The organism is Vibrio sp. JZG10, from assembly GCF_054064075.1.
The window spans coordinates 1-48,725 of record NZ_JBSUGE010000031.1 but is presented as its reverse complement, the minus strand read 5'-3'; the positions used below and the strand labels follow the sequence as shown (position 1 = coordinate 48,725).

At 43.0% G+C, this 48,725-nt stretch carries 45 protein-coding genes and 8 pseudogenes; 16 read left to right on the top strand and 37 right to left on the bottom strand.

The window, feature by feature from the left end; translation table 11 throughout:
- Positions 1-93, top strand: a 93-nt coding sequence (locus ACWYVB_RS22775; RefSeq protein ID WP_318079992.1) for a transposase, incomplete at its 5' end; no start/stop codon positions are given.
- Positions 94-114: 21 nt separating this feature from the next.
- On the opposite strand, the gene ACWYVB_RS22770 is transcribed toward ACWYVB_RS22775, so the two are convergent.
- The 5 genes from ACWYVB_RS22770 to ACWYVB_RS22750 form a co-directional block, all read right to left on the bottom strand.
- Complete coding sequence (locus tag ACWYVB_RS22770; protein ID WP_256957135.1) at positions 115-426, bottom strand: HipA N-terminal domain-containing protein; 312 nt, start codon at positions 424-426, stop codon at positions 115-117.
- The gene (locus ACWYVB_RS22765; RefSeq protein ID WP_213896858.1) at positions 419-694 is read right to left on the bottom strand and encodes a helix-turn-helix domain-containing protein; all 276 of its coding nucleotides are present in this window, start codon (positions 692-694) and stop codon (positions 419-421) included. Before ACWYVB_RS22765 ends, ACWYVB_RS22770 begins: the two co-directional genes overlap by 8 nt.
- A 562-nt stretch (positions 695-1,256) precedes the next feature.
- Positions 1,257-2,603, bottom strand: coding sequence for an ATP-binding protein (locus tag ACWYVB_RS22760; protein ID WP_005397606.1), 1,347 nt, complete (start codon positions 2,601-2,603; stop codon positions 1,257-1,259).
- A 427-nt stretch (positions 2,604-3,030) separates the two neighbouring features.
- Positions 3,031-3,318 carry a hypothetical protein gene (locus ACWYVB_RS22755; protein WP_031780640.1) on the bottom strand — a complete coding sequence of 96 codons (288 nt, stop codon included), beginning with the start codon at positions 3,316-3,318 and terminating at the stop codon, positions 3,031-3,033.
- Positions 3,319-3,662: 344 nt separating this feature from the next.
- Positions 3,663-4,076 carry a UPF0158 family protein gene (locus tag ACWYVB_RS22750; RefSeq protein WP_005397605.1) on the bottom strand — a complete coding sequence of 138 codons (414 nt, stop codon included), beginning with the start codon at positions 4,074-4,076 and terminating at the stop codon, positions 3,663-3,665.
- Between the two features lie 130 nt (positions 4,077-4,206).
- On the opposite strand from ACWYVB_RS22750, the pseudogene ACWYVB_RS22745 reads away from it, so the two are divergent.
- The 3 genes and pseudogenes from ACWYVB_RS22745 (at position 4,207) to ACWYVB_RS22735 (ending at position 6,171) form a co-directional block, all read left to right on the top strand.
- Positions 4,207-5,206: pseudogene (locus ACWYVB_RS22745) on the top strand (IS110 family RNA-guided transposase).
- A gap of 405 nt (positions 5,207-5,611) precedes the next feature.
- Positions 5,612-5,896, top strand: coding sequence for a type II toxin-antitoxin system TacA family antitoxin (locus tag ACWYVB_RS22740; protein ID WP_005397596.1), 285 nt, complete (start codon positions 5,612-5,614; stop codon positions 5,894-5,896).
- A complete protein-coding gene (locus tag ACWYVB_RS22735) occupies positions 5,893-6,171 on the top strand; it encodes a type II toxin-antitoxin system RelE/ParE family toxin (protein WP_005397595.1) in 279 nt (92 codons plus the stop codon). The genes ACWYVB_RS22740 and ACWYVB_RS22735 overlap by 4 nt, the downstream gene beginning before the upstream one ends.
- A 144-nt stretch (positions 6,172-6,315) precedes the next feature.
- Here the strand turns inward: ACWYVB_RS22735 and ACWYVB_RS22730 are convergent.
- The 4 genes and pseudogenes from ACWYVB_RS22730 to ACWYVB_RS22715 all read right to left on the bottom strand — a co-directional run bounded on the left by ACWYVB_RS22730 (position 6,316) and on the right by ACWYVB_RS22715 (position 7,652).
- Positions 6,316-6,604 (bottom strand): annotated as a pseudogene (locus ACWYVB_RS22730) (type II toxin-antitoxin system RelE/ParE family toxin).
- On the bottom strand, positions 6,601-6,882 hold the full coding sequence (locus tag ACWYVB_RS22725) for a type II toxin-antitoxin system Phd/YefM family antitoxin (protein WP_005397593.1): 282 nt from the start codon (positions 6,880-6,882) through the stop codon (positions 6,601-6,603). The pseudogene ACWYVB_RS22730 and the gene ACWYVB_RS22725 overlap by 4 nt, the downstream one beginning before the upstream one ends.
- 223 nt (positions 6,883-7,105) lie before the next feature.
- Positions 7,106-7,408, bottom strand: coding sequence for a type II toxin-antitoxin system RelE/ParE family toxin (locus ACWYVB_RS22720; protein WP_262679542.1), 303 nt, complete (start codon positions 7,406-7,408; stop codon positions 7,106-7,108).
- Positions 7,396-7,652: pseudogene (locus ACWYVB_RS22715) on the bottom strand (type II toxin-antitoxin system Phd/YefM family antitoxin). Before ACWYVB_RS22715 ends, ACWYVB_RS22720 begins: the two are co-directional and overlap by 13 nt.
- Positions 7,653-8,113: 461 nt before the next feature.
- Between ACWYVB_RS22715 and ACWYVB_RS22710 the strand changes: the two are divergent.
- From ACWYVB_RS22710 to ACWYVB_RS22695, 4 genes are read left to right on the top strand one after another with little or no spacing between them, the layout of a single operon-like run.
- Positions 8,114-8,587, top strand: coding sequence for a hypothetical protein (locus ACWYVB_RS22710; protein ID WP_031780639.1), 474 nt, complete (start codon positions 8,114-8,116; stop codon positions 8,585-8,587).
- An 18-nt stretch (positions 8,588-8,605) separates the two neighbouring features.
- Positions 8,606-10,153, top strand: a complete 1,548-nt coding sequence (locus ACWYVB_RS22705) for a hypothetical protein (RefSeq protein WP_262679553.1) — start codon at positions 8,606-8,608, stop codon at positions 10,151-10,153.
- Complete coding sequence (locus ACWYVB_RS22700) at positions 10,146-12,938, top strand: site-specific integrase (protein WP_256956403.1); 2,793 nt, start codon at positions 10,146-10,148, stop codon at positions 12,936-12,938. Before ACWYVB_RS22705 ends, ACWYVB_RS22700 begins: the two co-directional genes overlap by 8 nt.
- On the top strand, positions 12,935-14,215 hold the full coding sequence (locus ACWYVB_RS22695) for a hypothetical protein (protein ID WP_005397585.1): 1,281 nt from the start codon (positions 12,935-12,937) through the stop codon (positions 14,213-14,215). Before ACWYVB_RS22700 ends, ACWYVB_RS22695 begins: the two co-directional genes overlap by 4 nt.
- 123 nt (positions 14,216-14,338) lie before the next feature.
- On the opposite strand, the gene ACWYVB_RS22690 is transcribed toward ACWYVB_RS22695, so the two are convergent.
- From ACWYVB_RS22690 to ACWYVB_RS22680, 3 genes and pseudogenes are all read right to left on the bottom strand, one after another.
- Entirely contained in the window at positions 14,339-14,656 is a 318-nt protein-coding gene (locus ACWYVB_RS22690) for a CcdB family protein (protein WP_005397584.1), read from the bottom strand.
- Complete coding sequence (locus ACWYVB_RS22685; protein ID WP_005397583.1) at positions 14,656-14,901, bottom strand: type II toxin-antitoxin system CcdA family antitoxin; 246 nt, start codon at positions 14,899-14,901, stop codon at positions 14,656-14,658. Before ACWYVB_RS22685 ends, ACWYVB_RS22690 begins: the two co-directional genes overlap by 1 nt.
- A 344-nt stretch (positions 14,902-15,245) precedes the next feature.
- Positions 15,246-15,689: pseudogene (locus ACWYVB_RS22680) on the bottom strand (transposase); the annotation flags it as partial.
- A 244-nt stretch (positions 15,690-15,933) separates the two neighbouring features.
- Between ACWYVB_RS22680 and ACWYVB_RS22675 the strand changes: the two are divergent.
- The 4 genes and pseudogenes from ACWYVB_RS22675 to ACWYVB_RS22660 all read left to right on the top strand — a co-directional run.
- Positions 15,934-16,221: a hypothetical protein gene (locus tag ACWYVB_RS22675; RefSeq protein WP_257888527.1), complete on the top strand. Its 288-nt coding sequence runs from the start codon at positions 15,934-15,936 to the stop codon at positions 16,219-16,221.
- A gap of 251 nt (positions 16,222-16,472) precedes the next feature.
- Positions 16,473-17,633, top strand: a complete 1,161-nt coding sequence (locus ACWYVB_RS22670) for a tyrosine-type recombinase/integrase (RefSeq protein ID WP_457530263.1) — start codon at positions 16,473-16,475, stop codon at positions 17,631-17,633.
- Positions 17,630-18,250, top strand: coding sequence for a hypothetical protein (locus ACWYVB_RS22665; protein ID WP_257888526.1), 621 nt, complete (start codon positions 17,630-17,632; stop codon positions 18,248-18,250). The genes ACWYVB_RS22670 and ACWYVB_RS22665 overlap by 4 nt, the downstream gene beginning before the upstream one ends.
- Before the next feature lie 222 nt (positions 18,251-18,472).
- Positions 18,473-18,645, top strand: a pseudogene (locus ACWYVB_RS22660) (AAA family ATPase); the annotation flags it as partial.
- 61 nt (positions 18,646-18,706) lie between these two features.
- Here the strand turns inward: ACWYVB_RS22660 and ACWYVB_RS22655 are convergent.
- Complete coding sequence (locus tag ACWYVB_RS22655; RefSeq protein WP_257888525.1) at positions 18,707-18,934, bottom strand: hypothetical protein; 228 nt, start codon at positions 18,932-18,934, stop codon at positions 18,707-18,709.
- Positions 18,927-19,466 carry a type IV toxin-antitoxin system AbiEi family antitoxin gene (abiEi, locus tag ACWYVB_RS22650; protein ID WP_373273938.1) on the bottom strand — a complete coding sequence of 180 codons (540 nt, stop codon included), beginning with the start codon at positions 19,464-19,466 and terminating at the stop codon, positions 18,927-18,929. Before abiEi ends, ACWYVB_RS22655 begins: the two co-directional genes overlap by 8 nt.
- 222 nt (positions 19,467-19,688) lie before the next feature.
- Between abiEi and ACWYVB_RS22645 the strand changes: the two genes are divergently transcribed.
- Complete coding sequence (locus ACWYVB_RS22645) at positions 19,689-20,138, top strand: hypothetical protein (protein WP_257888523.1); 450 nt, start codon at positions 19,689-19,691, stop codon at positions 20,136-20,138.
- Positions 20,139-20,152: 14 nt separating this feature from the next.
- Here the strand turns inward: ACWYVB_RS22645 and ACWYVB_RS22640 are convergent, their stop codons facing one another.
- The 5 genes and pseudogenes from ACWYVB_RS22640 to ACWYVB_RS22620 all read right to left on the bottom strand — a co-directional run bounded on the left by ACWYVB_RS22640 (position 20,153) and on the right by ACWYVB_RS22620 (position 22,667).
- Positions 20,153-21,352: a J domain-containing protein gene (locus ACWYVB_RS22640; RefSeq protein WP_457530261.1), complete on the bottom strand. Its 1,200-nt coding sequence runs from the start codon at positions 21,350-21,352 to the stop codon at positions 20,153-20,155.
- Between the two features lie 154 nt (positions 21,353-21,506).
- Positions 21,507-21,775 (bottom strand): annotated as a pseudogene (locus ACWYVB_RS22635) (DnaJ domain-containing protein); the annotation flags it as partial.
- Positions 21,773-22,030: pseudogene (locus tag ACWYVB_RS22630) on the bottom strand (type II toxin-antitoxin system RelE family toxin); the annotation flags it as partial. The pseudogenes ACWYVB_RS22635 and ACWYVB_RS22630, both read right to left, overlap by 3 nt.
- Positions 22,020-22,268: a type II toxin-antitoxin system Phd/YefM family antitoxin gene (locus ACWYVB_RS22625; protein ID WP_318080218.1), complete on the bottom strand. Its 249-nt coding sequence runs from the start codon at positions 22,266-22,268 to the stop codon at positions 22,020-22,022. The gene ACWYVB_RS22625 and the pseudogene ACWYVB_RS22630, both read right to left, overlap by 11 nt.
- 196 nt (positions 22,269-22,464) lie before the next feature.
- A pseudogene (locus ACWYVB_RS22620) lies at positions 22,465-22,667 on the bottom strand (Txe/YoeB family addiction module toxin).
- A 153-nt stretch (positions 22,668-22,820) separates the two neighbouring features.
- On the opposite strand from ACWYVB_RS22620, the gene ACWYVB_RS22615 reads away from it, so the two are divergent.
- The gene (locus tag ACWYVB_RS22615; RefSeq protein ID WP_457530259.1) at positions 22,821-23,030 is read left to right on the top strand and encodes a hypothetical protein; all 210 of its coding nucleotides are present in this window, start codon (positions 22,821-22,823) and stop codon (positions 23,028-23,030) included.
- Positions 23,031-23,094: 64 nt separating this feature from the next.
- Here ACWYVB_RS22615 and ACWYVB_RS22610 read toward each other — a convergent pair whose 3' ends face one another.
- Both ACWYVB_RS22610 and ACWYVB_RS22605 read right to left on the bottom strand, forming a co-directional pair.
- Positions 23,095-23,409 (bottom strand): nucleotidyltransferase family protein, encoded by a 315-nt coding sequence (locus ACWYVB_RS22610; RefSeq protein ID WP_213896843.1) that lies wholly within the window; start codon positions 23,407-23,409, stop codon positions 23,095-23,097.
- The gene (locus ACWYVB_RS22605) at positions 23,399-23,815 is read right to left on the bottom strand and encodes an HI0074 family nucleotidyltransferase substrate-binding subunit (protein ID WP_213896842.1); all 417 of its coding nucleotides are present in this window, start codon (positions 23,813-23,815) and stop codon (positions 23,399-23,401) included. The genes ACWYVB_RS22610 and ACWYVB_RS22605 overlap by 11 nt, the downstream gene beginning before the upstream one ends.
- Positions 23,816-24,365: 550 nt before the next feature.
- On the opposite strand from ACWYVB_RS22605, the gene ACWYVB_RS22600 reads away from it, so the two are divergent.
- Positions 24,366-26,741, top strand: coding sequence for a molybdopterin-dependent oxidoreductase (locus ACWYVB_RS22600; RefSeq protein ID WP_457530257.1), 2,376 nt, complete (start codon positions 24,366-24,368; stop codon positions 26,739-26,741).
- A 312-nt stretch (positions 26,742-27,053) separates the two neighbouring features.
- Positions 27,054-28,370 (top strand): ATP-binding protein, encoded by a 1,317-nt coding sequence (locus ACWYVB_RS22595; protein ID WP_457530255.1) that lies wholly within the window; start codon positions 27,054-27,056, stop codon positions 28,368-28,370.
- A gap of 359 nt (positions 28,371-28,729) precedes the next feature.
- Here the strand turns inward: ACWYVB_RS22595 and manA are convergent, their stop codons facing one another.
- The 16 genes from manA to wecA all read right to left on the bottom strand — a co-directional run bounded on the left by manA (position 28,730) and on the right by wecA (position 48,282).
- On the bottom strand, positions 28,730-29,917 hold the full coding sequence (gene manA / locus ACWYVB_RS22590) for a mannose-6-phosphate isomerase, class I (protein ID WP_457530253.1): 1,188 nt from the start codon (positions 29,915-29,917) through the stop codon (positions 28,730-28,732).
- Positions 29,918-30,053: 136 nt separating this feature from the next.
- Positions 30,054-31,223, bottom strand: coding sequence for a nucleotide sugar dehydrogenase (locus tag ACWYVB_RS22585; protein ID WP_457530251.1), 1,170 nt, complete (start codon positions 31,221-31,223; stop codon positions 30,054-30,056).
- A gap of 57 nt (positions 31,224-31,280) precedes the next feature.
- Positions 31,281-32,711, bottom strand: a complete 1,431-nt coding sequence (locus ACWYVB_RS22580) for a phosphomannomutase (protein ID WP_457530249.1) — start codon at positions 32,709-32,711, stop codon at positions 31,281-31,283.
- Positions 32,711-33,454 carry a WecB/TagA/CpsF family glycosyltransferase gene (locus tag ACWYVB_RS22575; RefSeq protein WP_457530247.1) on the bottom strand — a complete coding sequence of 248 codons (744 nt, stop codon included), beginning with the start codon at positions 33,452-33,454 and terminating at the stop codon, positions 32,711-32,713. The genes ACWYVB_RS22580 and ACWYVB_RS22575 overlap by 1 nt, the downstream gene beginning before the upstream one ends.
- Positions 33,454-34,857 carry a mannose-1-phosphate guanylyltransferase/mannose-6-phosphate isomerase gene (locus ACWYVB_RS22570; protein WP_457530245.1) on the bottom strand — a complete coding sequence of 468 codons (1,404 nt, stop codon included), beginning with the start codon at positions 34,855-34,857 and terminating at the stop codon, positions 33,454-33,456. The genes ACWYVB_RS22575 and ACWYVB_RS22570 overlap by 1 nt, the downstream gene beginning before the upstream one ends.
- 112 nt (positions 34,858-34,969) lie before the next feature.
- Positions 34,970-35,416 carry a GDP-mannose mannosyl hydrolase gene (locus ACWYVB_RS22565; RefSeq protein WP_457530243.1) on the bottom strand — a complete coding sequence of 149 codons (447 nt, stop codon included), beginning with the start codon at positions 35,414-35,416 and terminating at the stop codon, positions 34,970-34,972.
- A 2-nt stretch (positions 35,417-35,418) separates the two neighbouring features.
- On the bottom strand, positions 35,419-36,393 hold the full coding sequence (gene fcl / locus ACWYVB_RS22560; protein WP_457530242.1) for a GDP-L-fucose synthase: 975 nt from the start codon (positions 36,391-36,393) through the stop codon (positions 35,419-35,421).
- Between the two features lie 5 nt (positions 36,394-36,398).
- Positions 36,399-37,514 (bottom strand): GDP-mannose 4,6-dehydratase, encoded by a 1,116-nt coding sequence (gene gmd / locus ACWYVB_RS22555; protein ID WP_457530240.1) that lies wholly within the window; start codon positions 37,512-37,514, stop codon positions 36,399-36,401.
- Entirely contained in the window at positions 37,504-38,607 is a 1,104-nt protein-coding gene (locus ACWYVB_RS22550; RefSeq protein WP_457530238.1) for a glycosyltransferase family 4 protein, read from the bottom strand. The genes gmd and ACWYVB_RS22550 overlap by 11 nt, the downstream gene beginning before the upstream one ends.
- On the bottom strand, positions 38,594-40,894 hold the full coding sequence (locus ACWYVB_RS22545) for a polysaccharide pyruvyl transferase family protein (protein ID WP_457530236.1): 2,301 nt from the start codon (positions 40,892-40,894) through the stop codon (positions 38,594-38,596). The genes ACWYVB_RS22550 and ACWYVB_RS22545 overlap by 14 nt, the downstream gene beginning before the upstream one ends.
- A 1-nt stretch (position 40,895) precedes the next feature.
- On the bottom strand, positions 40,896-42,023 hold the full coding sequence (locus ACWYVB_RS22540; protein ID WP_457530235.1) for a glycosyltransferase family 4 protein: 1,128 nt from the start codon (positions 42,021-42,023) through the stop codon (positions 40,896-40,898).
- The gene (locus ACWYVB_RS22535) at positions 42,020-43,147 is read right to left on the bottom strand and encodes an EpsG family protein (protein ID WP_457530269.1); all 1,128 of its coding nucleotides are present in this window, start codon (positions 43,145-43,147) and stop codon (positions 42,020-42,022) included. Before ACWYVB_RS22535 ends, ACWYVB_RS22540 begins: the two co-directional genes overlap by 4 nt.
- Positions 43,148-43,226: 79 nt before the next feature.
- A complete protein-coding gene (locus tag ACWYVB_RS22530) occupies positions 43,227-44,459 on the bottom strand; it encodes a glycosyltransferase (protein WP_457530233.1) in 1,233 nt (410 codons plus the stop codon).
- A 2-nt stretch (positions 44,460-44,461) separates the two neighbouring features.
- On the bottom strand, positions 44,462-45,862 hold the full coding sequence (locus tag ACWYVB_RS22525) for a lipopolysaccharide biosynthesis protein (RefSeq protein ID WP_457530231.1): 1,401 nt from the start codon (positions 45,860-45,862) through the stop codon (positions 44,462-44,464).
- On the bottom strand, positions 45,852-46,988 hold the full coding sequence (wecB, locus tag ACWYVB_RS22520; RefSeq protein ID WP_457530229.1) for a non-hydrolyzing UDP-N-acetylglucosamine 2-epimerase: 1,137 nt from the start codon (positions 46,986-46,988) through the stop codon (positions 45,852-45,854). The genes ACWYVB_RS22525 and wecB overlap by 11 nt, the downstream gene beginning before the upstream one ends.
- A 214-nt stretch (positions 46,989-47,202) precedes the next feature.
- Positions 47,203-48,282: a UDP-N-acetylglucosamine--undecaprenyl-phosphate N-acetylglucosaminephosphotransferase gene (gene wecA / locus ACWYVB_RS22515; protein WP_318119360.1), complete on the bottom strand. Its 1,080-nt coding sequence runs from the start codon at positions 48,280-48,282 to the stop codon at positions 47,203-47,205.
- Positions 48,283-48,725 lie beyond the last annotated feature (443 nt).

Sequence of the window (48,725 nt, the reverse complement as noted above, 5' to 3'; positions counted from 1 at the left end):
CTATGGTCTCGTTCATACTTTGCTTGTACTGCTGGCGGTGCGACTATTGAAACATTAAAAGCTTATGTGGAAAGTCAATCGACCCCAGATTAAGACGCTATCGCGTCTTACGCCTTATATCCTCGCCCTCATCGGGCGAGGGTTTACGGCGAAATTGCTAAATACACGATCCATGAGATAAAGACCCCAACCATCAGGGAGACTATCTCCAAAAACCCCATGAATGCCGTAATGCGGTTCTCTAGGCACAACTTGCAGGCTTGTATCAGCCTTTAAATTGAACGGAGCCAGAGAGGTTGAGTGAGCGCCTAAATAAGCCTCATCAAATTGAAAGAAGCTTTGCTTACTATTTTCAACGAGCTTGCCGACAAGTACCTTTTCACCTGTGCTAAGCGTTCGTTTTACGGTTAGGGCTGATTTAAGCACGTCGAAGCACATCCTCTATTGATTTAAATTCAGGCTCAGACGACTTTGTCAGCTCTTTCACTTTTTTCAAGTCACCGACTGTCTCAAACAGCATGAGGAACTGACGCAATGAGATGTTGCCAGATGACTCAAACTTTCGGATCGTTGCGTAAGGCACGCCAGAGAGATCGGCCATCTTCTGAACACTGAGTTTATCTTTTTTCCGAGCGGACTTGATAAACTCTTTGAGATCCATTTGCAAATCATAAGCGGTATAAAGAGATAACATACATGCCTCGTAAGTTGCTACCATGATATCGATTATAGCACCAATTATGGTTTTATTGCTATTATTGTAGCAAATATAAAGTAATAATAATCATTGCTTCATTAAAACGAATGACGTAAAAAACCATCACCGTGACGGTGATGTTATTATTACTATAATGACAAATTAACGAGTTTTATGGTATAATTTGCTATCATAATAGCAGATTAAAAAAGCAAGGCTGACATCCTTCATGTATACGCGCTAGGAATGTAACCTTAAGTTAAGTTGAAATGCCGCCTTATAAATTAATCTTTTAACTCACTGTTTTTAATAATAAAATCTACATCTCCCTACGTTTTTTGTAATGAGTTAGGCTTAAGGCATTGATTTTATTGGCAGTAAAAAAGGGGAACCGGCTGAATCAGATCCCCCGTAACTTATCAGCCTACTAAGAGCAGAGTTACACTTTTGGGGATTCATAACATTACAATGTCGGTGAAATCGTCAATCGTAATGCCTTTGTGATCTTATGTTCATCGCGAGAGTACAGCGAAAAAGTTCGCAAGCACATAGGTGTTGATTACGCTTGATACTCTTTCATTGTTTCAACTAAGTTATCCAATGAAAATCCACGATATTCAACGTCATAACCTTTTAGATTTAACTTTTTCAAAAGGCAGTGGGACTTCTCTATTAATTTGACCTCACTGTAACGTTTTTGCTGTCTCTTTACTTCGGCAATGAGTATTTTCTTATCTAAGTCATTAATAGCCACTATATCGATCTCATTGTGACCTTTTGCATCCCAGTATCCACCAATCTTTCCGAATTGCTTTGATTCAACCAATATCGCGACGAACAGGCTCTCTAATTCCAGACCAGAGTAAACGGTGAAATCTCGTTCAATATATCTTCGGATGTATTCGTAGTTCTCCATCTCAACAGCACTTTTGTTGGCATGGATGAATCGAAACCAGAAGTTTAGAAACGGATCGGAAATGGAGTAACGAATATCTCGTGAGTTCTCTTTAGAGCTAATCGGGCGCTTTTTGGTAATAACATCAAAAACTTCATCAAGCTTTTCCAGATGAACACCGACACTCATATCTAAGAAGTTTTCAATTCGAGCACGGCTTGTATTGCCTTTTGATATCGCACCAAGAATATCGAAGTAAACTCGATGTTCTGAGCCAAAATCTTCAACGAGTCGATGAGTTCCTTCTTTTATTAGTGGTGAAAATTCGGAGATTACCCCCTCAAATAGGTCATCGTTCTCAGCAGAGAATCGGGTTAACCACTCAAGGTATTTTGGTATCCCGCCAGATAGGCACCACCATCGAAGCATGTTTTCAGCATCAAATTGATCGTGATCTTTCATTACCTCGGCAAGATAAGAGGGCTGCAAAGGTTGAATTTTAAAGAATCTATCATCACGATTGAATAGAGGTTCGTCTTTGCCTTTGAAAATCTTCGTCATCATGCTGTAGAGGGAGCCACAGCACACTAGGTGCATCATCGAGTCTCTCTTGTTTGCATCCCATAAATTTTGAATATCGGAGAATAGAGCAGGGTTGACGATGTCGATATCTTGAAACTCGTCAATGATGATTGTCAGAGGTTTTTGCTTTGTATAATCCAACAAGAACTCAATGATATCTCGCAGTGATTGGGGCTGGAAAAACTTAACACCGAGCTCACTATTGATGATTTCTGCGAATTCAGCCACTAAGGAGCGTTCACTCTTTCGACTTATGAAAAGGTAAAGGAATTTGGTATTTTCTTGGTGAAAAGCTTCGTTTAAAAGACGGGTTTTACCTACGCGTCTTCTCCCAACCATTACGCTAAGTTGCCCCTTTGTTTCTACTATCTGCTCAGAAACAGTTTGTAGAGCTTTTAATTCCTTCTGACGGTTATAAAATTTTTTCATTGCTTTCTACTTTTGCTTTCACGTATTAGCAATAGAATAGAGCATGAGGCATTTAGTGTAAATTAGTTTACTGTAAAAAAAGTTACAGTAAATTTTTTTACAGTAACCAAAAAGCCATGAAGCGGTCTTCAGGCATTAAGGATTGTTGATTTTACTAGCTGTCAATCTGGAATGTTGATTCCGCTAGCTTTGAATCCGATGTTCTACTGCTTGAATCGCCACCGACTCACACGGCAAATATAGAACTACACCCTTATTAAATAATAACCATATCCAATCATTAGAAAAAATGGCCAATTATGGCAAGAGAAGTGTGTACTGCATAAATATTAGGCTAACAACTTTTGAGGCAAATCCGAGCTAGCAGACTCTAATGAACACGCCGACGGACAGAAAAAAGCCCCGCATTAGCGAGGCTCGATGATGTTTATCTGTAGTACTGGTGACGCCTTTTTGAATTATGCTTCCAGCACTTCGCAACGTCATATACGCATGCTGGATAATCATCCCAAGGGTCGGCTAGTGCTTTTCCTCTAGCTGCTCTCAGTTTTATTGGGTACCCTCGACACTCGATTTCATGGAGGAAAAAGTAACTCTTTTCCTGCTTGGTTGAAAAGTGCTTATGAGTCCCACTACGTACACGAGGATACACATCCCACAAATAATGCCCATACTCCTTGTCTCGGCTTCGGTACTGTTGCTTTAGTTTTTTCATTTACCCTCCAGGTTTACGTTACCTAGAAGGGATCCTTTGCAAAGTAGTTCATCTTAAAACCTATCAACTTCGTCTGTTGTGACCGATTTCCGTTAACCTTTTCTTGCTTAAAGCATACACAGCGATACGATATTTGGATTACTTCTATACCCGTTCAACTTGAAGATGCAGGTTTCAACAACTGAAAATTATCCGTAATTCCGGACGTCAGTGAAACTGTGTCATAGCCCGCTTAAGTGGTGAGCGACGCTACCACAAACCCTAATTTTTGCACCGTAAACACAAAAGCCAAATCAAGCCAAAACCGCCGAGCGTTGCGAATCCGTCTTAAAGCATTTGATGTGTTAAGCGACATATGTAACTGAATTTTCTTCACACCAATCTTTCAGAGCTTGTTTTGTGGCTAAACTTTGAAACTGATACCACTGCTCTGTTGCGCCAATTTGTTCTAAACGATGCTTAAATTTAGCAAAAGCACCTTTTCGGCTGAAGTAATCAGATATCAAATCGTATTCACTTGGCAACTCTCGGGAAACAAATTCTAGAACGGTTCTTCGACCTAAACCTAAATCACACTTACTCGGAATACAAAGGTAATGATCTGAGTCCTCGATATCGTCAGGTACAACCTCATCTACGCCATCACCAATGTAGTGAATTTGCCCAGACTGCGTATTCAAATACGCCTCAGCACCAAAACTCAAATCCCCAGAAACAAACTCCATTGCCATTTCCAAGTCATTAAGATCTACCGGCATATTGACCTCCATTTCTTCCTGACACATAGACGCGTTAAGTTGATGAGATGGTCTCCCCTCCCCCTACCACTTCACATGGTCATAAGCCATGCTTGGGGTGTTCAGGTCCTGAAGCAAAAGGAGAAGACCCATGACTCAGCATAAAATCATCGGCATCGACTTAGCAAAAAATATTCTCTTCCTTGTTGAAATCAATCATAAAGGAAAGAACCTCAATCGTAAAAACCTCAACGAAGTAAACTACTTAACTATGTCGCAATGCAAAGTCCATGCATCATCGCGATGGAGGCTTGCTCTGGTGCACATTACTGGGCTCGCGAATTCGAAAAGTTAGGGCATCAAGTTCTTTTGTACCCACCTCAGCATGTCAAAAATCAGCGCCGTAAACAAAAGAATGACTACAACGATGCTGAAGCGATTGCTGAACTCGCACTCTATCAACGGGCCTACCCTGTCAACAGCAAGATATTCAATCATTGATTCGAATGCGCAGGCTATATGTCACCGAGAGAACCCGCCTGATTAATCAGGTTCGAAGGCTAATTGCCGAGTACGGTATCATCATCTCGCAAGGAAAAGCGTCTTTTAGGCAAGCTATTCCCGAAATACTGGAAGACATCGAAAACCAGCTCTCACCAATATTACGTGAGCTTCTATCTCGTCAGTACGAACGCTATTTATATATCGATGAACAGATCCAATGGTTTGAAGATAAACTCAACCAAACCGTTAAACAATTTGATAATGCCAAGCGGCTGATGTCTATCCCTGGCTTTGGACCACTCACTAGCCAAGCCGTTGCCGTATGGCTCGGCTCAGGCCAACAGTTTAAGACTGGGCGAGATGCATCCGCTGCGATGGGGCTGGTCCCGAAACAAGATACGAAGGGTGGAAAGGTCATTCTTCTCGGGATAACCAAACAAGGTAATACTTACATTCGATCTTTACTGGTTCATGGTGCTAGAGCCGCTTTAAGACGAGCCAAATTCAAATCCGATAAACTCAATAAATGGATACTTGAGTTACAAGAACGACGAGGCCCCAACCGTGCTGCGGTAGCACTCGCGAATAAATTAATGCGGATCGCTTGGGCCATTATAACCAAAAACAAAGAGTACCAACCAGCATAAAACAATATGCATCACCAACCCTTTGCAAAGTACGTAGTGAGATGAATAACAGGATAAATCCTACACGTTGAAAACCTTATGCTCACACTGGCTTTAAAGTCGATAAGTTGATCAGGACTGCGTGTTCGACTGCCTCACCTTGGCCAAGACAATGGCCGCAAAACAGGCCGTATATATGGTAGTTAACCTGCGCTTTTAATCATGCTACTGACTTGCAAAACCGGGGGAGACCATATAGGTGAACAACGCCAACCACCTAACCTGATCCATTGTACCTTAACCACTAAATTCAAATTGAACTGAAATCGCCAAGCGTTGAGGATCCGTCTGGAACGCTTACTGGTTAGTTGCCCATCTCGGAGTCTAGTGCTAACATTTGTACACACACCAACAAAGGGATACATCATGGACACTAGAATTCAATTTCGTGTTGGTGAGGAAACAAAACGCCTAGCTCAACAAATGGCTGAAAGCCAAGGTCGCACACTGAGTGATGCTTGCCGTGAACTTACTGAGCAACTCGCTGAACAACAAAGAAAAACATTATCTCACGATGCATGGCTAACTGAACAAGTAAACCTAGCATTTGAGAAGCTCGACTCAGGAAAAGCGGATTTCGTTGAACACCAAACTGCTAAATCTCGAATGGAAGAACGCAAAGCCAGGATCCGCAATCGAGGTAAGCAATGATTTTATGGGAAGAAGAGTCACTTAATGATCGCGAAAAGATCTTTGAGTTTTTCTATGACTTCAACCCTGATGCAGCAGAGAAAACTGACAACCTCATTGAAGCAAAAGTAGAAAACTTGCTAGAGCAGCCTCTGATAGGTGTGCAACGAGATGGTATTCGTGGGCGATTGCTCATTATTCCCGAGATATCGATGATCGCCCCATATTGGGTTGATGGCGATATCATTCGAATTATGCGCGTACTCCACCAGAAACAAAAATTCCCTATGGATTGATTGCTTCCTCTGGAGAACGCCCTGCTAAGGGGTGAGCAACGCAATACCGAAGCCGCCGCATACCACCTTAAACACTAAACACAACGCATAGTGAAAATGCCACGCGTTGCGAATCACTCTTAACCAGTTTGTTATAACACAGTTTTACACGTCATCTTCCGATAAAATTTGACGACAATTACGAACTGTTAGTACACGAATTTCGTGGCTTAAGCTGTAGATTAAGACGATAGTGACCGAAGATGATTTCGCGATAGTTCGTATGGGGCATTTCAGGGACAAACCGCCCCATTTCAAGCCTACTTCCAAGTAGTTAAGTTTTATCAAAAACTTCGTTTACCCACTTATCTGCCGCAGGTGGATTATCCAAAGAAATAAACTCCGCTGCATCGCCTAGCTTCTGAAGCGCTAATGGAGACCAGACTACTTTCATTTCTTAATGCGCGCCAGTACTTGAGCACGCGCATCATCATTGGAAACACCAAGACCAGAAGCTAATTGAGCTTCTGCTGTGCGCATTTCTTCCAGTAATTCGATTTTCTCTTGCATTGCTTCATACTCCGCAACATCGAGAACAACAGCAACACCTTTACCACGTTGCGTAATAACCAATGGACGACGAGTCTCATTGATTTGTTTGATGTATGAAGCTACACCGGCACGAAACTCAGACAAAGGCTGAATATCTTGGTCGAAATGAATACGACTCATATTGAACTCCGATTAGTACAAAATAACGTACAAATAATAGTTCAACTAACCGTTTTGAACAAGAAGTTGATTCTGTGTTATCAACGCCTTGTTAAGGTGATGTGAGGCACGCAATACCTAAGCTTCCGCATACCACCTTAATCACTAAATTCAACGCATAGTAAAAATGCCGCGCGTTGCGAATCACTCTTAAAACAGTTTGTTAGCCGCTCATTCTCAAAGATTATTGCTTACTTAGCAGGAACTTGCGCAAATCTCTCTCAGCACACATAACAAACAGAATAAATACTTTGTCACCGTCTTGTTTATAGAAAACACGACATGGATTAACTACAGCTTCACGATAACTTAAATGTTCTAGTTTGGGCGGAATGCGACCCGATTCAGGGAAAGCTTCTAGGCGTACAACCTTAGAGAAGATCGTTTGAACCAATGGCTTTGCAGCTACAACATTTTCAAGCGCAATGTATTCAGCGATATCATTGAGGTCAGATAGCGCTGGCTCAGTCCAGATTATTTCAGCCATTTCGACATTTTGTCCTTGGCTTCATCGTGACTCACCACTTTACCGTCAGCTATGCGCGTTCGCCTCGTGCAATCCCTTCTAGAATCACCAAACGATTTTGCATAAACTCGTAATCATCAACATCAACCAGGTATGCCGATGGTTTACCATGTTCGGTAATTAACACTGGCTCTTTAGTATCGTGAAGTTCGGCAAGGATCTTAGTTGCTTGGCGTTTGAGTGATGTAACTAGTTCTACTTTCATGAGAGCTACTCCAAAGGAATACTAAAGTGACACTATTCTATCACTTTGAGTATAGCAAGCTCCATGACGGCTAGACGCGGCGTTAAGTTGAGCAACGCCACCACTGTGCCTAACCTATTGTGCTGTAAACACTAAAGCCGATCCAAACCGAAATTGCCAAGCGTTGGGAATCTGTCTTAAACGCTTTGTCTACCGCTGTCTGCCGCTCCAGGCGAACTGTTCCCAAAGGCAGTTCTATTCAACCATTTAAACCACTTTCTCTATCAATTTATTATTTTTGAGATCAATCTTCCAAATTTTCACAATAAGTGAGAGGTTAGTTCAAAACGTATTTCAACCACCGATGAAATGTGATTATGATGAAAAAACACACAGGAGCACCATATATCGATCAGACCATAGCCACACACCCAACATGTAGACATTTCGTGTTTCACTGACAGAGAAAGCGGAGCGAAATAATGAGACCAAAAATAAAGAAAATAGGATTACCCACCCTTAGCCTTCAACTGCATCCATTACTCCATTCATTAACGCAAGACGATCGCTTTCAGTTAACACAAACGCCATCGCTCGATGCTATCTCGGTACACCACCTACAGCGCCTCCTCGACTGTCACCCGATCCCCGTCACACGGCCCACCACCACTGAGCATTACCAATGTCTCGTGCCGATCCCCTTTATTGAACGATTGCGAACTCATCCACAACGCGCCGATTTGGTGGTGACCCTACTCATTTATGACGACGACGAGATCCAAAACGCACTCACCAGCTTTCTCTTATTTGAGCCAGCACTGGCACTCTCCACTCAAACGTTTCAGACCCAGAATATCCATCTCCGCCTTCGTCAATTCAAAGCACAGGCCATCCCCTCGCCAACCAAAAGAGCACTCGCCGCGCTCGCAGATTGTTCTCCATCGGCATTTCGATGAACAAAGGAGAAAGCCGTGATGATGACCTTTCAACATTTAGCTCGCGAAAACCGCCAAAAGAACGCTGGCGGATGTTATCCGGATGCGCTGGCTCATGCGACAACACTGGCCATTATGCTGCGCAGACTGGCTCGGGAAGATCCCAAGGACCGCCCAGCCATGACGGTGGTCGCATTGTTTCTTTGGCTGACTCAAACCTGGCCCGACATCCATCAACCCAGTAATATCCCCGATTTTGTAAAAATCTCCGGATCAGCACCGTGTCGGGAACATGTCTTTCGTACCTACAAAGATGGTGCGCTCTCATGGGCGGAATACGCACATAGTTATCATGACGGAAAGAAGACACATTACTTATGGCAACCACTCCCGACCTACCTCAATGCTTTTTTCCAGCCATTCATCAGCGCGCAAAGTTATGAGACCCCCTTCCTACGACCGAAAGCTAAAGTCCGCCTGTTTCAGATCATGAACAAAAAATGGCGAACGCCGGAGTCACTGAATGATTATCCGCGAGTAAGAAAAGACACCTTTCATCAATATCTGATTGATTGCGCCCAGGTTGACAATACCCTTACCCCTATCCCTCGCGCTCAGATTGTGTCTCCTAACCGAAAGCATCATAAACACGCCGACACTTATCAGCGCAGCGACAGTGATCGGGTTCGATACAAGCTGTTTGATGCCTATAACCGCTACTTGTCGCGACTCGTACGAGCGGCCCGCAATGCCAAGTTATCGCCACACTTTGACGTATTTATCGGCCAGCACGCCATCAACCTGATCGCGGAGCATCCCAAGATGGCTCCGTACCTCACTCAATCGGGGCGGATCGCTCAGACCGTTTTAGATACGTCCAATGGGACTCAGCAAAGTATCCGCAGTCCCGCCATCCCATTAGGCAGTCAACGCTACCTGGAGGAAAATGCCGTCACTCGTTTCTTTGATGGCCTGTTTGGGCATGTCAGCGCCCTAAAACCCGATCAACCCGCCAATAAAAATCGGTGGGCAGCCTATTACAATAGCGCGACCTATCGCCTGGCGTTACTGTTCATTGTACTGACGGGGACGCGCCCTACGCATGGGATCAGTATTTTGGCGCAATACTATTGGGGAGGCGACATGGTGTTTGTCAAAGACAAAGGACGACTGCGACAAGTCATCCTTTGTGACTATCTCCAGCGTGAAATCCAGCACTACCGAGCGCTTCAATCGGCAGTACTCTCTATGTGGGGAACCCGCCCAACCTTAGACGAAATGTGGTTCTGCCTCGACGACCATGGCCAGCCTTACCGATTATCCAACTGTGCCTTACGCCAGTTTATGCATCAGCACTGGCCTGGCATTGTGCCCTACCAGCTTCGTCACTTCTTTGCCCAAAGTGCTGTCAATAATGTCTCCTCGACTCGATTGCTCGACCAGGACATCGACCGTCTGATGGGTCACGAAAATCTCGGCGAACATTTGGGCAGCGATATGATCTTTCCAGAGACCTTTGATGCGATGAAAGTCTATCTCAACCAGTACGCTGAAAGGCTGGGACTGCAGGAGTTTGCGTATGTCTAAATTCATTCAAGCCCTTGCAGAGTCCATACACTATCACTTTGCACAATCCGGACAAGCATGCTCTGCACTGGAAGAGTTGGTCTGGGTGCTTAATCGCTGGCACATTGTTGACCATAAAACTCGTTCACTCAGTAAAACCGATATTGAGCCGATTAAAAAGCAGATAAAAATCGTCCCTACCGGCAAACAAAAACACTACCAGCAAGCCCTTAACGATATCTTGTTTTATCTTCAGGATGCCTGCCATTGGACACTGCCTAAAGAACATCAGCCTGGCATTCAAGACACAGAGTATGCGTGGTTTGAGTCCATTGCCGGCGAGTCACAACTCGCCAAGCAGGTATTTAGCCGCTATCAGCAACAAAAAGCGCAGTACTTGATCACTCGAGGCGAACTTTCTCCAGCGTTCATCGCCCTGATGATTGGTTTTGAGGTTGCCCCCTTGTCATTGCATCACATTTCTCAATTATTAAGCGATCCCACGTCGATGATCTCGGAAAACGCGGTGCCCCGTCTTCGGGTGCGCCACCGAAAATCGGGCAAAGAGGAGTGTCGTTATACTCATTATCATCTCCCACTGATGAGCTATCGGTTACTCAGTGATTATTATGCGCAATCCCCCGATCCGCTGAGCGAACACCACCTTCATCAGCAACTGACGCAGTGGTTACATAGCCATGCGCTGCCACCCGCGGATCGGCTCAAATGGTCACGACGGTTTCAGATCAGCTGGTATGTCCGTCATCACTTACCCCCACTTTTCATCAAAGATCTCGCTGTCCCTGAACGGCATGTCAGTCTAATCCGCGAGCAGCAAACCTCGCCGCTCAAGCCATCCGATATTTATGCGATTGACTGGGACGTCCATTGGTTTGAACACTTAGCGCCATCCAACGGCAAACCACCGTGGCCTCATCGCGATTTGATCAAAGCGTATTCCTCGTCAAAACCGCTCCCCGCTGCGCCCACCCAGGACGAGAAGAACCTGTTACCACGTTTGTTGTATGAGTATACGCATCAGTTGATCACGGCCGGCGGGGTGAAAAAAACGACGCTGGCCGCCAACACCATCGTCAAATACACTCGCCTTGAAAGTACCCTGGAAGCCTATCCGCTGTCTTATGCGGATGCCATCAACGAAGAGGCGATCAACGCTTGGGCTCAGACGGTGTATGACTCGCTCACGACGGAGTCTCACCAACAGATCTTTGTGTATTTTCTGCGCTTTCTCAGTATTCAGGAGCAAACAGACAGCCTTGATCTGGCGCTGTTCGCACCACCGACCATGTCGTCTTCAGTGAGTCCGGCTCGTTTGACGCTGGCGCAGTTCGATACCCTCATCCACACGTTGATCGTCACCAATACCACGCACCCTTTTCGAAGTTTATTTGCTGTCATGGCCACGCTTCTGGGCTTTTTCGGCATGCTTCGTCGGGGTGAAGTCCTGCGCCTACGTTGCCAAGATATTCAATTTGTGCCCAAAACAGGGCTACTGACATTGGCCATCACGAATACCACAGAAGGGCGAACCAAAAACGGTCAGCCTCGCACGGTGTATACCACCATTCCCAAGCAGTATCGCAAACTGTTCCAGGTGATCTTAACCATCAAAAAAGACGATCCCCCGGAAAGCCCGCTCTTAGGATTTAAAGGAGAAAAATACCATTCCCGACAGCTTTATTACTTCGTCCCGATCACTCGAGCCCTAAAAATGCGCTTCGGTACGCAGATGAAGTTTCATCATCTTCGTCATTCCGGCGTGCATATGTTGATGATCCAGGTGCTGCATTTTGTTAGCCGCACACCGGCGCAAGCCCGAGGGGACACACGTCTGGAAAAGGAAGTCATGTCGGATAGCGTTATTGCCACCCGATTCAACTACTGGCTGGAAGGACGAGAACTCAGTGAAGTGAACGATGGCATTTTCTTTGATGAAGTCTGCAAGCAGATTGGTCACACCCATTATTCGACGACCCGATGGTCTTACTTACACGACATTGACTGGCTCCTTCCGATCATCAGTCAGGCGCACCAACCGTACATTGCCAGAGACTATACGCACTCAGAGCTCCGGTATCTGATGGGACTGTCCCCGCAATCCAATGATTTATCCAGACGCCTGATACGACTGAGCCCCGAGTACGCTCAGAAAACCCTGGGTGAAAAACGCAGTCAGACCATTACACTCACGGACACCGACTTGCGCGCCGCCATTTTGGGCAAACCGCCAGTACCCAAAGAGGTCCCTCCGCCCGATCATTATAGAGATTGGCAGCGCTCTATTCACACCAGCACCGACACGTTACTCGGTTTTCTCTTTAAAACCATGATGGTCAATCAATCGCTCGATCTCGCCGCGCTCAGTCAAATCTGGAGCCAAGGCTGTCAACATGATATTCAACCCATCGATAAAAAGCAGCGCACCGCCTTTCGTCAGCTCCCTCCGATTGAATTATCGGGCGATGGGCGCTCGCTTCAAATGACGATGGCCTGCAACCTGAAAAATGCGCGCGCTTTTGCGGCCGCTTTTCGGCACAAAGAGTGGCGATGGTTAACTTGTCTCTTCGAGCTCGCGGTGAATCGAAAACTCAACCGAGCTCGGCAAATGGCCCTGCTTGAGCAGCATTATGTCCAAGGCAAAGAAACCGTTCACGTCACTCAGCACCCATTAGGCCAGACATCGCTCACTATCGTTCTGACGCCTAAGTTGCCACTTTCCAAGCCGGTTCTCACGTTCACTCAACAATTTATCGAATCTATGTCATCACAAAAGGCCACATCATGAACATCATCATTCCAGCCAGTAAACGCCCGCTTCTTCAAACCTTGTCAGAACGTATCGATACGCACTATGTCGATTGTGTGGTGACCGTACTCACTAATAAAACGGCGAACACTATCACCTTTATCGGCGGGCAATCCCCCTTTTGCTCAGAATATCTGTTGATCCTGGATAAGCGCTCCACGGGTCTAAAAGACAAACAGTTCTCCATCGATGGCAGCTTCGCGAAACAGCTCATCCATTATTTTGTCGAAGACCAAGACATCGAACTGGAGTTCGACATCAACGCCTCTGGAACCATGTTCGTGGAATTAGTTGATACGACCGCGCTTGCCAAAGATCAATATCAAACGGCGGCGCTGCGCCGCTGTCAGTGCGGGGATGCATCCGATGATCATTTGAACTATTTGACGGATAATCAGCACCGCCCGACCACCACCGCATCCAAAGCCACCATCGAACGCATCGTGTACGAAGCACAAGAAAACGTTCCGTTTGAGTTCCTGGAACTGAACAAAGAAAAACAGCACCTCCGAATTCAGCGTCAAGGTGAAGTCGAAGATAAATCGCTGCCCCGAGACCTAACCCTGCCCGTTTCACTGGTTTTAACGCCCGAGACCACGAAGCAAATGACCGAGCTTTGTCGCATCACCAGTGGTAATGAGATTGAAATCGCTCAGCAGGGCGAGACGGTCACCTTCAAAGCGCCAGAATGTACCTTGACCTGCTCGATAGCGGGGGTCGAAGCGTTCTACCAGAAAAAGCCCGATCCGATACGCACGTTAAAATATGTTGCTCTGAACCTGTTCGCGTTTAAAAAAGAACTCGAACATTGCTTTAAAAATTACGGACGGATCAAAAAAGCCAATGACGCCCTGCTTTATTTAGGCGAGAACCAAGCGGCGATTGCGGTGCTGACCGACCCTTATGAGTTTGTGCATCCCATTCATGTGTTTGAAGTCGGTCAAAGCGAACCTCATGCCGGCTCACTGTTTCGTTTCTCACCGCGTGATTTAGAGAACATCCAGATCAAAAACTCGTTGGACGCCAAAAAGACCCGAATCGACATTTTTGAAACTTCACACGGCGAGCTCAAGTTGGGTGTGTACTATTCCCTGGAAGAGAAACTCCCGTATGACACCATTGCCATCGAAAAAGACGAACGTCACCTGAAAAAAGTGCTCGCGATGATAGAGAGCATTGAAACAAAACAGGGAGAGACTCCAACCACCGTATCAGAGCAACAAGGCGATCTGTTTACCTTTGACGATGATGAGTAAAGCAGAGAGGATGAGTAAAAACACAAGTGGAAAGAAGAGTAAAGATAAAAATACTGGAAAAACAAGCAGATGGGATAGGAAGGCGGCCACCTCCCTATCCCGTACCGGCTGCGTGGAGTTTCGTTATATGCCAGTAATCAGAAAGTCGATAGCGGCAATAATTTCGTCTCTAAAAGTGCTTAGCTCATTGACAGGTTCACATAGAATTTTAGTTGGTACACTTGCCATTTGATGGGTCAAAATGACGAAGTCACCTTCATCAATGTGTATCACAGGGCATAGGTGACTAGGTGCTTTCTTTTCTAACATCTCAACAGGCGTTAGTGGGATGACTAATCGAGTATTCAGTGTATGGAGCAATTCGCTCTGAACGTCTACAAAGTAAGGGTAAGCAGTTGCAGTGCTCTTATCGTTGTTTTGGTATAGCGCAAATTGTGACATTAGAATACTCGGTAAGAATCAGAAAATAGACCATGTTTTTCAGTTAGCTCGTTACAAGCATTGATAGCTTCAACATTTTGCTCTTGCCATTCAGCTTTAAGGCGTTGGCTTACTTCTTTCTCCAGTGCTTTTTCCATTGTCGCTGACAAGTTAATCTTTAGACGTTTCGCCTCTGCTAGCAGCTCGCTATTCAAACTTAAGTTGACAGCTTTCTTTGGGGCTTGTGTATTAAATGCGTTTTTCATAGTATCAACTCATGCGTGTGTTGTATGCGCATCAATTATAGACATGAACTAGGCATATAACAACTATGGCGTCAATCGTTAATTTTTGGCGCTATTGTTATCCCACATTACACCGTCTCTGAGCATCGAGTTTAAGATCACAACCATTTAAGAGTGATTCGCGGCGTTAAGGCTGTAGAATTTCTCTATTTTTAGCCAATTTCATCCGATTTTAGGGTTAGTTGCGCGGTCTAGATCAGCTTAAATACTGCGCTGTGATATTGGTGCTTACCATGACAGCGGAAGGTGTAGAGTAGAAAGGAGAGCTTGGCGGAATTTTTAGCTCTTTTTGGAGATTTTTCCTTCTATTCGATGTGATTTCGCAGCTTTTCTATGTTATGGAGCATACTGAACATCGCCCATTGGGCGTTCACTTTCTCTTTTCCTCTAAGCGTGAACCTATTCATCTGCTTATTGATCGTGATGTTGACAAAAACAGGCTCAACATATCCAAGCCGTTTACTGTATTGCCACCTGCCTTCAGGGCTATCAATCTTGTCTTTCATGGCTTGCATGTGGTCAAAGTCTTTGGTTTTTTTGTAGATAAAGAAGACTTGTCGGCCTTGCTGCTTACCCGGTGGTTTTCTCATGCACTGCGACTGATGAATACATTGTCGGCAGTCGTTTAAATAGCCACAAAACTGAGTGCCACGCTCTCCACGTATTACTGCATTTTTGCTGCTGATGCGCATCATATTTCCTGCAGGGCACCGACAGGTCATGGCTTCTTGGTCGAACTCGAACATGCTGTTCGTGCTGCGGGGTTATCCCTAATAGCAGTCCGAAAGGTAGAGCTTGTCTTGGAATAAGAAAATGGGTGTGCTCTGAGTGCGGAGCAGAGCACGCGATATAAATGCGGCCAACAACATTCTCGCGGTGGGGCATCGCCGTCTAGCTGTAGGAACCCCCTCGGTTTAGCGAGGGGAGGATGTCAAGCTGGAGACCGGCGAAAATGCCTTTCTCAATGCCAAAGACATCAAACACAAACACGACATGGTGCATCGCATCAATTTAAGTGAGCTGGCGAAAGTGCCGATAACGGACATCACGTCGGCTAAGCAGATCAAACTTGCGCTACTCAAAAATGCGAGTGAAGGCGTGTATAAGCTTGGCTTTTATAATGATGTGAAAGGCGAGCACCCTTACGCGTATGTCGACGATGTCGCGCCCGATAAGCTCTCACTGGTCCTAGACGCCAAAAACAAACTCGAGGCGAAGCTCGAAGGCAAAGTGGATGATGAAACAGCTCGGATTGACATGGTTGGCTATGATGACATTTAACATTTGCCGAAAAAAAGCACTGGACAAATATCCAGCACCTGATATGGTAATTGATGAGATTTTCACCAATAGTGCCCCAAACGGCATTATGCGGAAATCAAACAAGCAGTTGGGATAGGAAGGCGGCAACCTTCCTACCCCGTATCGGCTGCCCGAACGTTTAAACCCGACCCAGCCGATGGCTCGATTCTAACGAATTCCATCGGTCAGGGACAGATCTATTTACGGATCTCATACTGATGGAGGCCAACATGGCGCACATTCGTATTCGCCCAAACGGGCGCATTCAATTCGATCTTCATTTGTACGGCCGCCGCTTTCGTGAAGGCACAAAGCAAATGGCGACCCCGAAAAACCTCAGTCAAGCCAAAGCCCTTCTCAAGCAAATGAATGCTGAGATCGCGTTGAACACCTTCCAATATCGCGACTATTTTCCCGAAAGCAAAAAGGTCCGGATTTTTGAGGCGCTGCAACGAGCAAAGCACCCCGACCGTCTTTATCCATTTTTTGATGATTTCGCCAACGAGTGGTTTGACCGCCAAAAAGGCAAATGGAAAAACAGCTATCAACAAACAGTGCGTAACACCTTAGACCTTTATCTGATCCCAAATTTTGGCAACACGCTCATTAATGAAGTGACGCTCGCCAATGTGGAATTCTTTCGAGAAACACTCATCAACCAACGGGACGACAAGGGCCATCGTAAGCTCTCCAACAAACGCATCAACGGCATCTTTTGGCCGCTGGTCTCCATTTTAGGCCTCGCCGCAGATGAGCACCAGTTTACCTACCCACTTCGTCGCTATAAAACGCTCAAAGAAGAAAAAGCCGATTCTCACCCGATGACCATACAGGAAGTTCAGCGTTTTCTAGAGACAGTACCTGCCCAGTGGCGTGACTATTTTATCGTCCGATTCTGGACCGGGATCCGCAGTTGTGAAATTCATGGCCTACATTGGGAGCACATCGACTTTGAGCACCGCCTCATTTGTGTTCGTCAGAATATGGTTAATGGCGAACTGGGGGACGTGAAAACCCCCAAATCACGCCGAGAGCTCAAAATGTGTGACACCCTGCTAGCGGTGTTTACCCGTCTAAAAGAACAAAAAACGGATGACTCGCCTTTTGTGTTTACCCACCAAGGAAAGCCACTCGACACCCACTTTGTCAGCAAAAAACTGTGGTATCCAACGCTTGAAAAAGCGGGCCTTAAACGCCGACGCCCCTATGAAACCAGACATACCGCCGCCGTCCTTCATATCGCCGCACACGAAAACCCGCTTTATATCTCGCACATGCTTGGGCACAGTGATACGAGCTTATTGTTCAAAGTCTATGCCCCGTATGTGGCCAATGCATCAAGAAGCGATGGCAGTGCGTTTAATGAGCTGATGAAACAGGAGGGACTATGATGAATGATACTCTCTCATTTGAAGCGCAATGGGATAAGCTTCATGCCTTGCTTGATTTTCAACACGCGCATGACAATACGCTGACCATCATCGCATTAGGCGGGTTATCTCAAGATGTACAACGGCTTTGGTGGCAGTCCGAAGCGCCCTTTGATTTGCAGCCTTCGGCACTTTTACAAGATAGCCTGTCGCTGTATGCCCAGCGTGGCTGGCAGCAATACCGACACGATAGTACTTTGTTTCATGCCCTCAATGAGCACGTAACCGCGTGTTTTGGCTGTCAGCGCCATTGTTATTTTGACCTTGAGTTACACCAACGCTATCCCGATCTGCCATTGATTAAGTTTTGGCTCGCGTCAGCATCATGTTGCTGCCGAGAGTATCCGGTGAATCAGGGAGATTTGTGGCTGCAACACCTCCGCTTAACCCAGGCCATGAGCCTTGCAATGGAGCAACGGTCTTATGATCCGGAACGACTCATCGGGTATGGCGAACAATGGGTGATGATCATGGATGTGGAAACTCAGTGGGTGGTGGTTTGCAGTGACCAACCCTTTCTGCCGTTCAAGGCATTGGGATTTCAGTTTTGGCATTGTTGCTATCCCTCACCATACTGAGGTCAGCAAGCAATAAAAAACGCAACCCACTCCGGTGACCAACACTAGAAAGGAAAAAAGTAAAGAGGGAGCACCGACCAACCAATCGGTGCTCTGAATAAAACGGGAGCACGACAGCGTCAACTACCTTCAGAAAGACCGCTTTTGTAATAATATCGCGATAAAATCAGGCTCAGGATATTGTTGCCCCAAATGGAGCAATTGACATCGGCGGTAACAGATAAGTGGTTTTTATTTGACGTAAGGCTGCTCAATCATAGGCCAGGCAGCCATTATCAGGCGATTCAAGACTCAAGGTTTGAGTATAAAGGCTATGTGCAGCAAGAGTTGGCCGTATTGGGCATTGAACCAAACTTTTCCTGGGGGACGCCAGAGCCAGGATCGAATTTATGATCACAGACACCCTGTCCACATCGTTCTAGTGGAGGTAAAGAGTAGTCACCCTAAGAAGTGTATTTAAGAGCTGCGATAAGCACCGCCACGCCAACATATATGGCGTATAACTGTATTTACTATCCACGTAATTTCGAAAACGAGTCGATCTAGCAACTTCGCTTCATCTAATGCAAACAAGATATCGTAATGAAGGAGCTCCTTCTCAATGACGGGGCGCATATCCTTTGTGCCACCCTGAGCGAGCGCCATCTCCACTAACAAATCAAAATCTTCTTTCGCCTTAGTCATCTACCATCGCCTCCATATCAATCAAATGCGTATTACGACCCACGCGCTTCAAATCTCTTAATGCAGCAACCTTTGATGCAACCCTAAGCGGCCTGTCGATAGTGATCACCTGACTTAAAATATCTGAAACTGATCGTTTTGTATGAGTGAATTCGATTACTCCGTAATTTGTCTTGTATGTTCCCTTAGCCCCTGTTGTCATCAAGGTAAGTCTGTCTACTGGGATTTGAGAAATAACCCCGTAAGAAGACAATGCCGACTCAAGGCTTACGTAGTTGTACTCGCCTCTTCTAAGAGCGATAGCAATAAGCTCAATTGTCTTTGAGGTGTTTTTGTTTTTTGATAAGCCGTATACGTAGACCCCTCTCGCTGGTCGCTCTAGTAATCCTGTTTTTACTAGGCGAGCTAGGCTATCGTTCAATGACCGAGTGGAATCTTCGTGAAAAATTTTGGCTAAATCTCGGTGTAAAAAGACATACCGACCCTTTGAATCTAGCTCGTTAAGTCTCTTAATAGCTAATTCTTGTCTCATCATTTTAAGTCTATAGTTCTTACAGCTATAGGCAGCATAACCACCCACTTAACAAAAAACCAACAAGTAGTAGGTTGTTACAGGTTTAAGCTGTATAACTCATTACTTAATTCCAAAAACAACATTTAAGTGAATCGCTATTACACCCAAAGGCGGTATAAGTATACACTTGATTTTGGCAGTCAAGCTGAAAAATGGTGGCAGTCCGAAGCGCCCTTTGATTTGCAACCTTCGGCACTTTTAAAAGACAGCCTGTCGCTGTATGCCCAGCGTGGCTGGCAGCAATACCGACACGATACCACTTTGTTTCATGCCCTCAATGAGCACGTAACCGCGTGTTTTGGCTGTCAGCGCCATTGTTATTTTGACCTTGAGTTACACCAACGCTATCCTGATCTGCCATTGATTAAGTTTTGGCTCGCGTCAGCATCGTGTTGCTGCCGAGAGTATCCGGTGAATCAGGGAGATTTGTGGCTGCAACACCTCCGCTTAACCCAGGCCATGAGCCTTGCGATGGATCAGCGGTCTTATGCTCCGGAACGACTCGTCGGGTATGGCGAACAATGGGTGATGATCATGGATGTTGGAAACTCAGTGGGTGGTGGTTTGCTGGCGACGGCTGATAAAAACAAACCAGCCGCCCTCTACATCGACCGACTTGACCCGATATGATGGCATGCTCTTGGCTAAAACCAATCGTCTTCAGCAGCAAAAAAATCGAAGGGTTCAATACTCATCAACTGTTGATGAAAACGCGCCGCATCAACTCGCTCTTTCAAGAGCTGTTGAAGGTGTTTGACCGTTCTCACCTCTTGACATCGCTGATGCAACTCTTGCGCCTCTTGTTGTAGAGAATGACGGTATTGGCTGAGTTCTCTTTCTCGGGAAACTTTGTTTCCTCCACCAAACTTCTGCCAAATAATACTCTTTATATCATCACCGTTCCTCAGCGCTTGGTATTCTCTATTTAACAGAGCCACTTTCTCTTTGAGCGTTGCCTCTAAACGCGCAAGCAATTTGTCGTCCATTACCATTTCATGATCAGGCAGGTACTGCTGAGCCATCAAAAGCAGTGCAACCACATCTTTTTCTTTCTTGGCTTGTGATAGCTGCTGCATCAACGCACTTTTTTCATCTTTTTTGGTGACATCTGTTTCTTTATCTGGGTGTAAGTGCTTAGCTAATTGCCGATACAACTTCGTCATCTGTTTATCGCTATACAGCGCTTGACTCATCGGTGAGAAAGGCGCGTTCAACTCATGATTTGAATCATCACCCGAGAAAAAGTCCTCTGCGCCCCAATCAAATGCGTCTTCCTTTTCATTACTGTCAGCGTCAATTTTTTCCGCTAAAAGCCCTTGCAGGTAAGCCTGGAACTTGTGCGGCTCTCTCATCATTTCAATCAGCTCTTCGTGAGACAATTCGATTTCATCACCAATCATCATCTCAAGCTCTTTACGAAACGCCTCAAGCACCTCGGTAGGAACGTCATCTGGCATCGGGGCATGTGAGGTATCCGCAAGCAGCGCCTGATTGAATGCTTCGCGCAAGTCTTTGGTGTTAACAGGGTTGAACGGGTTGGCCTCTAAAACCGAAAGCTCTTCTTGCAGCCAATCATACAAAGCCTCACGCTGGGCACTTTTGATGGTTTTACGTGGTATGAAGGAAATCAAGTGTTGAATCCAGGCCTCTGTCGCTAAACAGACGGCTTGCTCGGTCGCTTCTGTCGATGTTTTAAACTCTTGATAAAACTTATCGAGTTTAACTTGATACCTCTGATTGCGCTGACGCTTCTTTTCAATATCGCTCCAAAGTTGATTGAGCTTGCTCTTCTTTGCGATCGTCGGCTGCGTCGCTGTCAAGGCGGTGAGAGTGATTGTTGGCATACCTACAAAGTCCTATAAATGTGATGGTACAATTTATCACTTTGGGCCTAATGTTTCATTCGTTGCTTTAGCTCAATCTCCCAGCCCCCCAAGTGGAACGATTGCCCGGAGACGAAAAGCGTTGGCTGCTCTACCCAACTTTGCAAGTTTTCCCAATTTTTTCGGTCATCGTTAAGCGTTCAAGCATACCTTCATCCATCACATCTCATGATCAGAAAGGTGCTGCTGAGCTCACATAAACAAGGTCACCACATCTTTGTCTTTCTTCGCTTGTGATAGTTGCGGCATGAGTGCGCTTTTCTCAGATGTCTTCTCTTCGTCCATTTCTTTGTCTGGGTGTAATTGTTTGGCCAGCTGGCGATACAACTTGGTTATCTGTTTATCGCTGTAAAGCGTAGCGCTCGCTTGATGATATGACGACTCACTACGTTCGCGTTTTCCGACTGCTAAGACGGTTACAATGATGACACCGTCTTCAACTTTGTAGACGAGACGGTAGCCAGATTGACGCAACTTAATTTTATACATGTTGTCAGCTCCAGAAAGCTTTGAAGCCGGAACATGTGGGTTATCTAAGCGTTCTATCAGCTTTTTCTTAAACTGTTGTTGCAGAGTAGAGCCAAGCTTTTTCCACTCTTTGAGTGCACCCTTTTTTTTAAAGTCGAGTTTATAGGTCATCAATATTTACCGAAATGCTCTCTTCAGACTCACGCTCCTTAGCGATAGCGAGTAGTTCAAGCTCTTCGAGTCTGTCCATCATCATTTCGTACGCTTCGGCAGGTACACAATAAAATGCGGGCTCATTTCGGTTTAATACAGCAACAGGTTCGCCGTAAGCACTAGTTGCAACTTTCATAGGGTTAGCTTTCAACTCGGTAATGCTTGCAGCAACATCGGCTAAAATTCTAGTGGTCATATAATCGGTCTCTTAAGTGGTCTTTATGTTGGTCACTTTAGCCTCAACCAAGCGGTATAACAAATAAGGATTAAGAGTGATTCGCAACGCGTGGCATGTTTACTATGCGTCGGTGTATGTGTTTAAGGTATTGTGCGGAGGCTAAGGTATTGCGTTGCTCACATCACCTTAATCCTTATTGTTTACTGCGATTCAATTAGTAATGATAACGACAAGCAATTATCGTTAAATGTGAATCATTAACGGCATAAACGAGTCTATTTGTATCGTCAATCCTGCGAGACCAGAAACCAGTTAAGTGCTCTTTCAATGGTTCAGGTTTGCCAATGCCTTCAAATGGTGATCGCTTTGCATCTGTAATCGGGCCTTATTAATACTTTTAAGGGGGTTCTTGGTCAGTCAGTTAAAAATCGGTTTTACTTTCTGCATTTGGTTTTCGTTACAGAAATTCGAACATAGACAATTTAAATTGCTATCGCAATTTCGACTTATATCACCGCCCTTATCGGGCGATACAAACTGAGCTTCTCCATGCTCTAGGCGCGTAAACGCATGATTAACCTGTTCAGTAATCCAAGCGTCATGATCTTCCAATTTAAGCTACTCATCAGCGAGTTGCTCCGTAAAGTTACGGCAGGCATCGCTCAATCGATGGCCTTTGAGCCAAACGCTTTGTTTCTTCATCGATGCGAAAGTCAAGATGAGGAACAGAAGGGCAACTCATTTCTGTATTGGCGCAATGACTGGCAAAGGGCACGATGATATCAACGAAATGAAAGGCAGGCACACGCCAGTTAGCCGCTAGATACAATCCAACAAAGACGCATCAAACCCATCTCACCCCATGTTTTTCAATATGATCAATCAACTTATCATTTTTGATTTTATGCTTGATCAGAATATCAACCTTGTACGGAATAGTCGTAAGCTCAATTTGAGTCAAAAGCTCAGCAACGTCTGTTAAATCTAACTGCTCACCTTCTAAAACAAGATCAATATCCGAGTTAGGTTTGAAGGTCCCAATGGCCCTTGAACCAAATAACCAAGCCGCACAAACATGCGGGTGTTGTGTCAAAAGCGCGATGAGTTGTTGTTGGTGCTTCACTTTAAGTCCATTTTCCTGAACACCATTACTCGTCATTGTTGCTTTTCTCCGTTAAGTATTGAGTGATAGCAGTAATAACAGGCTCAAACTCTTCTAATATTAACGCTTGGGCTTGTAGCACATTCTCTTCATCATAAGTGTGAGTGAGGAAGTTTCGTTTACCCAGTGCCTCGAGCAACGTTTCACATTGGTTGGGAGAAAGGTGGTTCGCTTCTAACGCTGTTCGAATAACACTCCGAGGTGATGCAGCATCATATCCTTCAAATTCGAGTAGATCTTTCAGCGTCTTCCAAGTCAACTCGAAGGAAAACTCAAAGGTTTGAATAAGTCCTGCCAGCTCTAGTTCATTGTAAGAGTCTTGTGCGCAAGCTTTCATTAAACGCAATTGCGCTTTTTGTAAGTTTTGCAGCCGTTGTTTCCAACGTAAAGGATTAAAAGACATCTCTTCTGCTCTATGATCCAAAGGTTCTGAATGAATACACTACATCAATCCCTATAAGCCATCAATGGCCACTCGCCCGCCCTCGCTGGATGGGCCTCTTCTGGCTGACTCCCCCGCAAGGAAAAGGGGCTGATATCGCTATCAGGTGCTGTTGCGAATTCCCGAGCATAATGAACATTCAGTCCGGTTCAATGTGAAGACGGACAACTCATCCCTCATATGGCGCAATACATCAAATGCACTGTTAAAAATCGGTTTTACTTTCTGCACTTGGTTTTCGTTACAGAAATTCGAATATAGATAATTTAAATTGCTATCGCAATTTCGACTTATATCACCGCCCTCATCAGGCGATGGTTTACGCCGATTTTGCTAAAAGCTTACATTGAAAAGCAAACAGCTCCCAATTGCGTTACAAAGAACGTCTTGCTTGGGTCTTGTCTTTACTCAATGTATTGGTAATAACGTATTCTTAAACAGCCTGAATGAGGTCTGGAACAATCGTGTTCCACAAAGGTAAACTTCAGCCAATTCCTTTTGCTAGGTATCTATGACAAACGTTGTTGGCCAACCTAGCGGTAATAGTAATGTTCTAACCATTTACCCAAGTAATAATATGACGAAAAAGTACACAACCTCCAGTCACTGGGGGGCAGGGATTGCAGAGGTCAAAGACGGCAAATTAGTCCGCGTCAGTGCACACCCAATTGATACGGCTCCTTCTCCTATCAATGACAACATGCATAGCTCTCTTTATGGATCAGCCAGAATAAAGAAACCGGCTGTTCGTAAGAGCTACCTAGAGAACGGGCCACAACATAAAAATAACACCAGGGGTCAAGAACCTTTTGTTGAGGTTTCTTGGGAAACAGCCTTCGACCTTATCAGCAATGCTGTTAAGTCCATCCGTAACGAGCACGGAAACGAAGCGATATTCGGCGGTTCCTATGGTTGGGGCAGTGCTGGTCGTTTTCATCATGCTCAAAGTCAGCTTAAGCGATTCTTAGCCTGTGCTGGTGGATTTGTAAGTAGTGAAGGTAACTACAGCTACAACACTGCACTTATCCTGTTACCACATATTGTCGGTGACTTTAATAAATTGACATCGACGGCTACTCGTTGGTCAACGATTGCTAAAGAGGGCGAGTTGGTTGTTATGTTTGGTGGTGTGCCACTTAAGAGCGCTCAAGTTTCTCCTGGTGGTTGCGCCCGTCACCGATTGAAAGACGAACTACTGGCATGCCGCAAAGCGGGTGTAGAGTTTATTGACATCAACCCGTGTCGCTCAGATTCTCCGGCAGAAATTGAAGCTGAGTGGCTGGCTGCAGTCCCAGGCTCTGATTCAGCGATCATGCTGGGACTTGCACACACCTTGCTTGTTGAAGACCTTCATGACAATGCATTCCTCGACAAATATACCGTTGGGTTTGACGAAGTTAAGGCGTACCTGCTTGGTGAGAAAGACGGCGTCGCTAAAACAGCAGAGTGGGCCAGCGCTTTATCGGAAATCCCAGCAGAACGCATCAAACAACTTGCTCGCCAAATGGCCAAGTCTCGCACCTTTATCTGTACAGCCGCAGGGGTTCAGAGAACTGAACATGGCGAACAAACGCTTTGGGGAACGATCACTTTAGCTTCGATGCTTGGTCAAATTGGCTTACCTGGTGGTGGCTACGCTATTGCGTATGGCTCTGACGGTGGGATTGGATTGATGCATCGCCCTATTCGTTGGCCAGCATTCCCGCAGCGCAAAAACAACGTCGACACGTTTATTCCGGTAGCGTGTATTTCCGATATGTTGCTCAATCCGGGGGATGAATATCAATACAACGGTATGAATCTGACTTATCCGGATATCCGTATGGTTTGGTGGGCCGGTGGTAATCCATTTCATCATCATCAAGATATTAACCGCTTAGTTGAGGCCTTCCAGCAACCTGAAACCATCATCGTCAATGAAATCAACTGGACAGCAACAGCAAGGTTTGCCGATATTGTATTACCAGTAACGACAACATTAGAGCGAGAAGATATCGGTGCTGGCTCCCGTGACAACAGCTTGATCCCTATGCCTAGAGTCGTTGAGCCCATTGGTGAAGCTCGTGATGAGTTTGATATTTTCACAGAAATCGCAAAGCGTTTGGATATCGAAGAGGACTTCACTCAAAACAAGACCTCACGTCAATGGCTTGAGAGCATGTGGCAAAAGCTGATCCCTGAGTCGAAAAAGTTAGGTGTTGAGCTTCCTGATTTTGATGCGTTTTTGAATGGAGACGTTATCGAGTTCGCGGATCCGAACCCGGAAGCCGTACTGCTTGCAGAATTTAGACAAGACCCAGATTTGCATCCATTAACCACACCAAGCGGTAAGATCGAGCTCTACAGCGAACGTATTGCCTCGTTTGGATACGAAGATTGCCCAGGGCAGTTTACCTGGCTACCTCCGACAGAGTGGTTGAATTCAAAGCAAGCGGAAACATTCCCGCTTTATATGATTTCAGGGCAGCCGAAAACAAAGCTGCATAGCCAACTCGATTCAGGCAGTTACAGTCGAAACGCTAAGATTAAAGGCCGTGAACCAGTGATGATCAACCCAGTAGATGCGAAGGCTCGAGGTATTGAAGACGGAGATATCGTTAAAATTTTTAATGACCGAGGGGCTTGTCTAGCTGGCGCTGTTGTTACTGAAGACATTCGAGAAAGAACCATCTATTTGTGTACTGGTTCATGGTATGACCCGATGAATCCAAGTGAAAAAGTCAGCCTTGATAAGCATGGTAACCCGAATGTTCTCACTCATGATAAACGTACATCGAAATTGTCACAAAGTACTGCGGCTCATAGTGCATTAGTCAATATAGAGAAATTCGAAGGCGATTTGCCAGAGATAACTGTATTTGACCCGCCTGAGATGTCTGTCGAGTAGCTAACGTAGCTGCAGGGTTTCTACTCTTTACTGAGGCTCCGCACACCTTTTTTGACTGACGAGGGTCATTCAATATGCTCAATTTCTCTCTAAATGTCTGAAACTAAATCACTTATTACTCACCGACAACACTAGGCAGTATAAGATCACAGTTAGGTAATAAAGCAAAGCCTATTTTATACCCTGGAAAATTAAGGATAGGTGCGTTAATAACATTCGGGGACCCTGCTGGTGGACGTTTACCAAAAAAGCACCTTAACAAATCATAATTACTGTACTAAAATTTACAGTAATTATGATTAAGGTATAGCTATGAGATTTTACAACCGCCAATCTGAACTGAAAAATTTACAACGATGGACCGACACGGCCCACCATGAATACAGCCAGCTAACTATGATGGTAGGCCGTCGACGCGTGGGTAAAACCACCTTGCTAAAGCAAGCGCTTGAAGGGAAAAATGTCTTATATCTGTTTGTTTCCAGAAAGGCAGAGCCACTGCTTGCCGAAGAGTTTACCGAGCAAATCAAGGCTCAGTTGGATCTCCCCATTTATGGCCAGCCAGATTCGCTCACAGCTATCTTGGAGATCCTACTCACGTACGCCAAATCCAACCCGATCACCGTGATCATGGATGAATTTCAAGACATCCAGAAGGTGAACGCCAGTTTTTTCTCTGACATGCAAAACCTCTGGGACAGCCATCGCCTCGACTCTCGCATGCACCTGGTTTGCTGTGGTTCACTCTACTCAATGATGACGCACCTATTTCAAAACAGTAAGCAGCCACTGTTTGGCCGTGCAGATCATCGGATCAACCTTCAGCCACTCAAACCAACCTTCATTAAGGCTATGATGAGTGATCATGGCTGTTTTAACCCTGAGGCTTTGCTTGAATGGTATTGCTTTAGTGGGGGGATCCCTAAGTATCTGGAGTGGCTGGTGCAATGTGACCCAAAGCAAAGTTTATGGCCACAGTTGATTGATGAGTTCTCATTAACGTTAGAGGAAGGCAAATACCGACTGACGGAGGAGTTTGGTCGCGAACAAAGCAACTACTTTTCCATTTTATCCGCCATTGCATCAGGTAAAACCAGCCGAAGTGATATCGAGTCGATGCTGCAGTACTCGGTTGGGCCACAGCTGAAAAAGCTGGAGGAGGAATTTGATATCATTGAGCGGATTGTCCCGATATTGAGCAAGCCTGGCGGCCGCATGGTTAAATACCAAATCAAAGATGCGTTTCTCAATTTCTGGTTTCGCTACATCCACAAAAACCAAAGCAGTGTCGAGGTAGGCAACCTGCTTTATGTTCAGCAAGTTATCGAGCGCGACTTTGAGCAATACAGTGAGGCCTGGTTAGAGCGACTTTTCAAGTCCATACTTGCAGAATCAGGCGAGTATAACCAAATTGGCACCTATTGGGAGAAAGGTAATCAGAACGAGATTGATATTGTGGCGGTGAACGATGCCAACAAGCAAGTGGTGTTTATTGAAGTGAAAAGGAACATCAAACGCTACAGCAAGACCCAGCTTATCGCCAAGTCACAAAAGCTACTGAGTAAATTCAAGGGGTATGAAGTGAGCTATCGGGGAATGAGTCTGGAGGATTTAGTGTCGCTAAATTAGGCCAAAGTTAAAGGCTTAATCTTAAACCGTTCATTGTGCTGTCATTCCTGTTGCAAAAATAAGCATATAATCACAACCAAGTTTGCTGTAGAGATGACATAAAAGCCTCCATAAATCATGACTATTGTCCTTATCGGGGCTTGGGTTTACATGGGAATAATGTCGATAATTTCTTACGATGTTCATGCGATTTCCGTGCTTGAATCCCCAATAGGTTCGTATTCCCAACCTATTGGGGTCTTAAAGCAACAAAAAAGTGTCTCACTTCTGTCTCACCGCTGAGACGGAGGCTACGCTAACGCTCTGTTAATCAAAGACAAAAAAGGATCCCCAACGATCACCCCCAAGGGTTTTGACTATTAGTTATGAGCTCTCGCTATCTTACCTTCACCCTCATAGCAATACGATTGCGTACTGTAAGGAATGAAGACTGACTCGCCGGGCTCAAGGCTAACTCGATGTTCTCCAGCCCACACGTTTACTTCGCCTTCCAAACAGAATAAGATTTCCGCACTCCGAACATATTGCGTACTCACTGTCGGCTTGACCGTTAGAATATCCAACGCAAAATCATCCACAGGTACAGGAAAATTCAATCTACCTTCCTTTCGGATTGGAGATAACTTTAACTGTTCTGGCGCTGTAGATTCAAAACGAGTGTTTGCAATTAGCTCTGGCACATCTATATGCTTGGGTGTCAAACCTGCACGAAGGACATTGTCTGAGCTTGCCATAATTTCCAATGCGGTTCCTTCAACATAAGCATGCGGCGTTTCAGCGTGCAAGAACATAGCCTCTCCCGGCTCAAGTTCCACAATATTGAGAATGAGTGGAGCTAGGATGCCGATATCCCCCTTATAATGCTGCGCAAAACTTTGACTGTAGGCGATGGCCTGTTGAGCCCGTACCGATAGGTCATCGCGCTCAAATGTCGCTTTAATCTCACTCATTGCCGCTAATTTCCTTGTTTCAGACAGTGTCATTAACGCAGTAAAGAAGTGTTGTAAGCCCTGAGAATTAGGGTGGTCCCTTAGTAATGAGAGTTCATGTTCGAGGCTAGGTATCCCGACTTCCTCAAATAGCGCTATGGTGTGCTCAATTGGTCTAAAACCGTTCATTGCTTTATAGCGAGTCAACGCATAGACCAATTCAGGCTTATGATTGGGGTCTTTATAATTGCGGTTGGCAGCAGTGAGCTCAATTCCTTGCTCGTTCTCTCGAGCAAAGCCTCGCTCAGAATTTACTTTGCTAGGATGGACTTGAATAGAGAGTGGCGTTCGCGCAGCAAGTACTTTAAATAGATACGGCAGTTCACCATATCGCATTGCCGAATAGCTTCCCAAGGCATCCTGTTGGTTTTGCTTGATAAAGGTTGACAACAAAGCGCCTGTAGACTTCAGTACTGAGCATCCATTCGGGTGTGCGCCCATCCAAAGCTCGGCTTGTGTCTGGCCATCACTATTCGCTATACCAAATAGCTCAGTCAAAGATGTATAGCTACCCCAAGCATAATTTTGAATGCAATTACTAAGTTTATAGATAGTCACTGTTGAACTCTCATTTTTATACTTGTTCATTAATTAAATACAAAAAGAGCAACGAAAGTATACTCCGCTGCTCTTTTTATTAATCGCTCTATAACTACACTTTATTCATTACGCAGCGTTGAATTAAGCGTTAAGATTACTTGTCACCATTGAAAAGATCGCGTGTATATACTTTATACTCTACATCAGACAACTCTTCCGCCATTCGGTTAGAAACAATGACATCAGCGCAAGATTTAAACTCGTCTAAATCAGTTAAAACTGCAGAATTAAAGAACTCTGACTCCTTAAGTACCGGTTCATAGACCACTACCTCAATACCTTTGGCTTTTAGACGTTTCATAATGCCCTGTATACTGGATGCTCGGAAATTATCTGAGCCCGACTTCATAATAAGACGATAGATGCCCACTGTTTTAGGATTGCGCCTTAGAACACTATCTGCAATAAAGTCTTTTCTTGTTGTATTCGCATCCACAATCGCACGGATCAGGTTATTTGGCACTTCTTGGTAGTTAGCGAGAAGTTGTTTGGTGTCCTTAGGAAGACAATAGCCACCATAACCGAAAGATGGATTGTTATAATGGCCACCAATACGCGGGTCTAAACCTACCCCTTCGATTATTTGACGACTATCTAAGCCATGTGTCTCTGCGTATGTATCAAGCTCGTTAAAGTACGCAACACGCATAGCCAGATAAGTGTTTGAAAACAGTTTAATCGCTTCAGCTTCCGTTGAATCGGTAAACAGCACATCAATGTTCTCTTTCTCTGCCCCTTCCACGAGTAAGTTTGCAAAGATCTCCGCACGTTGGCTACGCTCGCCAACAATGATGCGTGAGGGGTGCAAATTATCGAACAATGCCGTTCCCTCTCGCAAGAATTCTGGTGAGAAAATAATATTATCAACCTCAAACTTCTCACGCACAGACTTAGTGAAGCCTACCGGAACGGTGGATTTTATCACCATTGTTGCCGTTGGATTAAACTCCATTACATCAGTAATAACAGCTTCGACAGACTTAGTATTAAAATAGTTAGTTTCAGGATCATAATCCGTTGGAGTAGCGATAACAACATAGTCCGCATTATCGTAGGCTTTCTTCTTATCTAAAGTTGCTGTGAAATTCAGCTCTTTCTCTTTAAGAAAGGATTCTATCTCTGCATCCACAATTGGAGATTGCTGGTTATTCAGCATCTCGACTTTATCTGCGATCACATCTAGCGCGACGACCTCACAATGCTGCGCTAACAGCATTGCATTGGACAGACCCACATAGCCTGTACCAGCAATAGTGATTTTCATTAAGTTACATCCAAATCGTAAAAGTTCTTAGGCGATACAAAGCCAGTTTGACTAGCTTTACCATTGATTAACATTGACACTCTGCACATTAGCAAGCACTTGATCAACCAGAGTTTGAGCTCGCTGCGAAGTTGATGACTCAGCATAGCAACGTAGTTCTGGGGCATTGCCAGAAGGACGAAGGTGAATAACATCTCCTACGTTCAATGTAATGCGAAGCCCGTCGGTATAATCAACATTAGTGACCGTCATATTATTTAAGCCTAACGCCTCAACCAACAACTGCTCTTGGCCTGTCGCCTTGGAGATAATCTCTCTACTTTTCTCGGTCGCGAAGTTTTGAATTCGGTCACTGTCTGTAAATCGAGGAGCAAGAGCACTGACAAGTGGAGCAATTCCACGGTCTTTCGCCCCAGCCAACAGCATTAGTGCCGGTAGTACGGCATCGCGTGTTGGAAGAGCCTTTAACAGTTTGCCGTTAATCTCGACATCACTTCCGAGTAAAAAGCCTCCATTAGCCTCAAAGCCTGCGATAGCTTGATAGGTTTCCGACAGTTCAGAGAAAGCTTCGATAACATACGGCGAACCAATTTTTGTCCTCAACACCTTTTTGAACTTGTTCGACGATTCAATCACGGTATTGCAGCTCACAGGGATCGCCAAAGCCTCTACCTTCATCATCTCTGCACATAGCAACCCGAGAATGTCGCCGCGTAGCCACTCGCCATGTTCATCGGCAACTAAAGGTCTATCACCATCACCATCGGTAGAGAAGATAAAGTCTAGCTTATGTTGAGCAGACCAAACACGAGCTTTCTCTTTATCAACTTCAGCAACAGCCTCGGTATCAATCGGCACGAATTCGTCGGCACGCTCAAGCGACACAACATCCGCGCCTAGCGCTTCAAAAAGGGGCTGATAAAGATCTCTTCCAGCACTAGAGTGCTCGTAAATACCGATGCACTTGCCGTTCAGCACCTCTTTGTCAAACAGGTCTGTGTATCTCGTAACATACAGCTCCGCAGCTTCGTTTGAGGCTTTCAAAGGTTGCAAACTAGGGAGTTCGAATTCCACTTCAGCACTCAAAATCGCTAGCTCGTCAGCTTTGGTAATTTCACCATCTGGACGATAGAATTTAATGCCATTGCGATCGAAAGGTATGTGACTACCTGTAATCATTATGCTTGGGACAGATGCTTGCATCGCTGCGTAAGCTAGTGCTGGTGTCGGGAGCACGCCGAAATAAACAGCCTTTAACCCCATTGATTTGATCGCGGCGATCGTTGCCTGAGCCATTGCAGGGCTGCTTGGGCGATTATCGATTGCTACAGCTACAGATTGAAATGGGAACTCATCCTTAATACTATTTATGAATGCACAAGCAAAGGCCGCGCAAACTTCTGGGCTAAATTGCTCAACCAAACCGCGAGCACCACTCGTACCAAACTGAATGCCAGAATCACCGATAACTTTAGAAGTGCAAAACATTATCGACTCCCTTTAAGCTTCTCAACTACCAAATCAAACAAAAATATGGGCATAGACACAAAAGTTCGTCTCCATAGTCGTCTCGGCTCGCCAAGCAATCTAACCAACCACTCTAAGTGCAAATCCAACCAAAGTTGGCGTGGTCGCTTCACTGTACCTGCATAAAAATCGAATACAGCCCCAATTCCCGATATCATTTTTGCACTTACTTCTGATGAAATACTTTCAATGAGTTTTTCTTGTTTCGGGGCAGTCAATCCAACAAAAATAACATCAGGAGAGAACGCGTTTATAGCTTGAACAAATGCCTGCTTGTCTTCATTTGTAAAGTCACTTTTATAAGGCGGGGATAGCGTCTCCACCTTCACGCTTGGAAACTCAGTGCTAATTTTCTCATTAATACGTTCGAGAACCCTCTCAGTACTTCCTAAAAAGAAGACTTTCCCAGACCTATTTTCTAGATTTCTCATAGTCTCTAAAAAAAGGTCTGCTCCAGCAATTTTTTTGATATCAGAACCATGAAGTAATTTAGCCGCGAGCACAATACCGCTGCCATCAGGAATGAGCTCATCAGAACTTATCAATGCACTTTTGAAGTCAATATCCTTTTTTGATTCCACATAAGAGTGCGGATTTATAGTATTAACCTTACTCAAACCAGATGTAGACAAAGCATCCGTGACGACATGCTCCACCTTCTTTGAAGTAACCTGATATCCGAGAACACTTATCGCTTGAGTCATTAGTATCCTACCTCATACTCTTCCAAACGCACTATGTCATCCTCCTCTAAGTAGCTACCTGAGCGAACTTCTATCAAATGTAAATCAACTTTCCCAGGGTTCTCTATGCGATGTGGAGCTCCTAGAGGAATATACGTAGACTCATTTTCACTCAATAGGTAACTCTTCTCTCCATTGGTAACCTTTGCCGTACCTTCCACAACAACCCAGTGTTCAGCTCTGTGGTGGTGCAATTGAAGAGCAGTTCTCTCTCCAGGTTTTACTCGCAAATGTTTAACGTGGTAACGATTACCATTGGCAATCTCATCATGCGATCCCCAAGGTCGATACACCTCTCGGTGCTGCAGTGCTTCACTGCGTCCCTGCTTTTTGAGTTGATTGACTATACTTTTTACATCTTGAACTTTGTCTTTATCAGCCACTAAAATCGCATCTTTTGTTTCGATGACGACTAAGTTATCCACACCCACGGTAGACACGAGTTTGTTTTGAGAATAGATGTAGCTATTAGCCGTTTGCTCAGTTAACACATCTCCGCTGGTGACGTTTCCATCACTGTCTTTATTCAACACTTCCCACAACGCATTAAATGAACCAACATCACTCCAACCAGCATCCATTGGTACCACCAAAGCTCTGCTCGTGTTCTCCATTACGGCATAATCCACCGACTCGTCTGCACAGACCAAAAAGGCAGCTTCGTCTAATCGAATAAAATCGAGATCATTCCGTGCTCCCTTCATTGCCGCTTCACACGCTTTAAGGATGTCTGGACGAAACTCTCTAAGTTCTTGTAGGTAGCGAGAAGCCTTAAACAAAAACATCCCACTGTTCCAGTAATACTGACCACTATCCAAATAGTCCAACGCTTTATCTAAACTCGGCTTTTCCACAAACTGATCAACAGAGAAGCCATCGCCGATTTGCTGTCCTTGTTTTATGTAGCCGTAACCCGTTTCTGGTTTATGGGGGACGATGCCGAACGTAACCAACTCACCAGCATTAGCTGGCTGTATAGCTTTTTGCACCGAACCAATAAAAGCAGAGGGATCCTGAATCACGTGATCAGCGGCTAAAACAAGCAACAACGGATCTTCACCTTGCTGCGTTGCCTGCAATGCTGCCAGTGCGATAGCTGGTGCAGTATTTCGACCGACAGGCTCTAAAATAATGCCACTGCACTCAACAGATAGCTGACGTATTTGTTCTGCCACCAAAAAACGGTGCTCGTCATTACAAATCAGAAGAGGATTTGAATGCTCTATACCATTGAGACGCTTCATGGTCTCCTGCAGCATCGTCAAATCACTTGCCAAACTAATAAATTGTTTGGGAAACAAGCTGCGAGAGAGCGGCCAAAGACGACTGCCTGAGCCGCCGGCCATAATTACTGGAAGGATCATTTCTAAGCCTTTGAAATATTATAGGTAAATAACACTACTAGAGTATTACCGACGCTGTTTAATTTGTAGTTTTAAGGAAATGCTTATTGCCAAGTTATATAATTGTGGCTCGCTACTTAAAGTACGCTTTTGTGTTGTCATGTACATTGTGAGAGCTAAGCAACTCATCCACATCCCACCAGCGATAATCACAATGTTGCTCTGAAGGGAGTTCAGCGAGCTCACCATTCCAACAAACTTGATAGCCAAGTACTACATAATGCGTAGAGAACGTATTTCCACTGAAATTATCTTGATATAAGTGCTCGTAGGGGCCAATAAACTGCGCCTGAGAGAGCGCTAGGCGCTCTCCAAGTTCTGTTTCCGTCAATCGGTTATAGGCAAGGTCCAATCTCTCGTCCTTTTGAATCCGACCTCCCGGGACAAACCAATAACCTTGAGCTGGGCGGTTGTTACGATAACCAAGTAAAACTTGTCCTGCATTGTTTTTTACAATGAGGTCAATAGATACCAGTGGTGTAGAGGCAACGACGGTTTTGAAAGTCTCAAGATCTAGCATAACTACTTTCTGAAATTATCTTGATTCTGAAGGAACCATCGGTAAGTCGTATTCAAACCTTCTTCCAAGCTAACTTTGTAGCGCCAGCCGAGGCTAGCTAAACGTGATACATCCATCAATTTACGAGGCGTACCATCTGGTTTTGTGGTGTCGAAAGTAATCTCACCCTCAAAACCCACCACCTTAGCCATTGTCTCGGCCATTTCACGGATAGTGCAATCCACACCGGTCCCCACATTAATGTGGGACAACATTGGCTCCGTGTTGGAATTGTAGGTTTCATCGTCAAGCTCCATCACATGCACTGACGCTGCCGCCATATCGTCCACATAAAGAAACTCGCGCATAGGTGTCCCAGTGCCCCAAACAACCACTTCCTTATCACCATTTAGCTTAGCTTCGTGGAAACGACGCATGATTGCGGGAATGACATGAGAGTTTTCTGGATGGAAATTATCATTAAGGCCGTACAGGTTCGTTGGCATCACTGAACGGTAGTTGCGCCCATACTGGCGGTTGTATGACTCACACAACTTGATACCTGCTATTTTTGCAATTGCATAAGGCTCGTTGGTTTCTTCCAATATTCCGGTCAACAACGCCTTTTCTGTCATTGGTTGCTCTGCAAACTTAGGATAGATGCAAGAAGAACCAAGGAACAGCAGGTTTTGAACATCGTTAGTGTGAGCCGCATGAATGATGTTACTCTCTATCATTAAGTTCTGATAAATGAACTCAGCAGGGAAAGTATTATTTGCATAAATACCGCCTACTTTTGCTGCTGCTAGGTAGACTTCAGTAATGTTCTGCTCAGCAAAAAATTCATTCACTGCTGCCTGGTCAGTCAAATTAAGCTCAATTGACGTGCGAACGATTAATTCAACATCATTGCGCTTTTCAAGCTGACGAACAATCGCAGAGCCCACCATGCCGCGATGTCCCGCAACAAACACTCTTTTTTTGTTTTGCTCTGTCATTTCGATTAGTTCTCTACTGAAATAGCAACATCAAAGCCGTTGGCTTTCAACAGAGCGTGTTGTTTAGCTTTGTTGACGTCCGCCTGAACCATTTCAGCGCACATGTCTTCAACGGTGATCTCTGGTACCCAACCCAACTTCTCTTTCGCTTTAGTTGGGTCGCCTAAAAGGGTTTCAACTTCAGCTGGACGGAAAAACTTCGGGTTTACCTTCACGATCACATCACCAACAGACACTGAAGGAGCTTTATCTGAGTCAACGGAGACAACTGTAGCGATCTCATCGACACCTTCACCACTGAACTCAAGTTCAATGCCTGCTTCTTGTGCTGACATGCGAACAAACTCACGAACGGAAATCTGTTTACCCGTTGCAATCACAAAGTCATCCGCAACATCTTGCTGAAGCATCATCCATTGCATGCGAACGTAATCTTTAGCATGTCCCCAGTCGCGCAGTGCATCCATGTTGCCTAGCTGTAGGCAAGACTCTAGGCCTTGAGAAATATTCGCTAGTGTGCGAGTAATCTTGCGTGTAACAAACGTTTCACCGCGACGAGGTGACTCGTGGTTAAACAAAATACCGTTACATGCATACATGCCGTACGACTCGCGGTAGTTAACCGTAATCCAGTATGCATACATCTTTGCAACGGCATATGGGGAACGTGGATGAAACGGTGTTGTCTCACGTTGCGGTATCTCGCGAACCTCTCCATAAAGCTCAGATGTAGACGCTTGATAAAAGCGAGTTTTTTTCTCAAGGCCATTAATACGGATAGCTTCGAGAAGACGGATAGTACCCATGGCATCAACATCAGCCGCGTACTCTGGTGATTCAAATGAAACGGCCACATGGGACATCGCACCTAGATTATAGATTTCATCTGGTTGAATCTCTTTAACTAGGCGAATTAGGTTTGAAGAGTCCGTCAAATCACCGTAGTGGAGGTGAATTTTGTCACTGTTTTCAATCGCGTTATCGATACGCTCGGTATTAAAAGAGGATGCTCGACGGATAAGGCCATGCACTTCATATCCTTTTTCAACAAGAAACTCGGCAAGATACGACCCGTCCTGACCTGTGATACCTGTTACGAATGCTACTTTTTTACTTATCATACAAAATACCAATCAAATTACTTTCGAAAGCTTTTAAGCTATATTTATTCATGTACGTACATCTCGCTAGCTCCCTAGCCTCTCTGGTACTATAGTCTTGTATTAGTCTCTCAATGCCTTTAACTATATTCGGGATATCAACTGTCGCTAATATGAGTCCAACATCGGGGTCTACTATAGAGGGAATTCCGCCTACATTAGAGGATAAAACTGGAATACCACAAGACAAAGATTCCAACAAAACAAGTGGGAACGCTTCTTTTGAATATCTTGTGGGGAGCAATACAAAATCTGAATTATTTAATAGTGCCTTTTTGCTTTCTCCTTTTACTATGCCAGCATAGGTTACATAGTTCTCCAGTGATTTTGATTCGACAAAATCCTTGAAGTATTTTTCATCTTCTTGTGAACCCCATGACCCGGCAAAAGTAATTCCTATCTCATATTTGTCTTTCAATATATCTATAGAGCCCAATATTTCTCGATACCCTTTGTCTTTCATAAGATTTGAAAGATATAAAAGTTGGACCTTATTACCATTCTTCGGAAAAGAATCACCTGAGAAACAATACTGGTCAGCAACACCATTGTTCAGAACCTTCAAACTATTCAAGTCAATTAATCCTTTAAACTCTTCTTTAAGTTCTTCTGCTAAAACTATTGGGATAGTGTTTGAAAGAAAAAATCGACTACACCTACGAAAAAAAAATGAATTATTCGAGGAAATACCTCTCGTATGATAGTGAAGATATATTTTACAGGAATTCATAGTCTGATAAACCTTAAGAAAAAGCATCAACACCAGATCACGATAGAATGCCACCCCGTTAGGAGACGCTGTAAAATATATAACACTCGGTTTAAAACTAAATACACATAAAGTTACTTTAAAAAGCAATTTCATAAAAACCATTAACTTTCTAAAATTCACCTTACCTATGTCCTCAATAGTTTCAGATGACTCTAGCTTTATAAACTTCGGCTCAAACTTACTATTAATTGCGTCGCTGGAAACTATTATATCACCAACCACTGAAGCACCGTGAATAGGAGGAGAGGTATGTAAAATGAACAGCGCCTTACTCTTTTTCATGAGCAAGCTCCTTAACAGCAATAATTGAATTCCTAGCACTAATCTTTGACATCATAGTATAGAGCTCTTGACTATTTAACTTATCGACTCTAATGACATTTTTCCCACAATTTCTATCCGACATAATGTCAAATACTTTACCATCTTTACCTATCTGATAGTCGATACCTATTACATTATTAGCATTTTGAGACAAAGCAAATATACAGCCATGAAACCTCATAGAAACAACCACATCACATTTTTTCAAGAAACATATTAGAGCATCAACACCAGGTTCTCCATACCATATATTCAATTCGATCCCAAAAGGTTTCAGCTTATTTTCTAACGTTCTACATGGAATATAGTCAGACATTCCGTAATGGTCAGCGTTCATTGGAAAATAAACAAAACTGACGTTTCCCTTTAACTCTTGATAGAGCTTACCACATGAATCAGCAAGTTCGTTTAAATAGTTTTCTTCTATTTTTTCAACATCCAACCCACTGCCAAAGGAATACTTACTCCATAAAGGACGTAAGTTAATAGCAACAACTAACTTTGACCTATCATTTATTTCATTGCACTCCAAAAAGGCCTTTTCTTCGTTTGTATAAAGAGAAGGACTTACCCTACTGTATAAATAATCGAAAGCTGGGTCGGTACCCAACTCAACCTCTGTAGAGAAATCGTTGAGCGCATCTCTTTTGGCTTTATCTGTTCTCAGTCTAGTATAATCAGATATCTGTAATAATTGCTTCACAAAGTGTTTACTTAGTGTCGTTTTCAAAGGACCTAAGCCCGCCCCTTCGATAGAGAAAGGGATGTTTTTTTTCGCGGCAGTGTAAACTGTTCTGAGGTGTAATAGCAAATTGAGTGGAAGTTCCATCAACGGCCCACCGCCGTATATAAGAATATCATAGTCAGAATATTTGGATATTTCTTTTTCGTCTATAACTACAATCTCGAGTGGCAAGTCTAAAGAATCAACCCACCTCTTAGTTCTATCAGGACGAAAACTAGCGACATATACTTTATGCATACGAACATATCGTTTCATTGACCTCAATATCACACCACCTAATATAGCGGCATCACCTACATGCTCACCACCATACGCTCCTATGACAAGGGCACTTTTAATCTTAGATGGAGAAATTACATTTTTTCTCGTGCTTTTTTTTAAGAGTGAAACCTGTGTCAATAGAGCTAAAAGTTTTGTGACTTTGAAACCTTTATCCAATAAATTTGGCAATTTTCTAAATCGCCTTCTAAATACATAGCTAAAAATCTTAAAAACTGGCCAAGGACCAGATTGGTCATGCAGACAATGATTACAGTCTTTTTCTATTACAGATTTTCTTACATTAACTTCGGTATCAGACATTAAATTACTTGAACTGGCGGAGTCTGCAATCACCTTATCACTAACACTGCATACGTAAACACTCCCTCTCGAAGTCAACAAACAACCATTGTTTTTAAAAGAGCATGGCATGCTCCTACTAGAAGCTCTACCCGATATTAACGCCTTGGAAATCTGTTCATAATACAGACCTCGACCAATAGACCTTGTTACATTGTGTAGAGCTTCTGATTCAAAAAAATCAGCTAGATAACTAGCAGCTTCGCTACTTAATTGAAGTCCTCCGATAACATCGGAGTTCTTTAACCTATCAATTGGGACGGCTAAACGAAATATAACGTCGCTACCGGTATTCTGAGCCAGATGTAAGACCGAGTTTACATCGAAAACGTTAATGTTACTCAAAGTACATTGGATTTGTACTGGTATCCCCAATCCTTTCGCTATATTAATGGTCTTGAGCGCTCGCTCATAGGCAAGTTTTGTGCCTCTGACAAAATTATGTTTATCTTTAGAACCATCTATCGAAATGTTGAGAGAGAAAGGTATACTTTTAGAGTCACATATCGCTTTAATAAGGGGGAGAAACCTTGACCATCTATTGAAATGGAAGCCGTGAGATGTAATAGATAACGAACGTAATTCAGGCCTTACTTCTACAATAGCTGAAACACACTCGACCAAATCCTTTCGCAACGTAGGTTCACCGCCTGAAATACCAATATGTTTCAAGTTTGAAAAATAGTCTCTTCTCAAATTATTTGCTATCTCCGCAGGAGACATTTCAGACTCTATGTTATTTTTCCATACATTACACATGACGCATCGTGAGTTACAGTTTTCTGTTATGGGAAAATTAAGAAGCTCAGGTCTTCTACCTTTCTCCACTTTATTTTGTGTGTAGATTGAAACTAAATAATTGAAGATTTTATTTAACATTTTATTTCTCAAAAAAATTCACTATACCTTTAAAAAAGTTATCGGCCATTATCTCGGTCGTATACTTTTCACTACTTAATTTTGATCCTTCTTTTAACGATGTTAGAGTGTGCTCATCATTTAGAAGTGAAACTATAGCATTTGAAAAGCTATCAATACTTTTTGGAACCATTAACCCATTCTTACCGTGTTCTAGATAACTGACTTCTGGACTATGGAATCTATAATCGGTAGTTAGGATAGGCTTTCCTGAAGCAAAAGCATCCAAAATACCTAAACCAACCAATCCAGGATTCAATACAAGATCGCAAATTGCAAACGATATGCTCTTTTCTAAACCAAAGGCTGCTCCTAAGTATATCAACCAATCTTCTTTCGCAGATTTGTTTTCAATATATTCACGATCAGGGCCATCGCCTAAGATTATCAACTTAAAATTAGGTATTTTTTGTCTAGCTTTTTCCACGCTAGAAATCAAAAAGGGCAACTCTTTTTTATCGTACAAAGAACCGCAAAATAGCCCAACGTAATCGTTCTCTCCAATACCATGAACTTTTTTAAACTCACTAATTGCAATTCCACTCAACTTATCTATGTTATTTGATAGCCCTTTCGTATCAATACTATTGTTAACGTTGGTAATTATCGAATTAGAAACACCACTCTCAATAAGAAAGCGTTGTGTCATAGCTGTATATGCAAACCACCAATTTACTTTCTTCAGTAATGCTCGTTTAAATCTTTCTTTAAAACCATAGTTATCACTTTGAAGGTTTTTACCATGCCCCCAATATGCAACTTTGTTTCCATTAATACTTCTTAAAGCAAGAAGAAGATAATTTATAATGTTCTTATTTGCTTGCTCAACTATAATCAAATCGTAGTTTCTAGATAAAGCCAAGGCATTTTGATAGACAACTTTTCCTTTGAAAAAACTATATCCTCTGACTAGTTTTGAAAAACTCGGGTCAAGTCTAGAGTTGTCCTTTTTACTTAATATATTTTTATCATTCAATTCGCTATATACAACTAACAATTCGACCCCATGATCCTTTAACTTCTTATTTAATCTATTGTAGAAATCTAATCTATAGTGTTTAATAGTTTTTTGAATTATTAGTACTTTCATTCTGATGTTGGCCATAGACTGTTAATTCGCTCATAAATACAAACAAGATTCTGATTCAGAAAAACTTCAATAGTACTTTCTCTACCATAATCCCAACCTGAAATACTGACTCGGTAAGCAAATAAAGCAAGTAGAATCAAAAAGCAGGTTAATTTAAATATTATACTGGTTTTCACATCTAGTTTTACCGTCGATAGTAAAACAAGAAACAATATTGGTCGTATAAAATCCAATAAAAAATAGAGCCTCAAAAAAATCAACTCTGTTCGATAGAAAGTAATTAGAATTACAGCAATAGCTAGTACCAAACAAAATAAACTACTATCACTATCACCGGACAATCCACGTCCATCTCTAAACAAAAATACACCAACAGCTAAAACTACTAATGTAACATCAAATATCAGCAAAATAGTAGAGACTTGACCAGCCGAAGTATCACCATCTCGACCGAGAATCGTAGAAATATATCCACTAATTAAAAACAAAAGGATAGAGACGAGTAGTGATACTGTTATGGTTATTCTCTTTGTTGTCTTCTTTGCCAGAAATTGTATTAAATTAAACGCCACCACAACTGCAATCGAAGACATATGTATCAATGGTGGAACGACTATAAATAGTAATTTGAATAGCCACTTTCTCCCATCTTTTGCGCTCACATAAGATGAATAAAGATAATACATTACAGAAACAGAAAGGTACTGCCTTATGATATGTCCTGTTAATGAAAAGGTCACACCAAGGAATATAACTGATATAATAATAATAAAGTTTTTATTATCATTTACGTAATCTTTAGACAGTCTAAATGTCGCTATTAACGTAAGAAAATAAATAATAAAGACTGACAGAAAGGTAAATAATGTGCCTGAAGCATCGATTTTGGATACAAGAAATGAATAAAGCCTAAATATGAACTCGGATTCTCTTATATTGTAGTATCGATAATAAATAATATCACTAAAATTGAGGATAGACAGGTTGTGAATATATTCTCTATATACAGCCGCATCTGATATAGGTAACTTTGTCAGATTAACAAGAGATAAATAGCACCCTATACAGAAAAATACTAGCAATAAAAAGCACCGTTTTTTAATATAATCACTAAAATAGGACATAGTTAAAACGGCTAGAAAAGGTTGAAAAAAAACAAGGCTAAGGATTGCTAAGACTACTAGAAATACTGACATTTTAAATTTATCTTTTGATAACCTTTTTATATAACCAGTAAGCAAACTTATATAAATATGGGAATTCGTAACAATATGGTAATTTCTTGTTATTATAAGAAATACAATTTATTTCTGCCTCATGGGTTAAGGGGGATTTATTCACATCGGCGATAGCATTTAAAAGTTTTGAACTATTCTTCTTCCAATCAATAGTTTGCAAGGCTCTTTTACGAATAGTCTCGGTGTTGTCCTTATATAAATCTCCGTTATCTATAATCTCAACTAAAGCCTTAGTTAAATCAGCTATTTCAACCTCGTTTTGGGGCCAATAATAACCATCATCCCGACAAAATAGCTTTTGAACCCTGATCGTTCTATCAAGATCTGAGCCAACGAACTCGTTCATAGGCCCATCATCTGGTACAACGATAGCCATGCCACAACTTATAGCTTCGGCTACTGTCAAGCCCAAACCATCAAGACGGCTAGGATACACATAGACATCACCCAAGTGATACAGTCCTGGTGCTGTTACTGTTTTATCAATCAATCTAATTGTTTTTTTGTTTATAGCAATCTCAAATTGATCGTAACAGTAATCTGGTATGTATTTTTTGAAGTCTTCTTTAGTAAATTGCGTATGGATAATGAGCTCAGAACGTGAAACGTGCTCTTGATCCATGTTTAGAAAAGATTCAACTAATAAATCAGTACCTTTTCTGTAAGGGTTCATACCACAGGAATGAAAAAAACGCAGATTAGGACTATGTTCTCTTGTCTTGGAACAATCAAACGTTTTCGTATCAGTACCCCAAGGAATGTAAATTGGATTTTTGTGATTCTTAAACGCTTCTAGATGTTTTTTTGTGTTACACAATAAAAAATCATATGCATCAAAACAAGGAATCATCGACTGAGTGTAGTAATCTACATATGCACCTACTTTTATACCCTCATTCTTACAAAAGAGTACTGGCTCAAACCAAGATTGCTCGTTAAAAATTACAGTTTCAATATTATTGCTTTTAACCCAGGCTTTAAACTCGTCTAGATTTACGTATAATTTGTAGGGTATTGAATTATTTTGCTGCCAGTAGACTTCGCTTCCATTCCAATTACTATCTTCCTTAGCATAAGATTCGCCTCCTCTTGCATAGATAAATACTTGAGCACCTTGTTCTTCTAGTGACTGCTTATATTGTCTTGAAACATAAGCCGCTCCCCTTTCGAACCAAGTTGTAACAATCCCAATATTCATTTTTAAAATGTCCTATATTTGATGAGGTTAACTATCATCTTGAAGTTCATAATCAGAGCTAAGATCAGTGTCAAAAGATATATTCTTATCGAGTATTCATTTTTGTACTGTAAATACAAAACAATCATTGGTAGATGGAACACTATTATATCTCGATATCTTAATATTCTTTTCCATACAATAGCGCTTGCTAATGATCGAAACACAAAAAATATATAGTAGCTCAAAGCTAAAGAAAGTGCTGCACCATATAGCCCATACATGGGAATTAATAAGTAATTCAATAAAGCGCATACAAAAATAGTGAGGAACGAAATTAACGCAGCAAACTTTGTTCTTTCAGAGAACAGCACACCGACATTAGTGATTTCAGACATACAATAATAGACCGGGTATAGAAGTAATACCGGGATTAACTTAATAGAAGACAAATATTCGTTAGGTAATATTTTATGAGTATAGTTATTTAGAAGAACGAGAGTTAAGTATATTATTACCATTGCAAGGGAAACTAATCCACTCACATTCCTAAAATAGAGTATATCTTTTTTTTCAGAAAACCATTTCATAGCTAATGGTGTCCAAATAACCGATATGATTTGTTGCACTATTAAAGCAGTTGCAGCAAACCTAAATGCATTGACGTAAACTCCTAAGGCATCTAGATCTAGAAAGTGCTTAATCATTATCTTGTCAACACTCGACATCATCCAAATTATGAGTAAAGAAAAAACTAGGGGAATAGAATAACTATATAGTCTCTTTATATATAATAAATCATATTTAACCTTATTAATTCCAATACTGATATTGCAATTTACTTTCCTAATATAGATGGCAAAATAAATTGTCAAAGAAGCAATGCTAAATATATACATTGAGATCGCATTTATGATTGAATCATGCTGACCTATTGCAAAATACAATATTAACGAAAGAATTAAAAATGACAGTTTCTGATAAACTTGTCCAACAGAAAATAGAAAAGACTCATTTTCCATTCTAAGTATAGTCGTTTGAATCTTATTGTAGATAATAACACCACCACCAATCACTAGTAAAAACATGAAAAGCAATGAGCTTTCATCTATTAGTCTCAGGCTTATATCTTTATAAAACATTAAGAGCAATATAGAACCAATTATATAAATCATAAATGGCCCCACTAGCGAATTAGTTATCAGCTTTCCTTTATCTTCACTTTCATAGTAATATCTAATTATAGCTTGCTCAATTGCTAATCCACATGTAATAAAAAAAAGTTGCGAATAAACTAAATATAATGAGTAAACACCTAACTCTCTTGTTCCATACACCCAAGGCAATACTGGAACAGTAATTAGCCCTATTACACCTGATAATGCTGTTCCTATAAAGTAGTATTTTTTACTTTTACGATTCATCAGAGCTAGCTAATCTTTCAAGTATTCTTTTGCATGCTTTACCATCACCATAAGGGTTATGGGCAAAACTCATAGCCTCATATGCTTCTTTAGTTGTCAACAACAGGTTTAACTCTTGTGTAATAGCTTCAATGCTAGTACCGACCAACTTTACTGTACCTGCTTCAACTGCCTCTGGCCTTTCCGTGGTATCTCTCATAACTAACACCGGCTTCCCCAGCGAGGGGGCCTCTTCTTGTATCCCGCCTGAGTCCGTTAAGATAATATTCGCTTTCGTCATCAAATAAACAAAAGGAAGATACTGTTGAGGCTCTATCAATAGAATGTTCTCAACACCAGCGAGGATGCGATTAACCGGTTCTCTTACATTTGGATTCAGATGCATCGGATAAAGAATTTGAACGTCTTTATGTTCTTTAGCTATTCTTGCCAAAGCTTCACAGATTCTTTCAAAGCCTCCACCAAAACTTTCTCTTCTGTGACCTGTAACCAAAATAAGTTTCTTCGACTCATCTAGGAAATTGAATTCTTCAGACAACGTTGCATTCAAGTCCGAGTTGTTTTGGATTTTATCTTGGATCAACAACAGCGCATCAATAACGGTATTACCTGTGACCTGAATAGATGAAGGCTCGAAATTCTCTCGAAGCAAATTCTGTTTTGACGTTTCTGTAGGAGCGAAATGGTAGCGAGTAAGGACACCGGTTAACCGTCGATTTGCTTCTTCTGGCCAAGGTGAGTATATATTTCCGGTACGAAGACCTGCTTCTACATGGCCTACAGCTATCTGCTCATAGTAAGCTGCCAGACTTGCTGCAAACGTAGTTGCGGTATCACCGTGAACGAGAACTACATCAGGCCTGAACTCTTGTAAAACAGGTTTCAGCTCTTGTATGATACGAGCGGTTACGTCGTTTAATGATTGTCCTGCTTTCATCAAATTCAAGTCATAATCTGGTGTGATCTCAAAAAGCTCGAGAACTTGATCAAGCATTTCTCTATGCTGAGCTGTTACACAGCATTTTGCTTCAAAGCGCTCATCATCATTTAGAGCATGAACAAGAGGTGCCATTTTGATGGCTTCTGGACGCGTGCCGAAGACCGTCAATACTTTTTTCTTAGCCATAATATTTGCCACTTTTACCGTTGTAGGAAGTTCGTGTCCCTTAGAACTGAAATTTGAACTTGATTTTTTGTCATATTAGATCTCAGTGATAGCTAACAACTGAGACACTTTTCATTCATTTTGAGACAGTCTGTTTCACCTATCTCATTGTAATTCATTGTTTTTGTTGTTTTTCTTATACCCGCCCCAATAGGCTTTTTTTTTTTTTAACTTTCTACTTAGACGTAAACTGAAGTCCTAAAGTATGAAACAGTTTATTGAACCAAGAAGAAATGCGCCAAATATGGCTAATTACCGAAAAATAGCATGCAAACAAAATCAAGAAAGCAACAAACATTATTGATTCACTAATGCCAACAAAATCAGCCCATAAACCTACCGCAGCACAAATTGATGCCATCGAACAGATGAAAATTAACGTAGCACCTGGAGAAAGCCCAATACGCTGACAAATATGGTGTAGATGTTCTCTGTCTGGTTGGAATGGTGACTGACCTTTACGAATACGACGGATCATAATGGTTGCCATGTCCATCAATGGTAAGGCAATTAACCACAGAGCAGTGACTGGCTTGAAAGCTACAGCTCCTGGTTCTTGCGTGCCACGAATCAGCATCCAGACCACGGTAAAGCCGATAAACATACTGCCAGCATCACCCATAAAGATCTTAAAGCGACGACCAAGTGGGAAACCTAAGTTCAGGAAGATGTAAGGAAGCATCGCAGTCACGACCATTAAACAGATCGTGGCTAAATATTCGTTTCCGTTGTAGGCAAATACAATACCTAATGCTGTAAAGGTGACCGAGGCTAACCCTCCCAGCAAGCCGTCTATACCATCAACCATATTAAATGCGTTAATGGCCCCTATTACCGCAATCACGGTGATCACCGCGCCAGCAACTTCATTCAGGGCAATGGTTTCGCTTCCCATTAGATAACCTAAATCGTGTAAGCTGTGGCCTCCGATGTAAATCATCGCAAAGGATATTCCTGCTTGGATAATAAGGCGAATTTTGAAACTTACATCGTAATAGTCATCTAATGCGCCGAGCACGATGAGTACAGCCGAACAAGATAAGTAGAGTGATAGGTTGTCATTCATTGGTAGAAACAGAAGGAACCCCACCAGTATGGTAGAGAAAATGGAGATCCCTCCTACAAGTGGCACCACACCTTGGTGAAGCTTTCTTGCATTGGGTTTATCTACTAGACCTACGCGCTTAGCGATCTTGCGCATAACAAAAAGTAGAACGAACGACAAAATAAATACAAATAAATATGCATTATTCATGATAGCCAACTGTGTTATTAAATAAGTTTGAGGTAAATCTATAACGCATCCGACTGATTCCCTTTACGGATTCCATTGCATCACAGGTCCGATACTGCTGATTCTTTTTCGCTCATATCTGAATAAGCCGAACCTAAGAACAAGCAGGTGATTTTTTGGCGTGACAAAACCACATTAGACAACATGGGTTGTAACGCACAGCAAACGCTAATTTTTAATATTGAATATGTAAGTAACTGAGTTCCACCGACACTAGCTCGTGACGGTCATCGGTTCTCTGCCTTTATAGGCAGGCCAAATACAAAGCTGAATACACTAACTAACGGTTTGGGCCGGTAGTTATGTACTTCTATAAACCTAGTATTTCAGGGCAAGATTACGAAAGCCCTTGCCCTGCAAGGACTAACGATAAATAGCTCGAATTTCGGTTGGCCTTTCGCTGC

Coding starts and splice junctions, on each gene's coding strand:
- ACWYVB_RS22605 (WP_213896842.1), bottom strand. CDS start 23,815: ATGTCTTTTAATCCTTTACGTTGGAAACAACGGCTGCAAAACTTACAA.
- ACWYVB_RS22600 (WP_457530257.1), top strand. CDS start 24,366: ATGACAAACGTTGTTGGCCAACCTAGCGGTAATAGTAATGTTCTAACC.
- wecB (WP_457530229.1), bottom strand. CDS start 46,988: ATGGCTAAGAAAAAAGTATTGACGGTCTTCGGCACGCGTCCAGAAGCC.
- ACWYVB_RS22615 (WP_457530259.1), top strand. CDS start 22,821: ATGATTAACCTGTTCAGTAATCCAAGCGTCATGATCTTCCAATTTAAG.
- ACWYVB_RS22545 (WP_457530236.1), bottom strand. CDS start 40,894: ATGTTAAATAAAATCTTCAATTATTTAGTTTCAATCTACACACAAAAT.
- abiEi (WP_373273938.1), bottom strand. CDS start 19,466: ATGAGACAAGAATTAGCTATTAAGAGACTTAACGAGCTAGATTCAAAG.
- ACWYVB_RS22740 (WP_005397596.1), top strand. CDS start 5,612: ATGGACACTAGAATTCAATTTCGTGTTGGTGAGGAAACAAAACGCCTA.
- ACWYVB_RS22570 (WP_457530245.1), bottom strand. CDS start 34,857: ATGATCCTTCCAGTAATTATGGCCGGCGGCTCAGGCAGTCGTCTTTGG.
- fcl (WP_457530242.1), bottom strand. CDS start 36,393: ATGACAGAGCAAAACAAAAAAAGAGTGTTTGTTGCGGGACATCGCGGC.
- ACWYVB_RS22670 (WP_457530263.1), top strand. CDS start 16,473: ATGGCGCACATTCGTATTCGCCCAAACGGGCGCATTCAATTCGATCTT.
- ACWYVB_RS22575 (WP_457530247.1), bottom strand. CDS start 33,454: ATGACTCAAGCGATAAGTGTTCTCGGATATCAGGTTACTTCAAAGAAG.
- ACWYVB_RS22640 (WP_457530261.1), bottom strand. CDS start 21,352: ATGCCAACAATCACTCTCACCGCCTTGACAGCGACGCAGCCGACGATC.
- ACWYVB_RS22710 (WP_031780639.1), top strand. CDS start 8,114: ATGAGACCAAAAATAAAGAAAATAGGATTACCCACCCTTAGCCTTCAA.
- wecA (WP_318119360.1), bottom strand. CDS start 48,282: ATGAATAATGCATATTTATTTGTATTTATTTTGTCGTTCGTTCTACTT.
- ACWYVB_RS22755 (WP_031780640.1), bottom strand. CDS start 3,318: ATGAAAAAACTAAAGCAACAGTACCGAAGCCGAGACAAGGAGTATGGG.
- ACWYVB_RS22720 (WP_262679542.1), bottom strand. CDS start 7,408: ATGGCTGAAATAATCTGGACTGAGCCAGCGCTATCTGACCTCAATGAT.
- ACWYVB_RS22705 (WP_262679553.1), top strand. CDS start 8,606: ATGATGACCTTTCAACATTTAGCTCGCGAAAACCGCCAAAAGAACGCT.
- ACWYVB_RS22685 (WP_005397583.1), bottom strand. CDS start 14,901: ATGAAAAACGCATTTAATACACAAGCCCCAAAGAAAGCTGTCAACTTA.
- ACWYVB_RS22725 (WP_005397593.1), bottom strand. CDS start 6,882: ATGAGTCGTATTCATTTCGACCAAGATATTCAGCCTTTGTCTGAGTTT.
- ACWYVB_RS22700 (WP_256956403.1), top strand. CDS start 10,146: ATGTCTAAATTCATTCAAGCCCTTGCAGAGTCCATACACTATCACTTT.
- ACWYVB_RS22750 (WP_005397605.1), bottom strand. CDS start 4,076: ATGCCGGTAGATCTTAATGACTTGGAAATGGCAATGGAGTTTGTTTCT.
- ACWYVB_RS22525 (WP_457530231.1), bottom strand. CDS start 45,862: ATGAATCGTAAAAGTAAAAAATACTACTTTATAGGAACAGCATTATCA.
- ACWYVB_RS22540 (WP_457530235.1), bottom strand. CDS start 42,023: ATGAAAGTACTAATAATTCAAAAAACTATTAAACACTATAGATTAGAT.
- ACWYVB_RS22625 (WP_318080218.1), bottom strand. CDS start 22,268: ATGACCACTAGAATTTTAGCCGATGTTGCTGCAAGCATTACCGAGTTG.
- ACWYVB_RS22760 (WP_005397606.1), bottom strand. CDS start 2,603: ATGAAAAAATTTTATAACCGTCAGAAGGAATTAAAAGCTCTACAAACT.
- ACWYVB_RS22610 (WP_213896843.1), bottom strand. CDS start 23,409: ATGACGAGTAATGGTGTTCAGGAAAATGGACTTAAAGTGAAGCACCAA.
- ACWYVB_RS22765 (WP_213896858.1), bottom strand. CDS start 694: ATGTTATCTCTTTATACCGCTTATGATTTGCAAATGGATCTCAAAGAG.
- ACWYVB_RS22690 (WP_005397584.1), bottom strand. CDS start 14,656: ATGTCACAATTTGCGCTATACCAAAACAACGATAAGAGCACTGCAACT.
- ACWYVB_RS22550 (WP_457530238.1), bottom strand. CDS start 38,607: ATGAAAAAGAGTAAGGCGCTGTTCATTTTACATACCTCTCCTCCTATT.
- ACWYVB_RS22675 (WP_257888527.1), top strand. CDS start 15,934: ATGGTGCATCGCATCAATTTAAGTGAGCTGGCGAAAGTGCCGATAACG.
- ACWYVB_RS22565 (WP_457530243.1), bottom strand. CDS start 35,416: ATGCTAGATCTTGAGACTTTCAAAACCGTCGTTGCCTCTACACCACTG.
- ACWYVB_RS22735 (WP_005397595.1), top strand. CDS start 5,893: ATGATTTTATGGGAAGAAGAGTCACTTAATGATCGCGAAAAGATCTTT.
- ACWYVB_RS22695 (WP_005397585.1), top strand. CDS start 12,935: ATGAACATCATCATTCCAGCCAGTAAACGCCCGCTTCTTCAAACCTTG.
- ACWYVB_RS22535 (WP_457530269.1), bottom strand. CDS start 43,147: ATGTCCTATTTTAGTGATTATATTAAAAAACGGTGCTTTTTATTGCTA.
- ACWYVB_RS22595 (WP_457530255.1), top strand. CDS start 27,054: ATGAGATTTTACAACCGCCAATCTGAACTGAAAAATTTACAACGATGG.
- ACWYVB_RS22655 (WP_257888525.1), bottom strand. CDS start 18,934: ATGACTAAGGCGAAAGAAGATTTTGATTTGTTAGTGGAGATGGCGCTC.
- ACWYVB_RS22580 (WP_457530249.1), bottom strand. CDS start 32,711: ATGTTTTGCACTTCTAAAGTTATCGGTGATTCTGGCATTCAGTTTGGT.
- ACWYVB_RS22585 (WP_457530251.1), bottom strand. CDS start 31,223: ATGAAAATCACTATTGCTGGTACAGGCTATGTGGGTCTGTCCAATGCA.
- ACWYVB_RS22665 (WP_257888526.1), top strand. CDS start 17,630: ATGATGAATGATACTCTCTCATTTGAAGCGCAATGGGATAAGCTTCAT.
- gmd (WP_457530240.1), bottom strand. CDS start 37,514: ATGATAAGTAAAAAAGTAGCATTCGTAACAGGTATCACAGGTCAGGAC.
- ACWYVB_RS22530 (WP_457530233.1), bottom strand. CDS start 44,459: ATGAATATTGGGATTGTTACAACTTGGTTCGAAAGGGGAGCGGCTTAT.